Annotated in this window: 51 protein-coding genes and 1 tRNA gene (1 of these 52 running past the window's edge); 20 read left to right on the top strand and 32 right to left on the bottom strand. The window is 44.6% G+C overall.

The window, feature by feature from the left end:
• Positions 1-390, bottom strand: the 5' end (the start) of a protein-coding gene (gene dpdE / locus QUB13_RS16850; protein ID WP_333382681.1) for a protein DpdE. It extends 2,979 nt beyond the left edge of the window; 390 of the gene's 3,369 nt are visible here — the first part of the coding sequence; the start codon lies at positions 388-390; its stop codon lies beyond the left edge, outside the window.
• Positions 391-683: 293 nt separating this feature from the next.
• Here dpdE and QUB13_RS16845 point away from each other — a divergent pair, with 293 nt between their 5' ends.
• The 6 genes from QUB13_RS16845 to QUB13_RS16820 all read left to right on the top strand — a co-directional run bounded on the left by QUB13_RS16845 (position 684) and on the right by QUB13_RS16820 (position 6,256).
• Entirely contained in the window at positions 684-1,463 is a 780-nt protein-coding gene (locus QUB13_RS16845) for an ABC transporter ATP-binding protein (RefSeq protein WP_333382680.1), read from the top strand.
• A 318-nt stretch (positions 1,464-1,781) separates the two neighbouring features.
• Positions 1,782-3,170, top strand: coding sequence for a tyrosine-type recombinase/integrase (locus QUB13_RS16840; protein WP_333382679.1), 1,389 nt, complete (start codon positions 1,782-1,784; stop codon positions 3,168-3,170).
• A gap of 605 nt (positions 3,171-3,775) precedes the next feature.
• Complete coding sequence (locus tag QUB13_RS16835; RefSeq protein ID WP_333382677.1) at positions 3,776-4,021, top strand: hypothetical protein; 246 nt, start codon at positions 3,776-3,778, stop codon at positions 4,019-4,021.
• Between the two features lie 69 nt (positions 4,022-4,090).
• Complete coding sequence (locus QUB13_RS16830) at positions 4,091-4,642, top strand: hypothetical protein (protein WP_333382675.1); 552 nt, start codon at positions 4,091-4,093, stop codon at positions 4,640-4,642.
• 379 nt (positions 4,643-5,021) lie between these two features.
• Entirely contained in the window at positions 5,022-5,285 is a 264-nt protein-coding gene (locus QUB13_RS16825; protein ID WP_333382673.1) for a hypothetical protein, read from the top strand.
• 263 nt (positions 5,286-5,548) lie between these two features.
• Positions 5,549-6,256, top strand: a complete 708-nt coding sequence (locus QUB13_RS16820; protein WP_333382672.1) for an ABC transporter ATP-binding protein — start codon at positions 5,549-5,551, stop codon at positions 6,254-6,256.
• Between the two features lie 124 nt (positions 6,257-6,380).
• Here the strand turns inward: QUB13_RS16820 and tnpC are convergent, their stop codons facing one another.
• Positions 6,381-7,883 carry an IS66 family transposase gene (gene tnpC, locus QUB13_RS16815; protein WP_333382670.1) on the bottom strand — a complete coding sequence of 501 codons (1,503 nt, stop codon included), beginning with the start codon at positions 7,881-7,883 and terminating at the stop codon, positions 6,381-6,383.
• Positions 7,884-8,002: 119 nt separating this feature from the next.
• On the opposite strand from tnpC, the gene QUB13_RS16810 reads away from it, so the two are divergent.
• A complete protein-coding gene (locus QUB13_RS16810; RefSeq protein ID WP_333382668.1) occupies positions 8,003-8,623 on the top strand; it encodes a hypothetical protein in 621 nt (206 codons plus the stop codon).
• A 53-nt stretch (positions 8,624-8,676) separates the two neighbouring features.
• Here QUB13_RS16810 and QUB13_RS16805 read toward each other — a convergent pair whose 3' ends face one another.
• The 8 genes from QUB13_RS16805 to QUB13_RS16770 all read right to left on the bottom strand — a co-directional run bounded on the left by QUB13_RS16805 (position 8,677) and on the right by QUB13_RS16770 (position 19,753).
• Positions 8,677-8,871: a hypothetical protein gene (locus tag QUB13_RS16805; RefSeq protein WP_333382666.1), complete on the bottom strand. Its 195-nt coding sequence runs from the start codon at positions 8,869-8,871 to the stop codon at positions 8,677-8,679.
• Positions 8,871-14,351: a response regulator gene (locus tag QUB13_RS16800; protein WP_333382663.1), complete on the bottom strand. Its 5,481-nt coding sequence runs from the start codon at positions 14,349-14,351 to the stop codon at positions 8,871-8,873. The genes QUB13_RS16805 and QUB13_RS16800 overlap by 1 nt, the downstream gene beginning before the upstream one ends.
• 817 nt (positions 14,352-15,168) lie before the next feature.
• The gene (locus QUB13_RS16795; protein ID WP_333382661.1) at positions 15,169-15,342 is read right to left on the bottom strand and encodes a hypothetical protein; all 174 of its coding nucleotides are present in this window, start codon (positions 15,340-15,342) and stop codon (positions 15,169-15,171) included.
• 95 nt (positions 15,343-15,437) lie between these two features.
• Positions 15,438-15,710, bottom strand: a complete 273-nt coding sequence (locus QUB13_RS16790) for a hypothetical protein (RefSeq protein ID WP_333382659.1) — start codon at positions 15,708-15,710, stop codon at positions 15,438-15,440.
• Between the two features lie 84 nt (positions 15,711-15,794).
• On the bottom strand, positions 15,795-16,670 hold the full coding sequence (locus tag QUB13_RS16785) for an ArnT family glycosyltransferase (RefSeq protein WP_333382657.1): 876 nt from the start codon (positions 16,668-16,670) through the stop codon (positions 15,795-15,797).
• A 1,047-nt stretch (positions 16,671-17,717) separates the two neighbouring features.
• Positions 17,718-18,362, bottom strand: a complete 645-nt coding sequence (locus tag QUB13_RS16780) for a TVP38/TMEM64 family protein (RefSeq protein ID WP_333382655.1) — start codon at positions 18,360-18,362, stop codon at positions 17,718-17,720.
• Positions 18,363-18,478: 116 nt separating this feature from the next.
• Positions 18,479-18,709 (bottom strand): hypothetical protein, encoded by a 231-nt coding sequence (locus QUB13_RS16775; protein WP_333382653.1) that lies wholly within the window; start codon positions 18,707-18,709, stop codon positions 18,479-18,481.
• 477 nt (positions 18,710-19,186) lie between these two features.
• Entirely contained in the window at positions 19,187-19,753 is a 567-nt protein-coding gene (locus QUB13_RS16770) for a Crp/Fnr family transcriptional regulator (protein WP_333382651.1), read from the bottom strand.
• Between the two features lie 75 nt (positions 19,754-19,828).
• On the opposite strand from QUB13_RS16770, the gene QUB13_RS16765 reads away from it, so the two are divergent.
• The 3 genes from QUB13_RS16765 to QUB13_RS16755 all read left to right on the top strand — a co-directional run bounded on the left by QUB13_RS16765 (position 19,829) and on the right by QUB13_RS16755 (position 21,263).
• Positions 19,829-20,080: a hypothetical protein gene (locus tag QUB13_RS16765; protein ID WP_333382650.1), complete on the top strand. Its 252-nt coding sequence runs from the start codon at positions 19,829-19,831 to the stop codon at positions 20,078-20,080.
• Positions 20,081-20,187: 107 nt separating this feature from the next.
• The gene (locus tag QUB13_RS16760; RefSeq protein WP_194011728.1) at positions 20,188-20,406 is read left to right on the top strand and encodes a chlorophyll a/b-binding protein; all 219 of its coding nucleotides are present in this window, start codon (positions 20,188-20,190) and stop codon (positions 20,404-20,406) included.
• 407 nt (positions 20,407-20,813) lie between these two features.
• On the top strand, positions 20,814-21,263 hold the full coding sequence (locus QUB13_RS16755; protein WP_333382647.1) for a pyridoxamine 5'-phosphate oxidase family protein: 450 nt from the start codon (positions 20,814-20,816) through the stop codon (positions 21,261-21,263).
• A 198-nt stretch (positions 21,264-21,461) separates the two neighbouring features.
• Here the strand turns inward: QUB13_RS16755 and QUB13_RS16750 are convergent, their stop codons facing one another.
• Positions 21,462-22,334 carry an alpha/beta fold hydrolase gene (locus QUB13_RS16750; protein ID WP_333382645.1) on the bottom strand — a complete coding sequence of 291 codons (873 nt, stop codon included), beginning with the start codon at positions 22,332-22,334 and terminating at the stop codon, positions 21,462-21,464.
• 332 nt (positions 22,335-22,666) lie between these two features.
• On the opposite strand from QUB13_RS16750, the gene QUB13_RS16745 reads away from it, so the two are divergent.
• Complete coding sequence (locus QUB13_RS16745; RefSeq protein WP_333382643.1) at positions 22,667-23,161, top strand: GAF domain-containing protein; 495 nt, start codon at positions 22,667-22,669, stop codon at positions 23,159-23,161.
• 92 nt (positions 23,162-23,253) lie between these two features.
• Here the strand turns inward: QUB13_RS16745 and QUB13_RS16740 are convergent, their stop codons facing one another.
• The 6 genes from QUB13_RS16740 to QUB13_RS16715 all read right to left on the bottom strand — a co-directional run bounded on the left by QUB13_RS16740 (position 23,254) and on the right by QUB13_RS16715 (position 28,329).
• On the bottom strand, positions 23,254-23,631 hold the full coding sequence (locus QUB13_RS16740; protein ID WP_333382641.1) for a helix-turn-helix domain-containing protein: 378 nt from the start codon (positions 23,629-23,631) through the stop codon (positions 23,254-23,256).
• Between the two features lie 14 nt (positions 23,632-23,645).
• Positions 23,646-23,939, bottom strand: coding sequence for a type II toxin-antitoxin system HigB family toxin (locus tag QUB13_RS16735; protein WP_333382639.1), 294 nt, complete (start codon positions 23,937-23,939; stop codon positions 23,646-23,648).
• Between the two features lie 115 nt (positions 23,940-24,054).
• Positions 24,055-24,375, bottom strand: a complete 321-nt coding sequence (locus tag QUB13_RS16730; RefSeq protein ID WP_333382637.1) for a XisI protein — start codon at positions 24,373-24,375, stop codon at positions 24,055-24,057.
• Positions 24,363-24,488 (bottom strand): hypothetical protein, encoded by a 126-nt coding sequence (locus tag QUB13_RS16725; RefSeq protein WP_333382635.1) that lies wholly within the window; start codon positions 24,486-24,488, stop codon positions 24,363-24,365. Before QUB13_RS16725 ends, QUB13_RS16730 begins: the two co-directional genes overlap by 13 nt.
• Positions 24,489-25,210: 722 nt before the next feature.
• The gene (uvrA, locus tag QUB13_RS16720; RefSeq protein WP_333382633.1) at positions 25,211-28,174 is read right to left on the bottom strand and encodes an excinuclease ABC subunit UvrA; all 2,964 of its coding nucleotides are present in this window, start codon (positions 28,172-28,174) and stop codon (positions 25,211-25,213) included.
• The gene (locus QUB13_RS16715; protein WP_333091778.1) at positions 28,111-28,329 is read right to left on the bottom strand and encodes a hypothetical protein; all 219 of its coding nucleotides are present in this window, start codon (positions 28,327-28,329) and stop codon (positions 28,111-28,113) included. Before QUB13_RS16715 ends, uvrA begins: the two co-directional genes overlap by 64 nt.
• A 235-nt stretch (positions 28,330-28,564) precedes the next feature.
• On the opposite strand from QUB13_RS16715, the gene QUB13_RS16710 reads away from it, so the two are divergent.
• Positions 28,565-30,346: an SWIM zinc finger family protein gene (locus QUB13_RS16710; RefSeq protein WP_333382631.1), complete on the top strand. Its 1,782-nt coding sequence runs from the start codon at positions 28,565-28,567 to the stop codon at positions 30,344-30,346.
• 332 nt (positions 30,347-30,678) lie between these two features.
• On the opposite strand, the gene QUB13_RS16705 is transcribed toward QUB13_RS16710, so the two are convergent.
• Positions 30,679-32,481 (bottom strand): serine hydrolase, encoded by a 1,803-nt coding sequence (locus tag QUB13_RS16705; RefSeq protein WP_333382629.1) that lies wholly within the window; start codon positions 32,479-32,481, stop codon positions 30,679-30,681.
• Between the two features lie 70 nt (positions 32,482-32,551).
• A complete protein-coding gene (locus tag QUB13_RS16700; protein ID WP_333382627.1) occupies positions 32,552-33,340 on the bottom strand; it encodes a calcium-binding protein in 789 nt (262 codons plus the stop codon).
• Between the two features lie 280 nt (positions 33,341-33,620).
• Between QUB13_RS16700 and QUB13_RS16695 the strand changes: the two genes are divergently transcribed.
• The gene (locus QUB13_RS16695; protein WP_333382625.1) at positions 33,621-34,976 is read left to right on the top strand and encodes an AAA-like domain-containing protein; all 1,356 of its coding nucleotides are present in this window, start codon (positions 33,621-33,623) and stop codon (positions 34,974-34,976) included.
• Positions 34,977-35,026: 50 nt separating this feature from the next.
• On the opposite strand, the gene QUB13_RS16690 is transcribed toward QUB13_RS16695, so the two are convergent.
• From QUB13_RS16690 to QUB13_RS16680, 3 genes are read right to left on the bottom strand one after another with little or no spacing between them, the layout of a single operon-like run.
• The gene (locus QUB13_RS16690) at positions 35,027-35,527 is read right to left on the bottom strand and encodes a hypothetical protein (protein WP_333382623.1); all 501 of its coding nucleotides are present in this window, start codon (positions 35,525-35,527) and stop codon (positions 35,027-35,029) included.
• Between the two features lie 42 nt (positions 35,528-35,569).
• Complete coding sequence (locus tag QUB13_RS16685) at positions 35,570-36,388, bottom strand: calcium-binding protein (protein WP_333382621.1); 819 nt, start codon at positions 36,386-36,388, stop codon at positions 35,570-35,572.
• Between the two features lie 59 nt (positions 36,389-36,447).
• Positions 36,448-37,158, bottom strand: a complete 711-nt coding sequence (locus tag QUB13_RS16680; protein WP_333382619.1) for a calcium-binding protein — start codon at positions 37,156-37,158, stop codon at positions 36,448-36,450.
• A gap of 418 nt (positions 37,159-37,576) precedes the next feature.
• On the opposite strand from QUB13_RS16680, the gene QUB13_RS16675 reads away from it, so the two are divergent.
• On the top strand, positions 37,577-41,329 hold the full coding sequence (locus QUB13_RS16675; RefSeq protein WP_333382616.1) for an AAA-like domain-containing protein: 3,753 nt from the start codon (positions 37,577-37,579) through the stop codon (positions 41,327-41,329).
• Between the two features lie 317 nt (positions 41,330-41,646).
• On the opposite strand, the gene QUB13_RS16670 is transcribed toward QUB13_RS16675, so the two are convergent.
• On the bottom strand, positions 41,647-42,279 hold the full coding sequence (locus tag QUB13_RS16670; RefSeq protein ID WP_333257054.1) for a 7-carboxy-7-deazaguanine synthase QueE: 633 nt from the start codon (positions 42,277-42,279) through the stop codon (positions 41,647-41,649).
• Between the two features lie 192 nt (positions 42,280-42,471).
• On the bottom strand, positions 42,472-43,170 hold the full coding sequence (locus QUB13_RS16665) for a class I SAM-dependent methyltransferase (protein ID WP_333382614.1): 699 nt from the start codon (positions 43,168-43,170) through the stop codon (positions 42,472-42,474).
• 832 nt (positions 43,171-44,002) lie between these two features.
• On the opposite strand from QUB13_RS16665, the gene QUB13_RS16660 reads away from it, so the two are divergent.
• Both QUB13_RS16660 and QUB13_RS16655 read left to right on the top strand, forming a co-directional pair.
• Positions 44,003-44,770 carry a hypothetical protein gene (locus tag QUB13_RS16660; protein ID WP_333382611.1) on the top strand — a complete coding sequence of 256 codons (768 nt, stop codon included), beginning with the start codon at positions 44,003-44,005 and terminating at the stop codon, positions 44,768-44,770.
• Positions 44,771-45,271: 501 nt separating this feature from the next.
• A complete protein-coding gene (locus tag QUB13_RS16655) occupies positions 45,272-45,718 on the top strand; it encodes a hypothetical protein (RefSeq protein ID WP_333382609.1) in 447 nt (148 codons plus the stop codon).
• A 159-nt stretch (positions 45,719-45,877) separates the two neighbouring features.
• Here QUB13_RS16655 and QUB13_RS16650 read toward each other — a convergent pair whose 3' ends face one another.
• Positions 45,878-46,438: a cyclic nucleotide-binding domain-containing protein gene (locus QUB13_RS16650; RefSeq protein ID WP_333091795.1), complete on the bottom strand. Its 561-nt coding sequence runs from the start codon at positions 46,436-46,438 to the stop codon at positions 45,878-45,880.
• A gap of 348 nt (positions 46,439-46,786) precedes the next feature.
• Complete coding sequence (locus QUB13_RS16645; RefSeq protein ID WP_333382607.1) at positions 46,787-47,776, bottom strand: DUF1517 domain-containing protein; 990 nt, start codon at positions 47,774-47,776, stop codon at positions 46,787-46,789.
• A gap of 303 nt (positions 47,777-48,079) precedes the next feature.
• Here QUB13_RS16645 and hemB point away from each other — a divergent pair, with 303 nt between their 5' ends.
• Together hemB and QUB13_RS16635 are read left to right on the top strand one after the other, a co-directional pair.
• On the top strand, positions 48,080-49,063 hold the full coding sequence (gene hemB / locus QUB13_RS16640; protein WP_333382605.1) for a porphobilinogen synthase: 984 nt from the start codon (positions 48,080-48,082) through the stop codon (positions 49,061-49,063).
• A 367-nt stretch (positions 49,064-49,430) separates the two neighbouring features.
• A complete protein-coding gene (locus QUB13_RS16635) occupies positions 49,431-49,919 on the top strand; it encodes a GNAT family N-acetyltransferase (RefSeq protein WP_333382602.1) in 489 nt (162 codons plus the stop codon).
• A 228-nt stretch (positions 49,920-50,147) separates the two neighbouring features.
• Here QUB13_RS16635 and QUB13_RS16630 read toward each other — a convergent pair whose 3' ends face one another.
• The 6 genes from QUB13_RS16630 to QUB13_RS16605 all read right to left on the bottom strand — a co-directional run bounded on the left by QUB13_RS16630 (position 50,148) and on the right by QUB13_RS16605 (position 55,270).
• Positions 50,148-51,083, bottom strand: coding sequence for a sensor histidine kinase (locus QUB13_RS16630; RefSeq protein WP_333382600.1), 936 nt, complete (start codon positions 51,081-51,083; stop codon positions 50,148-50,150).
• 25 nt (positions 51,084-51,108) lie between these two features.
• Positions 51,109-51,702: an L-threonylcarbamoyladenylate synthase gene (locus QUB13_RS16625; RefSeq protein WP_333382599.1), complete on the bottom strand. Its 594-nt coding sequence runs from the start codon at positions 51,700-51,702 to the stop codon at positions 51,109-51,111.
• A 171-nt stretch (positions 51,703-51,873) separates the two neighbouring features.
• Complete coding sequence (prmC, locus tag QUB13_RS16620; protein ID WP_333382597.1) at positions 51,874-52,791, bottom strand: peptide chain release factor N(5)-glutamine methyltransferase; 918 nt, start codon at positions 52,789-52,791, stop codon at positions 51,874-51,876.
• 476 nt (positions 52,792-53,267) lie between these two features.
• Positions 53,268-54,098, bottom strand: coding sequence for a Tic22 family protein (locus QUB13_RS16615; RefSeq protein WP_333091808.1), 831 nt, complete (start codon positions 54,096-54,098; stop codon positions 53,268-53,270).
• A gap of 156 nt (positions 54,099-54,254) precedes the next feature.
• Positions 54,255-54,328, bottom strand: a tRNA-Pro gene (locus QUB13_RS16610).
• Positions 54,329-54,718: 390 nt separating this feature from the next.
• Positions 54,719-55,270, bottom strand: a complete 552-nt coding sequence (locus QUB13_RS16605) for a GNAT family N-acetyltransferase (protein ID WP_333382595.1) — start codon at positions 55,268-55,270, stop codon at positions 54,719-54,721.
• A 643-nt stretch (positions 55,271-55,913) separates the two neighbouring features.
• On the opposite strand from QUB13_RS16605, the gene QUB13_RS16600 reads away from it, so the two are divergent.
• Positions 55,914-56,639 (top strand): hypothetical protein, encoded by a 726-nt coding sequence (locus QUB13_RS16600; protein ID WP_006631881.1) that lies wholly within the window; start codon positions 55,914-55,916, stop codon positions 56,637-56,639.
• An 88-nt stretch (positions 56,640-56,727) separates the two neighbouring features.
• Positions 56,728-57,594 (top strand): alpha/beta fold hydrolase, encoded by an 867-nt coding sequence (locus QUB13_RS16595; RefSeq protein WP_333382593.1) that lies wholly within the window; start codon positions 56,728-56,730, stop codon positions 57,592-57,594.
• Positions 57,595-57,671: the final 77 nt, after the last annotated feature.

Here is a 57,671-nt window from a genome sequence, read left to right as displayed (position 1 = left end):
CTGACCTTTCATCGCTAGAGTTTCGATGGGGTCATCGATGGGTAGGTTGCAACGAACGTAAATTTCCTGTTCAGCAACTAATGCTATCTTTTTATCGGGTAGATCGATTCGATACTGACCTTTGTCTTCGTCCCAGTCAAAAATTCGGCCAATTATCCATGTATCCTGGCTTTCTGGCTGGATGTAGCATCGTGTCTGAGGCGGGAGTTGAACTCTATAAAGCGAAGTTAAGGGTAAGGTTTTTTCAAGGCGTTGCCCAATTGAGCAGAAGTATTCAACCGTTGCTGTAGAGTAAGATAGCTCGGTAACTTTTCCGATTCCTAAGTCGTTGTTTGGCGATTTTTCTGCGGAGACGCTTCGCGATCGCACCAGCCAACCAAGCTTCATCATAGTTTCGGCCTCTACACTACCCCTTACTAGAGTAGCCGATCCCCATGAAAAACTACCAGTGTAATTTAATTTTCCACCCTTTTTGTCCTTACACTCAAGGGGAAACCTTAAACCGAAACGCAGTCATGAAGCTTAGCCCCAGACTTTCTGTAACGCATTCCGATCCCCAAATCTTTCCGTGTGGTAATGAGCATCCCACCACAGCCAAGCTGACGCACTTTAACAGAGCGGATTTGGTATTATATAGAATCCAAGCTATAACAACTTAACTAATATTAGGAAATACAACCAAAATGTCATTACTAGAAGCACAGCAACTTACAATGAAATTCGGCGGTTTGACGGCGGTAAACCAGGTTAGTTTAACATTGGAAAAAGGCTCGATCGCCAGTTTGATCGGCCCCAACGGTGCCGGAAAAACCACATTTTTTAATATGCTTACGGGCATCTATAAACCGAGTGGGGGGCAGTTGGTACTTGAAAATAAAAATATCACGGGTTTACCGCCCGATCGCCTGACAACTTTCGGCATTGCTAGAACTTTTCAAAATATCCGCTTGTTTAACAACATGACTGTGCTGGACAATGTTTTAGTAGGTAGACACTGCCGATTGAAAACAGGTTTGTTGGGTGCAATCCTCCGCCCTCCGGCTGCGATGATTGAGGAACGGGAAGCTAAAATAAAAGCGCTCACTATGCTTGATTTTGTCGGTTTAGGTGCTGCTAAAGCGCCGGAGTTGGCAAAAAATCTTTCCTACGGCGACCAGCGCAGATTGGAAATTGCTAGGGCCTTGGCTTCCGATCCGAAAGTGTTACTTTTGGACGAACCGACGGCGGGAATGAACCCGAATGAAACGGCCGATTTAACTCGGTTTATTTACTTGATTCGCGATGAGTTGGATTTGAGTATTTTGCTGATCGAACACGATATGAAGGTGGTGATGGGAATTAGCGATCGCGTGAGTGTGATGGAGTACGGTACTAAAATTGCTGAGGGAACTCCGGCAGAAGTTCGCGCCGATCCTCGCGTGATTGAGGCATATTTGGGAAAAGAAGATGATGTTCACGGTTAATACAATTAGTCGGTCAACCGCAAATTTAAGGCAGATAAACACTGATAGACGCAGATAATTTTAAGTTCGCGAGATGCTCTGGTTGACTATAGAAAAGGTTAATTTTCAATAAATGCAATAAAATTTTATACTTAGTCGGGACGATATAACAAAGGATAAGGTAGAAAGAGCAATTATGCTAAAAATTAAAAAATTCGTAAATAACCATGTCATGCTGGTTTTCAGGCTTCTATCGAGTGATACACACAACACGACTGAGGTGTTTTGATAGAAAGTTGATAGAAGCCTGAAAACCCTACCGAACATTGAAAAATCAATATGTACGCTAAAACGCAGACACTTCCAACTACGGTCAAGGTGCAATCTGATAACGGTTCACTACGCTTGCAGTTTAGTACCAAGTACAATCCCGTTTTTGGTGGTAAGCGAAAACATCAGGGCTTAGGGATGAAGGATACCCCTGAGAACTGGCAGAAGGCGATCGCTATAGCTTGCCGTATAGAGGGTGATTTACAGCATCCAGACTGGCAACAGTTGTTTGACCCTAGCTTTGCTAAATACGGCCTACGAAGTAAATACACCGCCGAGCTAGCACTAGCAGCACTGATCGCGCAACCCGAGCCTGAGATAACAGTAGGGGCAATGTGGGAGCGATACCTAGAATGGAAGGTGACAACCGTTCAAGAGACTACTTTTGCGACGGCCTTCCGAACATTTACAAACGTAATAGAAGGCAAAAAATGGAATAAAAGCACTCGAAGTTACACAAACTCTGACCGCTGTTTGTCTAATCTTTCATGTGAATGTAAGACTGAGATTTTCGCCCTACTGTCGTCAACAACAATCAGACAAAAAACCTATCTTTTGTCTGAGCTTAGTCAAGCTTTTGATTTTTGCAAGTCAAAAGGGATGATAAAGAAGTCGCTTGAAAACCCTTTTATGTCGGCTAAATTCAGCACGCCTACCGTAACTACTCAGGATAAATATGCTGACAAGGTTGTTAACGGTGAACTTGTTAGCTGGCACGAAGTACAGGATGAGAAAGCTTTAGAATTGGATAGACGTGCTTTTACCAAAATAGAGCGCGATACTATTATCAAAGGTTTTTATGAGTCCAAGAAAGCAAGTGATAAAATTTATGCACCGTTGATTGAGTTTTACTTTCTCACTGGTTGCCGTACATCAGAAGCGCTAGCACTTAATTGGAATAATATCGACTTCGATCGCGGTACTATCCTTTTTAGTAAATCGCTAGGACAGACTACGAGAAAAGTAAAAGAAACAAAAACGGGAGAGATACGGATCTTTTACTTTAGCAACAATTCTCGATTAAAAGAGTTACTGTTAAAGGTAAAAAGTGAAAGCAGCACTAATCTAGTTTTTCCCGCAAAATCTGGTAAATACCATAATCAATCTAGCCTCACTAAAAGATGGTTAGGCTACACCTTGACCGATGTGTTAGCAGATGGTACAGAGAAAACATACTATTACCCTGGTATCGTTTCTCAATTAGTAGAGGATGGCAAGCTTGAAACCTACTTAAGCTTGTACCATACCAGGCATACTTACATTACGCTTACAGCTAACGCTAACAAGCATAATAACAACGCATTACTACACATAGCTACCTCTTGTGGTAACAGTGTAGATGTCATTCTCAGACACTATCTAGGAGTGAGTGAGGAAGCAAAAATCATAGAAGTCTAGTCACATTTAGGAAATACACCCCCCTCTGACGGGGGTGTAAATCAAATAAGCACCTATAACAGGGTGCTTTTTTTTGTGCCTAAAAATGACAGATAAGTAAAATTTATATGGTGATATAGCAGAGGTATGTATTACAAGGTAGGGATAAAATGGGATGTAAAGAGAAGGGGATAAGATAGCGTTGAAGGGGCGATTGGAAGCGTGTAAATCCCCCCCCCTTGTCAATATGAACAACGGTGTTAATGGCTTTATTAAGACCGGGTTTTGACACAATTAAACGCTGATAGCAATCACAAAAATCCTAGAAAAGTATCACCAAGTCGCATTAGACGCGGATTCAAAAATCAGTGTCTAGTCACATTTAGGAAATACACCCCCCTCTGACGGGGGTGTAAATCAATAAAGCACCTTTTAAACAGGGTGCTTTTTGCCAGCCATATTATTTTATTTCAATCCTATTGTATGTATATTGAGAATGAAAATTAATTGCTAATTTAAGAAAAAAATTGTCAGAACCTATAGGGTTTAGACAACTCTATCAAGGGTTGAATAGGCTCTGATGTATTGTAATCTCAAATTACAAAGTAAATTAACTAAAAACAAACATGGCAGCTATAGCAACCTTAACGGCTACAACCCTCGAAGGACAATTATTGCAGCTTATCGAAGAGATAACCAACGCGCAAATTATTGCGGTAGCAGCAGCAGCCCCTGGCGTAACTGTTCGCAGAATTGTCTCCTCTAACATTACGGATGACGTAGCGGGTACTAAAAGCGTTAGTCTGAATATTCCAATTACGGTAAACATAAACGCAACAGGTACCGCTGTAGAAGCCGTCCCAGTGTACTAAAAAAATATCTCTCACCGCAATTTTGCTTTGTTGTGGGAGATACTTACTCAATAAAAAAGGAGATGAACCATGCCGACACAAGCAGAGATTAAGAAAGCTTTAGATGACGAAATTGCAGCAGCAGCGGAGAAACCGGGAACGCAATCTGTAACGGTAGCTGCGCTAGTCGATCCAACTGGTTATATACAGTTTAAGATTCGCGAAGATTTTGTCAATCATTTTGGCATTACACCTACTAGCACGGCATTAGAAGGAGCTACATTATTTGTTCCAAAAAAGAAGGCCGGCACGGGCGGTACTGGTACAAAACCTGTTACTCCAAACAGCGCGGGCGCGGGAACCGTAAAAAGCAATAATGCTAAAATTATCGGTAGAGCTATCAAAGTTCCAACTGGGGGCGGTTACACTCGCAAAATTAAGGGTGTACAAAAACCGATTAAAGAGGTTACGATTCGCGTACCCTCAACCATGAGCTTAACCGCAATAATCCTGTGGATTAATACCTCTTTTACAGGGACTACTAAAAAACCTTCCTACTTTATAACATCAGCAGGTTCTAGGGTTTCAATTAACAGCACTTTTACAGACAAAAGTAAATTAGCTAAAAAGAAAAATGAGTAATTATTGTAGAGAAATTGCTTAATGCAAAATATCAGCTTTAAGATTGACTTGTTCTTAGTAATTGGCGTTATAGCTTCCTTAATTCCTTTGAGTATCTGGTTAAGTTGATGAACAATAGGAATTAAGGAAGCGGAAGCCGAAAGAGTTAGGCTACGATTAGAGCTTAAATTCTTGTCAAAGCGACTAGATAAAGTGGAAAACTGGATTGCTGGCAATTCTGGCTTTAAAAGTTAAAGTACATTTTTGATTTACACCCCCGTCAGAGGGGGGTGTATTTACTAAATATATAAACAATGGCAACAATAACACCGGGAACTGGGGCAACAATCAACGCCGGGGCGATCGACTTATCAAATCTAAACACTACGGGGAAAATACTATGTCAGTAAACCCTAAGTCACTTAAGAACCTTAAACCCGGTGCAAATCGTAAAAATGCTATCAGGGTTAACCTGACACTTAAGCCTAAGACGATCGCCCTGTTAAAGGCGCAAGGTAACATGAGTCAGGCTGTAGATAAATTGATTGAGCTATGCTGTCTCGGACTGGTACAGCATGATGGCTCACTTAATCCGATCGTCGCTGGCAGTGAAGCAATAACATCTCAATCGAACTGTGCGTATATTGAGAGTGAGACAAAATAGCTACTAGGTCGGAGAGGGTTTAAAGTACAACTCAATTGATTATCAATTTACACCCCCGTCAGAGGGGGGTGTATTTTTATTATGGATGCTTACAGCGCTAGAATATTGATAGACGAGCTTGCTTGTATAGCGGTAACAACTAAACGACACTGTAAGTAGCAAGTCAGTCTCTACAAGGTCTGAAGGCATCTAAAAACGGTGTTTTGATAGAGTGTTGATAGAAATAGGTCAATTAAAGCCTGAAAGTATTGGAAAATCGTTTGATGCTAGAAATTAAAAACATTCACACCTATTACGGAAATATTCACGCTCTCAAAGGGGTATCGCTAACTGTCTCGCAGGGAGAAGTTGTGACATTAATCGGTAGCAACGGGGCGGGGAAAACTACCACTCTCCGCACGATTCAAGGGCTGCTGCGCCCGCGCCAAGGTACTGTACTGTTTGAGGGAAAGCCTTTGGAGTCGCTTTCTACAGAGGCGATCGTCCGTTTGGGCATTTCTCAAAGCCCGGAAGGGCGGCTGATTTTTGGGCGCATGACGGTACAAGAAAACCTGGAAATGGGTGCTTATCTCCGCAACGATACCCTCGGTATCAAGTCTGATATGGAAAAAGTTTTAAATTTATTTCCGCGTTTGCGAGAAAGAATTAGTCAAAAAGGGGGAACTCTCAGCGGGGGGGAACAGCAAATGCTCTCGATCGCCCGTGCTTTGATGTCGCGCCCCCGTTTGTTATTATTGGATGAGCCGAGTATGGGCTTGGCTCCGATGTTGGTGAGTCAAATTTTTGCGATCGTCCGCGATATTAATGCTGAAGGAACTACTATTTTACTGGTGGAACAAAACGCCCGGATGGCTTTAAGTGTAGCACATCGCGGCTATGTCATCCAAACTGGTGAGGTTGTAGTCGCCGGTACTGCTAGCGATTTGCAGTCAAATGAAACTGTTCGGAAGGCGTATTTAGGGGAAAGTTAAATATGGGAATTGGGCGGAGCAAAGCGGAGGGATTGGGCCCAGCGAAGCGGAGGGATTGGGCCTTGGTAATCGGCTATTAGGTCGTCTCCGCTTAGGCAATGATAATTCGTAAAAGTTCACGGGGTTAAGAGGGCAGAAGAGAAGGAGGAGTCCGACCAGAACGAACACTCAAGACAGATTCAGTCAAGAACTCAAGAATATTCCGGTCTTGCAGCTTGAGAGAAGACACAACGGTGAGTAAACGGGCAACAAACAGACTTCCTGCTGCAGAATCTGAACCAAAACTAGTCCGTCGCCAAATCACAGCAGGGCGAATGGCTCTCTCCGCGGCATTATTGGTCGGCTCTACACCATCTGAGGAGATAAATAACCACAGAGCCACTTCCAACTTTAGTAAATTACGGCAAGTCCGCACGGTTTTTGCCAGTGGGGTCTTTTCCCTCTCGTGGATGTCTAACTGCGAAGCTTCTAGCAAGATACTCAAAACTTCAGTCTTAATAGGTTCAACCCTTTCTTTTAACTCCGAACGAGTGAGTTGGTCATTTCTAAATTTATGCCAGAGATTGAAAAGCTCTTTTTCCTGCTCCAGCAAGGATTTGCCGATTTGGGCAGAAGCTCCAACTCGTTCGGATATTTGAATAAAATCTCGTTTGAGGTGTGCCCAACACAGTTGCCTGTGATTGACATCCACCCAATTATAGGCAGGGCAACGATCGCTGGTGATCGAGCCACTAAAAGTTTCGCCCAAAACCGTTTGAGCAGCACTACTAGCTCTGCTTAAAATTACCTGAAAGCTCTGAATCAATGGCGTTACAGCCACCCACAGCCAACCACTGGTCTTGGTGGCATTTTGACCATCTCCATTCCGCTGCTGAAATCCAGTCTCATCTACTCCCACATTCGGCTGCTGCTGGATGTAATGTTGGGCTGCTGTGACCCCATCGCCAACTGCCTCACTCACTTCTGTCCGTAGACGATTGATAGTGCCGACGGACATTTCAATCCCAAATACCGCCTGCATCAGCGCACGTATTTGGCGGTAGGATTGTCGATACTCACTACTGAATAAACCTACATAGGCTGCTGTTCTTGGACCATATCCACCCATTCCTATTATTTCGGTCATTTCTGGGGCTTGATTTTCTTTCCCACAACAAGTACAGGTAATTGGATGAAACTGATGTTCGATGACGAGCCGCTGTACTGGTGGGACTTCCACTACTTGATGTCGATATGCTTGACCATTATTTTCAATCTCTAGGATGCCTCCACATCCACTACATTGCTGTGGGTAATGGTTGATTACTTCTTGACACATTTCGGTCGGGTATAGCTTCCGTTCATGTCCCGAATGTCCTAGTTGCCCACCCCGCTTCTTTCCGGTGGGTTCCTTTCGATTGGGCTTAAATCCTTGAGGATTCTTCGATGGTGGTTGTGATGAATTTGCCGAAGTTCGGGCTAATTGCTCTTTGAGAAGCTCGTTTTCTGTTCTCAGTTCCCCTATTTCCTGTTCAAACTGATCCATCCTACGCACTAATTCGTAAATTAGTTCGAGGATGCTGCCTGGCACTTGCGCCCACTCTGCTGCACTGATTGCTGCCATTAATTCCGGCACTGTCTTCTCCATGTCCCTCACCTTACCAGATTTTTTGGGCTTTTGCTACCCCCGTGAACTTCTACGATAATTCTGTGTTATTTTGACAAGATAATAGCAGCATTTTGAAGTTGATTCTGGAGTAATAAACTATGTCTGTGATGACCGAGGCTCTTGAGCGAATCAGTATTTACTGTGAGCTAAGCGAGCCAGATAGACCCAGAGAAGAAATTGAAAAAAAACTCAGCTTTTTTCCATTTCAGCTATCTGATGAAGCCTATGAATTTTATCAGTGGGCAGGCGCACCTGTAGGTATTAGGAGGTGGCAACCTTATGACGATGGTAATTCGACATATTACTGTGCGCTGGAGAGATTTTTTGAATCCGCAAGTGACTTAATTCATTTCGTGTCTATTGAGAAGGCAGAAAGATATTATTCTCCATCTTTTCACGATCCAAAGTATCTTCACTTTGTTTCCTATGAAAATGGTTGTCTATTCATTTCTGGTTCGGAAACAAAGGTTGAAAACTCACCTGTGCTACGACTAGGAGAATGTGAGCCTTCTTTATGGTTTCCTAGTTTAACCAACATGATGTTAGCGATCGCCGAGTCTTTAGAAACAGTTGGAACTATATGGCCAGAACCAACCATTGATGATGATGAAGATTATGAAACCAATAAATACCATGAAAAATTTGAAAAACACTGGCAAGTAATGAAAGCAATAGCTCAAAAGTACGGCTCCCCTAAAGGGATGATTCTTACCAACTAATTCTCTTGATTCAACAGTGTTAATATCGTTTCTAAAAAATCTTGCAACAATTATTAGTATTGGGCGAGGTGCAGCGGAGGGTTTTCACGAATCCTATTTGTCAGGTGCGTCGCTATTAGATTGTGGTTTTTTCTGGGAAATTTAATAGTTGCGACGCACCCTACAGCTAATAACCAATAACCAATAACCAACAACCAATAACCAACAACCAATTCCCAATTCCCAATTCCCAATTCCCAATTGCCCATTACCCTATTTGCGATCGCAATTTCCCCGTTTTTAATTCAGTCTCAAACGCCATCCGTACCTTTTCCCACTCCGTTTCGGCTTCCAAAAGCCGATCGCGCGCCGTCCTCGCATCAAAAACCTGTTCCCCTCCCGACTCAACCGCCATGCGGCCCATATACTCCAACTCCTTGCAAACTTCCGAAAAAGACACCGCTCCTAAATTAGCGCTGCTCGACTTCAGCGTGTGAGAAGCCAGCTTCAAACTATCAGCATCGCCGAGAAAAATAGCCTCTTTAATTGTTTCTAACTGCTGCGGTGCATCTAACAAATATATCTTAATCAACTCCCCCAAAAAATCCGGGTCTTCATCATCGTCTAACTCGCGGAGACTTTGCAAAACATGAAAATCGATCGGCGAATTTGTTGCAGGTTGAACGATCGAGTGTCCAGCAGCCACACTGTCAACTTGCTCAGTAATCTGTGGATTTTTTAGTTCAGCAACGGCATCCAATTCATCCCGCTGCAGTGGTTGGCATTTGCCCAGGGCGATCGCCAACTCTTCCCGGCGCACCGGCTTAGTAATATAATCGTCCATACCCGCTTCCAGACACTTTTCGCGATCGCCCTGCATCGCATTAGCCGTCATCGCAATAATTCTCGGCTTCCGATTAGCAGGCCAATCCTGACAAAGGCGGCGCGTCGCTTCCAACCCGTCCATCTCCGGCATCTGCACATCCATCAGCACAACATCGTAAGATTGCCGCTTGCAAGCCTCCAAAACCTCCAACCCATTAGCCGCAATATCTGCCCGATATCCTATCCTGTCGAGCAAATGCGTAGCTACTTTTTGATTCACCACATTATCCTCCGCCAGCAAAATCCGAATCTGAGTAGAATTAGCTCCATCCTGTGCGACAGAATTGCTAGCCACCTGCCTCAAAACCGCAGGTGTCCGCTGCACGCGGTGCTGTTCTTGAGAATTTTCAAAATACTTCAATCCCGAAGTCAAAGTCGCCACATTTGAAACTTCTCCCCTACCGCTTCTGCCGGCAACATATCCAAAAACTTGCAGCAACACATTATAAAACTGCGACTGTTTTAGAGGCTTAGTTAAAAAAGCCGAAAAATGTACTTCTGTAGTTTCAAGCTTTTTCCAGACTTCCGCCTTGCTCAAATAAGTAAACAGCACCAAAGGTAGCGGAACTTTGCGAGGGCTTGTAACAATGACATTCGGATTTAGCCCCTCGCCGCCAGACAAATTGCTCAATTCCAATGAACGAATCTTCACAGCCAAAGCCACGCCATCCATATCTGGTAGATTCATCGCCAAAATAGCCAAATCGAGCGTCGAGTTTTCTTGGATGATTTTCACAGCCTCAGCACCCGAACTTGCAGCTACCGGTATCATTCCCCAAGCCTCAGCTTGCCGGATCAAAACTTGCCGGTTAATGGCATGATTTTCGACAATCAACAAATGCTTACCCACCGCAAATTCCGGTAGTTTTTTGGATTCTCGACTTTCATTAGCTTCTGCAGTCACCGTGAAATAAAAAATTGAACCGGAACCCGATACCGAGGGCGGAGAAAATCCATCCGGCGGAATTCCTGCGGTACTTTGTCCGATCGCCGAAACTGCCGGTTGAGACTTAGAACTTGCCGGACAAACCTGACTGACAACCCACATTTTACCACCCATCATATCGCTCAAACGCTGGCTGATAGCCAATCCCAGACCAGTTCCGCCGTACTGTCTAGTTGTGGAAGCATCCACCTGCGAAAAAGCTTTAAACAGGCGATCGATCCGGTCTGGTGGAATGCCAATGCCCGTATCTTGGACAGCAAATTGAATCTCGTACTGTCTGTTACTTGGCAACTTTTCCTCCTTAGTTGCTAGCGGTTTCAGAGCTAAAATATTGGTTATTTCCGGCAAAACTTTAGCAGCTACAGGCTCGATTTGCCGAGCGGTACAAGAAACGACAATTTCTCCAGATTCTGTAAATTTGACTGCATTTCCTAGCAGATTTACCAAGATTTGGCGCAGCCGCGTGACATCTCCTAAAATGTTTTTGGGAACAGAATCATCAATAAAGTAAGCCAGCTCTAAACCTTTTTCTGACGCTCTCGGAGCCAGCAATTCCAGAGATTCTTCTATGCAGTTTTGCAGGTCAAAGGGGCTGCGTTCCAAATCCATTTTACCCGATTCAATCTTGGAAAAGTCGAGAATATCGTTAATAATAGTCAGCAAAGCATCGCCGCTGGTGCGAATTGTCTCTACAAAATCCCGCTGTTCTGTAGTTAGTTCCATATCCAGCAGCAAACCGGTCATCCCGATGACCGCATTCATCGGAGTGCGGATTTCGTGACTCATCGTAGCTAAAAACTCGCTCTTAGCTCTGTTAGCAACTTCGGCCGCTTGTCGCGCTTGCTCCAAAGCTTCATTTTGCTCTACTAACTGTTGCTGTCGGTGAACTTCCTTTTCTAAAAGTTGGGCTTGGGCTAAGGTAATTCCGACTTGAGCGGCAACATCTTCTAACAGTTCAATTTCGTCGGGAGTCCACTGGCGAGTTGCATCGCACTGGTGCAAAGTAATAATGCCATTCGGTTCGCCTTGATAGGAAGTGCGAACCGCCAACATAGATTTTAAGCCGATGCGGCGGCACATCGGCACGGAAGATTCGAGCAAAGGATCGGCAAACACATCGGGAGATGCTAGGGCTATATCTTCAGCGAGCAGTTTTTCTGTGTAGGGGTTGTAAGTGACAGAAAGTTCTAAATCTAAAGCTGATGCGTGACCTGGTTCGAGGTATTCTGCGACGCAAGGAAGGTGCGGATAAGGTTGGGAAAGGTAGGTGTGAATTGTACAGCGATTGACACCGAATACGCGCCCGATTTGGGTGGCGGTAGTCTGAAAAATTTCTTGAGTATCTAAGGTCGATCGCACTTTTTGAGTGATTTGTTTGAAGAGTAAAACGCACTGGTACTGACGCTGCAAAGTGTGCTCGCGTTCTTCGCGGGCAATTTCCGCGCCGATATAATTGCCCATCAATTTTAACATTTCAAAATTTAGCGGTTTTAAAGGTGGTTTAGCAGAGCTCGAAGTAAAGCTCAAAGTGCCAAAAATTCGCCCTTCCACTATTACCTGCGTGCCGACAAATGCCTCCAACCTGCGGACGGCGTAAGCGGGGTGGTTCTTCCACTGAGTAGTGCCGGCGGATTCGATAGAAATAGGTTCGTTCGATCGCAAAACCTCTCGTTCAAAAGTTCTACTCAAAGCAAAACCATCTCCTTTGGCAAATCCGAAGGGGAAATTTGACGGTACATAGGCGGCGATGACTTCGTAGCGATCGCCCAAAACCCTGCCCAACAGCCCGATATCCATCCCAAACTGACTGCAACCCATTGCCAGCAACTGAGCAGTACGTTCCTCAAAGGAGCCTGACGAGCTCACCATTACCTCGTAGAGCGATCGAATTGCTCGCTGGCTTTCCCGCAATTCCTCAACGCCTTCGACGCGGCTGCAGACATCGTGCAAAGTTCCTAAAATTCCCGCTATTTCACCCTGGGAATTCAGCCGGACTTGAGCAAATATTTCTACCGAAATAAAGCCAGATTCAGGATGAATATCTAATTCATTTGTCACCGAGTCCGAATTGTACTTAAATCGCAGTTCTCTCCGACAAAATTCCGATTTTCCAGACAGCAAAGACTCCAATAAATTTTCACACTGCGGGCGTTCATCTGGATGAACCCAATCTAAAAAATTAGTGTGCAAACTTTCGGAAACCGAAAAACCAGTAATTTCAGTCCAAGCGCGGTTGAGAAACGTCCAAACTCCCGCCGCATCCATCTGAAAAATTACTGTTGCTTTCAAAGAATCAAAGACTTGGAATCGATCGGGATCTGCGCCTTTGAGTTCTAACTGCTTGTTTGGAGTAATATCTGTATGAGTTCCGACCAAGCGCAGCGGTTTGCCTGCAGCGCTCCGCAAAACTTGACCCCGGTTCAGCACCCAGACAGTGCTGCCGTCTTTGCAGTACATCCGATATTCTGCTGCAAAATCCGCTGTCTTTTGTGCGAAGTGTTCTTCTAAGGCTGCCTTTACTCCGTTAATGTCATCTCGGTGGATGCGACTCCACCATTCCGATCGGCGATTCGAGATTTCCCCTGCTTTGTAGCCGAGCATTTCTTGCCACCGCACGGAATAAAAAAACTCATCTGTTTCGAGATTCCAATCCCAAATCCCCTGATTGTTGACAGTAGCGGGGAGATTTTGGGGCTGCCGGAAACTATTTTCTGCAATTTCAACTTCCTGGTAGCGATTTGCTGCCGGAAGCTGTATTTGGGCGGCGAGTTTTTTGTATTGCGCGTTGCTAGATTCTAGCTGTCGCTGCAAAGCGATCAAGCTAGAATGCAGAGATTTTGAATCTAGCGCTTGTAAAAGGATAGTTTTAGGATTGACAATCCCGATCGGGTGATTGCTTTCGTTAATGACTAATAATGGTAACTGGTAGTAGTATTTTTGTAGCAGGGCGACGGCTGCTTCTAGGGTAGATTGCGATCGTACCAGCGGCGGCGAGCTGTTACAAATCGCTCCCGCTTTAATTTTGTTCGAGTCTCTTCCCAACGCCTGCAACTGCACGATGTCTCGCGAACTTACCACCCCAACGAGTTTGTGCAGGTTGGGATTTGTAAATTTGGAATTTGTAGCACCAGTCGAGTTTGGTTCTGGGGTTTCAGTAATTAATACATAGCTAACATTGTGTCGGAACATCAGTTGCGCCAGATAGCGAACTGAAGAACTAGCAGGAGCGTGAATAATTCGTCCTGCTGCGATTTGAGGAATTTGATAAAGTTTAATTAAACTCGCCGGCAGCTCTAATTTCGGTTGTGAACTTGGCAGCGGCGGTGGGAAAGCGAAGGTCACGGGTGGCGGATCGCTGCTTGCTTTTTGTGGCGATTTCCCCAGTTCTTGCAACAGTTCTACCAAGCTTTGAGAGCTAATTAAACCGACAAGTTCTTCAGCGTCGCTGACGACGGGTAAATGACCAATCTGATATTTTTCCAGCAGATTTACTAAGGCAAAAAAGTCGGTAATTTCCGATTCTCTGGCTACAGTCACGGTTCTGATCATGATTTGCTCGATCGCAAATCCCCTCAAAGCAGCGCCGATCGAATTTAGCTGTACCACATCTCGCGCCGTAAAAATCCCCAGCACCGTCTGCCCGCTCCCATAGGGAGCTTTTGCGCCGCCCTGATGCAGCCCGTTGCCGAAGGCCTTTACCGCACGCGGTAAGCCGTTGTAGAAACCCGACTGTTCCCGCAATCGTGGGGAATTCCCATTGCTGAGATTTTCCAGTTGAGAATGCTCGCGCGGCTCTACCACGAGGACGTAACTGGCTCCTGTGCTGCTCATCAGCTCGATCGCCTTTTCTACGGGCGTCTGAGGGGTGACGGTAAGGGGATTGCGGTTGATGACCTGACTGAGAGAAGGAATAAACATCAGCGGGCATAAGAGTGATATTTGTTAGAAAAACCCGATCGCGGGCAGCAGCTTGATTGAGAGGCTTTACCCGCGAGCTTTCCAAGCACGGTCAAACTTTCTGTATCATAAAATTCACCCCTACTTCCAGCATCTTGGCATTTAAAATTAATTCTGTGCCAAATCCTGACAATTGGCGGGTAATGACAAGTCAGAACCAATGCTATCTGCCACAGGGCGGACTTTTAACTGGCCGGCAATTCCTCGCCCAGCCTAACTACTGCGGGTTGACGAGCAAGAATTTCTGCGATTGTCTAGACTGCACCCTACTTTCTCGCCCTCAACGGAATTCTCGCTCAGATTCTGTTTGAGGCAAGATACTTATACACTACCAATTTACCAGCGGCCGCAGGCTTGTTACAAGATTGCCAATTAGTAGGTATATAAACTGTGCAATTAGGGGGTGGGAGAAGCCAGAGGGAGAGAACGGGAAAGGGGGAGCTTTGAATATATAGCCTTTCTCAAAAAGGTGAGGAGTTGAGATTTTAGATACTTCGGCTTCGCTGTACAAGTTTGAGATTTTAGATTGGGGGATTGAGAACTCGATCGATCAATACCTCATTTTGGGCTCGGACTGCTATAGATTTTAGATTAGGGAATTAGGGCATGGGGAAAATGAGGGATTGAGGGATTGAGGGATTGAGGGATTGAGGGAGCGATCGGTCAATCCCTCATTTTGGGCTCGAACTGCTATAAAACAAATAATTGCGATAATCACTGACTCTGTTATTATAGCAAATATTAATATTTGCTATAAATTCTCAATTATTAGAATTTTTTATTTTAAATTACCGTCTACTGCACCGATGTAGCGATCGCACCCTGCAGCAGTACCGGATATTTTAATTGCGACGGCGTTTTGAGCAAAAATTGCGATCGGGCTGGACAACTCAAAGATCGGGGCGATTAAAATGCCTATAACTAAACTTATAATTGTGGTTTTTGATAACACTTGAATGCTGACGTTGGACGTTGGACGTTTGAACAAAGCGAGCGGGGACAGCACTAATGACTAACAACTAACAATTAATGACTAATGACTAATGACTAATGACTAATGACTAATGACTTCAACCGACGCTGAAGTTCCCCCGCCGCCGTAGCAATTACGACCGCCAAAATCGGGTGCAGCGGCTCGCTGTGGCGAACTTCTGCAAAAGTGAGGGCATGGATCAAAGTAAAATAGCCACAGACTGCCAATATCGGCAAAAACTCCCGCCAGCGATGCCGCAAAACTATCATGCCCAAAATAGCAAATACAGGCAAATTTCGCGACGCTAAAATGCCGATAATCCGTTGTGGCGAAAACAATGTCCGCATTGCCTTAATCTTAAACAAAGTGTGATAAGGCCAGTCACTTATAGGGTTTCCAAACCATAAAAAAACTGCCTTTTGCAAACAATACTAGAGATAGACAGCCGGCTCGCGGAGTATTGAAGCGATCGCCCGTTTGGTAAAATAGCGATCGCCCTCAATCGTAAAAGCATTGTGTCCCCCATTCCGAGCCGGATTGAGTTCTTCCTCCCAAATCTGAACGATATGGCGTTTTGGCAGTTGTTCGTAGGCAAAATGATAAAACTCTGGACTTCCTTGCCACAGCAGTGCCGTAGAAACGCTGTAAATCAAAAAAGTCTTGTGAGTTCGATAATTGTGGTAAATCCAAGGTGTAGTAATGATAATAATTGCGCCCAAATAAGCAACAAAACAAGCAATTTTGCGCTTTAAAGACCATTGACGCGGCATCAATAGTGGCACAATTAATGGAAACAACATCGCTGTCGGTCGGCAAAGATTTGTAATTGCCAACAGCGCACCTGCTAATGAAAATTTTTGCCACTGCGGCTGTTCCAATGCCCGTAGCAAGCCCAGCACTGTTAAAAGCATTAAAGGCGTGTATAAAATCTCCGTTTGCAGCAGCCTTACATGAAGAATCAGGGCAGGATTCAGCGCTATTAATCCAGCCGCGACTAAAGAACTTTGAGGGCCAGTAAAACGCCGTGCCAGGATAAAAGTTAGGGGTATGATTGTTGCCCCCAAAAAAGCTTGTACGTAGACTACAGATGCGGGAGAACGACCAAAAATTGTATAACATCCAGCTATAAAAAATGGATAAACTGGTGTCCGGCCTGGTCTCTCAAAAAAATGACCGTTCAGCAACTCGTATGCCAAACGCTCATAGCCCGGTTCGTCGCCTCTGAGACGGGCGATGGTATCGGGGAGAGTTGGTTGGTGTGCCACGCAAAATAAAGCCGGAATGCTAATCCTAGAAGCGTCAGACAAATCAGCACTAAGATAATTATGCGGTGATTTCTTTGCTGCTGGGCTTCGGAGATATCTGGTGTCATAAGAACAGACTGCGAAGATTTGATTGGCTCTCAATTTTTTAGGTTGGGAATGTCAAAAATTATATCGTTTCAGCTTTTATTTTTTTCGAGAATTGATGTTTTTTTTCACGAAGTGTATCTAATGTGAGAGAGTTCCAGCGGACGATCGCATCTTCTGACTCGCCAGTCGGGGTTTGGGCGATTCCCTACGGGATAGCTTCGCACGCGCGTACTTTCGGGTTGTAGGAGCGATCGCAGGGGCATTTGTTACAAATCAGAACTAACAGTGACAGTAACAGCGATCGAACTTACCGCCAAACAAACGAAAACTCAACCCGGATTCACAGACTTGAGGGACTTAAACTTCATGGCTTCTATTGATAAAATAATCAAGAGCTAATTGCGACAATGATTATAATCCCCAACTGTCAACTGGCTAGTTTTTTTAAACAATTTTTAAGCATATTTATTGAAAAATTTCTTATTAACGAGTACGGTAAATAACTGAACTTAGTATTGAAAGCTTTATTCTTAGGTACTTTCAGAGATACATCACATAAAAAAATAATTACCTCAGCCAATTTAGTTAATTTTAAGTAGCAATAGGCTGTACAATCTGCTTCGACTAGATGAATTAAAGCAAAGTAGTGGCAAAATAAAAATGGGGCTAACTACGGAAATCACACGTACCAAAATGCCAAGGGCGCGACTTTAACAGGAACTCGGGCTTATTTGTTGAAGGCATTGCCGACAAATTAAATTAGTTGAGACAGAAGCAAATATCTAAAAAATATCTGCCTCTATCTGCGTGCATCTGCGGTTTAAAATTTTCTTAAATCCTGTCCGCTCTTGGATTGATAACAATAAAATTGGATCGCGTGTGCGGAATGCGAGTCCGTAATCCAAGAGAGGACTGCAGTCTGCACGCGCGATCCTTTTTTGTGATGGTAATCCAGCGGACAGGATCTTAAATCGTGCAATGTCTCCAATAAAATTCTACCAATCAAGACGGTAAACTGTGTTTGCGATTCAACCAACCTGTCACCAATGCTAGTAAAAACATTCCTAACAATGCAAATCCTAGCAACAACTTACCGCCTTCGAGAACGCCTGCTCCCAGAGCTACTAATGGAGGTTTGGCCACAACAATACTCAGCGTCAGAGTAGTGATAAATCTCCGCCATTTCATTTGAGTTAATCCGACACCGTAGCAAACAAAGTCAAACAGCCCAGTCATCAGTAAAGCCGTCACTAAAAAGATATTACTTTCTAGGTAATTCTGATTAATAGAATCTACTTTATCCATGAATTTTTCCCCGACAATTTTTTGCACGAGGTGGCGTCCGTAGCGTTTGGCAATGTAGAAATTAATGGTACAGGCGATCGCATCAGCAATGGCGATCGCGATTAAACCCTGGGTAAACCCAAACAATGCACCTGCTAGCAGCGAATAACCGGTACCCGGTAGGGCAGGAATCACAATGCTTACCATTCGCAGCAACATCACCACCAACGGTGCCCAAATTCCAAACTGACTGATGTTAGCTCTAATTTGCTCGATCCCGTAGTGGTTGATTAGGACGATCGCACCCACAACCAGCAAAGCCGTCAGGCTAAACTGAAGCCATTTAATCCAACGGTTTTTCATGGTTGAGACTCCAACTTTAATAAAATTACCATTCCTAAATCTCTCAATCCCTCCAATCTAAAATCTAAAATTGACTGACTACTCACATTTTTGAAAAAGGTTATAAATAATTCCCTTCATCGTTTTGATTTAGAATACAAGATTAACGGAATGCAGCACAAATCCTCAGTTACAACTATTGTTTCTGGCGGATAGTAAAGTTCCTCAAACAAAATCCATCCTGTTTTTTGCTGAATGTAAGCATGGGTGCTCAGCCCTAGCTGTTTTGCTGTCGCAGCCATCTCTCGATAATCAAGCATTAAGCGATCGCAAAGTTCTCGCTGTCGCAATCCTTCCATCTCATCCATATTGATTCATCGCCCATTATTACAAAAATTATCGCAGATTTTGTGAAATTAATTTATTTCTTGTTATTAATTGCATCAAATACAGAAAAAACAAATAAGTAGAATAAAACTTGAATTAATACGCGATTGTTAAAACTGTCGGTCGAGGATTTCCCTCGCATACCGCCTACTTTCCCGGATGGTCGGGGGACTTCGAGCCGATTCTGGTTTCTCCCTTTTTTTTAGCTTGTCATTACCGACACTTTCATTTTTAGTTTGCCGACTAGCCCGCCTTCGCTTCAAACAAACGGCGAGGGAGCATTGGGTTAAAACAAACTAAAACAACCAGAAACTGGGTTGGTTAAAACCGATTTTGGCTATTAGTCAGAGAAGGGATTCAAACCCTCTTCTTATGGCGCAAGTCCACTGATAGTAAACGGGGAAATCTGATTTTCAGATCAATCTATAATTGCTTTCAAAAATGTCAAAAATGCGAAGTTAACGGGAAATTAAAACAATGTATTGAGGGCGGGAGCGATCGATCAATCCCTCTTCTTCCAGCCTCGCCATCAGCCGCGTCACCGTGATCCGCGTAATCCCCAAGGCTTCGGAAATCTCTTGGTGAGTCAATCTCAAATCAATTAACAGCCCTTGTGCGACTTCCCGACCAAATTTTTTTCCCAACCAAACCAATAGTTGCAGCAATCTATCCCGCAGAGATTCGGTGCGAAGTATGCAGAAAAATTCTTGAGTTTGCTGAAGGTGGGCAAAAATTTCATCTAAGGAGCGATCGTACAAATTGGTCGGAATGTAGCTAATTTCTAGATGAGTCTTGCACTCAATTTGATAAGGTTGCACGCCACAGAGCGGCTGACCGATCGCGTCTCCAACTCCCCAATATCCCAGCGTGATTGCTGTCCCCTGCTCGCTCCAAGTCACGGTTCGGACAGCTCCCCGTTCTATTCGCAACAAGCCTTGAGACGGCACCGGCACTAACTGACGGTGGGTGAAAGTCTGGTGTCTTAAACTAGCGTACAAGCCTGGAGTGTAGGTGGAAAGAGTCATGGGATTAGCCGTTACTTTGAATAGTATTTGCAGCTTAAATTAATTGACAATATTTGTCAACTATTTGGGTAGCTGATGCCAAAAATCAAAGAAACCGGGTTTCTCGACAAAAACCTAGGCTTTCTGCGCCATACCCTGACCAGAAACCCGGTTTCTCGCCCTTGCGAGTGCGTCAGGATTTTGATTTGGGGGAATTCGGCGGCGATGCGGGAAAGGTCGATCGGCACATTTGCTGTTCGGGGACACACAGATAAAGAGAGGCAGAGCCAAAGCATCTGCATTACCAGGCAGAGCCTGGTAATGAGCCAATTTTTATTACTTACTTAAACATATAAATATGTGATATTAGTCACATATTTATATGTTTCTTGTCACATTAAGACCTGTTAACAATCTGTTACATTTATTTACATAAAGCAACAAAGGAAAAACAAATGACTTCACGCAACTTAATGGTTGATGACCAAGGCCTCATGAACAACTTCGCGATCGAGCCTAAGATGTATGTAGACACTAACGTCAGCACCGGATTTACCAAATATGCCGAGAAAGTTAACGGACGTTTTGCAATGATTGGCTTTGTTTCGCTGCTGGCGATCGAAGTTTTGACAGGACAAGGCTTTCTTAGCTTGCTCAAAGATGCTTTAGGCTAGGACGATCCGTTAGATAGATTTAATATAATCTCCGTTCAATAGCTCATAATAAAAAATGTTTGTAGTAACGACTGAAGTCCTAACTGCAAACGATTTTTTTTGTTTCAAATATGTTTGGTGTCGCCGCTTGGGGCTAATTAAAATAAATCTTATGTGCGATCACGCGATCGCACATAAGATTAAAACTAATCAGAGCCATACAAATTTTTAGACAAACAATCTCGGTCTAAAGGTAGATGATAATTGTGAATAATTAAGCTTACAATTTCCATACTTATATAATTTTTATACAAAAAAAAACAGGCGCATCAATAACGCAATAAATTAGACCAGCAGCCCAACTCGTGAAGCAATTTTAAACATCGAGGGATTTCTCTAGAGTACCTAAGTCTTATAAGGAGCATAAAATGTTAGATATTGATGAAATGAGCTCAAAAGAAATACAAGAGCTTTTGCAGAAAGTAGGACACGGACATCTCGGCTGTGTGTTTGAAGGGCATCCATACGTTGTCCCAATGCACTATTATCTCCAAGATTCCGACATATACATTTTCACAACTGTCGGGATGAAAACTAAGTATATGGACGGAAATCCAGAAGTCTGCTTGCAAGTTGAAGAAGTCCGCGATTCGGAACACTGGCGCAGCGTTGTCGTCAACGGGCGAGCAGAACGCCTCACCCAGCAGCCAGACATCGATCGCGCGATGGAATTGGTCAAAGAACACAACCCCACACTTTCACCCGCCATCAATCGCACTTGGATGGACTCTTGGGGGCGTGCGGAGGTAATAGCAATCTACCGCATTTACCCCAGCGAAATGAGCGGGCGCACGACGCAGGGAATCAGCAGTCGGTAAGCTTGGAGACATCTGGGTTGAGTAGAGAAAATAGGTCTCACTTGAAACCGGGTTTTTTACGAAAATACTTAATTAAGACCTTCAATTTTGCTAAAAAACTCGGTTTCTGAGTGTCGGAGTGCGTCCAAGACTGAAATTACTAAAAAGTCCTCCTGGGGGAAAACCCTGCGCCAGCGGAAAATAGTGCAAAATATTTTCTCAAACAGCTTTGCTTGCCAAAAACTCTCTCATGTACCGATTCACTAACTGCGGCTGTTCCTGCTGCACCCAGTGGCTGCAATTGGGAATGTACTGAATCTGAAAATCCCGCACGTAATCTTCAGTCCCGTAAGTTAATTCTTTGCCGAGGGCGCTATCATTTTCTCCCCAAATCATCAGCGTCGGAACTTGCAGCACATCCCAATTCTGGCGATCGAGAAATCCGCTAGCAATGTTGCGGTAATAATTGATAGTAGCAGTCAGAGCGCCCGGTTTAGCCGCCGCATCTTTGTAAGCTTGGATGTCAGAGGGGGTAAAGCTGCTTTTGTCAACTGCCATGCCTTCAAAAGCAAGGGCGATCGCCCGATAGTCACCCAACCGAATTAAGAACTCCGGCAAAACCGGCAACTGAAACAAAAAAACGTACCAACTTTTTCGCAATTGTTGGGGAGTTCGCAGCCCTTCCGCAAACTTGGCCGGATGCGGTAAATTCATCACAATTAATTTATCGACCATCTCTGGATAAGCATAGGCAAAATTCCAGGCGATCGCGCCTCCCCAGTCGTGACCGACTAAAACGCAACTTTTGTATCCCAAACCCTGAATAATTCCCTTGACATCTTGCACAAACTCTGCCATCACGTAGGCAGATTTATCCTTCGGTTTGTCGCTGTCATTGTAACCTCTAAGATCCACAGCGACAACTTGATAATCTGATGCAAATTCCGGGATTTGATGGCGCCAAGAATACCAAAATTCGGGAAATCCGTGCAGCATCAGCATCAGCGGCCCGGAACCTTGAGTGACACAATGAAGCTTGATGCTATTTGTCGCAATAAATTCGTGTTTCCAAGATTCTTTCAGCACAGGCATATTTGATAGTTCCTCTAGCTAGAGATAGATTTTAGCAGTTAAATAAGTTGAGATTTCAGATTAAAGAATTCAACAATTCAAAATGACCGATCGCCCTTCGTGATTTGGTGATTCCTGTGTGGGACAGGTGTCCAGCCCGTTTCCCGAAAGGATTGCAATTTCAGTCAAAATATTAGTATAATGTTACTTCCGTTTCGACAACTGTCAAGCCAAAAATAACTTATTTTCGAGCGGGCGAGAATCCAGAACCTCAAAGAGTTGACAATTTTTGAAGATGCAAGTTAAATAATTCATAGTTTGCGAGTACACTAGAAATTGAAGGAGTTTATACCATGTCTGGCGATCGCCTGCAACACATTGTTAACCGCTTGACAGATCAGCTCAAGCGCGACGTATTAGTTGAAAAATGCCTGTACGACATTCGAGAAGTTTTGCAGAGCGATCGCGCGGTGCTGTATTATTTTTACAGGCAGTGGCAGGGTCAAGTGACTTGCGAGACGTTAAGTGCGATCGAATTCTCAATCTTAGGCTCAACCGGGCCAGACGAATGTTTTAACGACGAATACGCAGCATTGTACGAAGGCGGCAGAGTTAGAGAAATTGCAGATATTGAAACAGAACCAATCAACGAATGTCACCGAGATTTTCTGCGTAGCATGAAGGTTCGCGCTAATTTAGTCGTGCCAATTTTAACGAAAAAAGGGCTGTGGGGGCTGTTAGTTGCTCATCAATGCAGCGGGCCCCGCACTTGGTTGCGATCGGACATTGAATTTATGCAGAAACAAGCAGAAAATATAGCAATGTCTCCCACAATTCAAGATAGTTAATCTTTCATCCAAAATCCTGCTTTGTGACTATTCAGGTGCATTGTCTGTGCAATGGAAAATTACCAACTGTCCCAAAATATGGTGTTCTATTGTTAGGCGGAGGTTTGTAGCGACTCATAGGGCTGGATGAGGATCTCAGCGGGAATTCCTAACTCTTGATTCAGCTTGCGAATCATTTCCAGAGTCAAGGATCGTTTGCGAGATAATATCTCAGAAACTTTAACTCGACTGCCAATACATTGTTCCAAATCGCTACCAGACCATCCGCGAGCCTCCATGTAGTATTGAATGGCTGCAATGGGATCGGGTATTGCGATCGGAAAGTGTGCCTTCTCGTAAGCTTCTACTAGGGTACTGAGCACATCTAGGCGATCGGACTCAGGTGTATTAGGAGCTGCATTAAACAGCAACTCAACCTCTCGAAGGGCTTCCTGATAGTCAGTTTGGGTTCTAATTGGACGTATTTCCATATATCAATTTGTGTTTAAATCGTTTCTGCATCTACCTTGTCATACTCGGCATGAGTGCCAATAAAGCGGATAAAAATAATGCCCATGTCATAACGGATTGAGACAATCAGCCGATAGGAATTGCCTTTGATGTTGAACACAACACGATTGTTGGCAATGATGCTGGCATTACGATGAGCGGACTTAACATCGACTGGACTCTGCCAATCGGCGTGAGACGCTTCGTAGTACCAAGTTTTTAGTGCTTCTGAGGCATCTGGATGAGTTTCCCAGAAGTTTCGCAAGGTGCTGCGGGACAAAATACGCATAGAACTTTGTGACTGGAACTCCCGAAACACGAGACAATTGAAATATCGGTTCTGCCATTCTCATGGGGCAAAGAATAACGTGCTATCTCATCATTTTATCACAGAATTTTTGTCTCTAGGAATAGTTGGCGGCAAGGAGTTTTCGGATGCTGGGGGAGCGAAACCCAAGAATGATATCTTGAGGAGACACGCCACGTTGAATCAGTTCTCGATCGATGTAGATTTCGGTACTGTTGTGTTGAATCCAGATTTGATTTTCGATGATATCAAGCTGCATGGCACACCCATAGATGCGATATTCGTCGCGCCATTCGTTGTGCATGACGAGGTATCGATCGCGGGCGAAATCGAATATTAGCTGAGCATTTGCGTCATTTTTAGAAAAATCTTCGAGAAAGTCACAAACAATTTTGCGGTATTCGTTTAGTCTATCCATTGGTCGATCGCCTCACGAGTTGGATTGTAAATAATTAGTCGAATTTCATAACGTTCGATGACAGTTTTTGCGGGTTCAAATCTGAGAAACATTTGGTAGGTATCGATGGGCACTGCCAGATTAGCCCTGTCTGGCGTGTGTGCTGAGTTTGGTTTTTAGTGCCGAAAATGCTTGAAATATCGTAGTTTGTAGGGTGTGCACTGCGCACCGGTTGACTTTGATACCCATTGAAATACGTACTGGTTTGCTTTTTAATACTTTTTGACGCACCCTACAAGATTAGCCGGTGCGCATTGCGCACCCTACAAAATACTAATCCCAGCACAGCGTCGGTCTTTCATTCTTAATCATCTTGGCATCACACTTTGGGCAAGGATGTGTACTAGGCCAGGGATAGAACCGCGATCCCCGACATTGACGACAAATACTCGGATAATGATAGTTAGGATCGCCAGTCGGGCCATCTTTGCCATCGCGATCAATCACAACGTCAACTACTGCTTTACAATCTTCACAGGTCATTGTTCTAACAACAGTGATCATTCCAAAGCCCAGACCACCAGAAACCATTTTTGCTATGTACCCACAACCAGGACATACAAAGTTATATAGTTGACCCATTGTTTTCCTTGATGAAGTTTGGCTAATTTGTACCAGTATACCTCTGTCCCAAAGCCGATCGGATTGCAGAGCAGAACTCTCTGACGACTAAGCAGACTAACTTGTAATAGTATTTTAATTGTAGGGTGCGTCAGATGAGTTTCTTAAACGATTATTGAAGGTTTAAATATCTGACGCACCTTACTAATTATGAGAATTGCGTAATTCCTGCTAGTTAACTAACAGCTACAGCACTCCCCAAAGGATGCTGCTGCAAAACAGCTTGCAAATACTTTCCAGTATAAGACCTCGGATTTTCTGCCACATCCTCCGGCGTCCCCGCCACAATAATCTCGCCGCCCTTATCTCCCCCTTCTGGCCCCAAATCGATCGCCCAATCGCAGCACCGAATCACATCCAAATTGTGTTCGATTACCAAAATAGAATTCCCCTTATCCACCAACCTTTGCAGCACATTTAACAAATGGTGAACATCATAAAACGACAAACCAGTCGTCGGTTCATCAATCAAATAAAGCGTCTTCCCAGTCGCGCGGCGCGACAGTTCCGTAGCCAATTTCACCCGCTGCGCTTCGCCCCCAGAAAGAGTCGGTGCAGGCTGTCCCAACTGAATGTAACCCAAACCCACATCCACCAAAGTTTGCAATCTGACACCAGCCCTGGGAATATTTTTAAACATTTCCCAGGCTTCCTCTACTGTCATGTTTAAAACATCAGAAATTGACTTGCCTTTATACTTAACTTGCAGCGTTTCCCGGTTGTAGCGCGCACCTTTACAAACCTCGCACTGCACGTAAACATCGGGCAGAAAATTCATCGAAATCACGTTCACTCCTTGGCCGCCGCAAGCTTCGCACCTTCCTCCTTTCACGTTAAAAGAAAACTGCCCAGCTTTGTAACCTCTTGCCTTTGCTTCAATGCTTTCGGCAAACAAATCCCGAATCACATCAAAAACTCCGGTGTAAGTAGCGGGATTGGAACGCGGAGTGCGGCCGATGGGAGATTGATCGATGACAATTACCTTATCAACCACATCCTGCAGAGACCGTTCGCCCTTCGTTTTGAGAGCTTCCATATCGGGCGGTAAAGGAACTTTTTTGGTAAGATAGTGTTGCAGCGACGGGTACAGCAATTCATTGATTAAGGTGGATTTTCCAGAACCGGAAACGCCTGTCACGCAGACGAGTTTACCCAGCGGAATTTCCACATCAATATTTTTTAAATTGTTGCGTGTCGCATTTTTGATTGAGAGAGCTTTACCGTTGCCTTTTCTCCTTTCATTGGGAGTTTCAATTACTCGTTTTCCCGACAAATAAGCACCGGTTAAAGATTCCTCGGCAGCCAACAAGTTTTCTAAACTTCCCTGCGAGATAATTTTGCCGCCGTGAACGCCTGCGCCTGGGCCGATATCGACAATGTGGTCGGCCGATCGCATGGTTTCTTCATCGTGTTCTACTACAATCAAAGTATTGCCTAAATCCCGCAACTTTGTTAAGGTTTGCAGCAGTTTAAAGTTGTCTCTTTGGTGCAGTCCGATGCTGGGTTCGTCCAAAACGTAGAGGACACCGGTCAAGCCGGAACCGATTTGAGTGGCGAGGCGAATTCGCTGGGCTTCGCCGCCGGAAAGCGTCATTGCTGGACGGTCTAATGTCAGATAATCTAATCCGACATCGAGCAAAAATTGTAGTCTTGCTTTGATTTCTCTCAGGGCTAAGTCGGATATTTGAAATTGCCGATCGCTCAATCCCAAATTCTCGACTCTCTCTCGACAGTCGCGAATCGAAATACTGGTCAAATCGACAATGCGGTACTGTCCCAGCCGCACCGCCAGCGCCTCTGCTTTCAAGCGTTTGCCGCGACAAACCTCGCAAGGGCGATCGACTCGATACTGTTCCAGTTTCTGCTTAATTAAATCAGAACCAGTATCGTCGTACTGGCGCTGCAACATGGAAATTACACCTTTAAAATCTCTCCGCAAATCATTGACGCTGGTGTCTCGCTTTTTACCTTCTGCGGTTTGTTTAAACTCGTTTCCATACAAAATCACCTGTTGGTGTTGTGGCTTCAATCGGAACCAAGGAGTGTCGATATCAAAGCCGCAAGCATCAGCAACACTGCACAACAAAGAGAGATAATAGGAATTGTCTTTGTCTGACCAAGGGGCGATCGCGCAATAAACAGGTGCTTTCTCGTCAGGAATGACCAACTCCGGCGCAAAAGTCCGCAAATTCCCCAAACCGTGGCAGTTTTGGCACGCGCCGTAGGGCGAATTAAACGAAAACAATCGGGGCGAAAGTTCTTCCATCACCGCGCCGTGTTCGGGACAAGCAAAGTTTTCGGAAAATACGATCGGCCCGTTGGGTTCGGAATTTTCATCAGTCGGTAACTCTTCAACGATCGCAATTCCCTCAGAATGTCGCAGACAAGTTGTTAGAGAATCAACTAAACGTTCTTCTAAACCGGCTTTTTTAACTAACCTGTCAACAACTATCTCGATGTTGTGCGTATGATTTTTATCTAATTCGATATTTTCTGACAGTTCTAAAATTTCTCCGTTAACTTTGACTCGAATAAATCCTTCGGAAGCTAAACTAGACAGTAATTTGCGGTGAGTGCCTTTTTTTCCGCGCACCACCGGCGCCAGAAGGTGAAAGCGAGTGCCATCGGGAAGTGCCATGACTCGATCGCACATTTCATCAATTGTCTGCGGCGCAATGCAGCGATCGCAAATCGGACAGTGCGGTTCGCCAGCTCTGCCGTAGAGCAATCTGAGATAATCGTAAATTTCTGTAACAGTGCCGACAGTCGATCGCGGGTTGTGAGAAGTTGACTTTTGGTCGATCGAAATAGCCGGACTCAACCCCTCGATCGCGTCCACATCCGGTTTGTCCAACTGTCCCAAAAACTGGCGCGCGTAGGCGCTGAGAGACTCAACGTAGCGGCGCTGTCCCTCTGCAAAAATTGTATCGAAAGCCAGGGAAGACTTACCGGAACCGGAGACACCAGTAAACACGATCAGTCGATCGCGCGGCAGTTCCAAATCGATATTCTTCAGGTTGTGCTGTCTCGCACCCCGAATCTGAATCGTATTTTGGCTGTTGGAGTTCAAAGTCGTCACATGATGTCCGTTGTGGGATGCACTTGACTGACTGGGTGAGGTTTCGGCGCGTTGGGACATGAGAGTAGTGCAAAACAGTGCTTAACCATCTTAGCGCTGCCTTTGGAATAGATAGCATCCAAACTCAAGAATATCAAAGAATCGTCAAATAGTTGACAGTTGACAGTTGAGGGTTCAGTTTTAACGCCCGCTGCTGTTTGCACAGTAGACTGCATAATGTTTACTTCCCCTGCATTGAGATTAACATCAAAGAATCTTTAAATAAGTTTCCGTCGGCCCGTCGGGCAAAACCTTCAAAATTTGATGCTTCAAATCCACTTCAATTCCCAGCATGGTTTGAGCGTTTGGAATGCGAGTCCTAGTTAAATCCGAGGACTTTAGTCCTCACTACAAACCGACATTTTTCGGGTAAAATCGAGTCTAATATTTTAATTACTGAGGCTTAGTGTCATGCCTATTCCCAAACTTAGTGAAACAATCATCAAAAATAACAGTTCTGAGCGATCGCTCAACCGAGCCGAAGATTACTATTTAGGTGGAACTGTTACTAACGCAGTCCTCCGTGGCAATATGGTGCAAGCAACAGTATACGGTTCTCAATCTCAAGCCTACAGCGTTAGCCTGCCGTTCAATCCTGCGGGATTAACATCTGGAGTATTCTGCACTTGTCCTTACGATGGCGATGGATGGTGCAAACACATTATCGCGACGCTGTTTTTGTGTCTGCGAGAACCCGAAAAAATTGAACATGGCGAGAGGCTGGAAGACTTGCTTTCTCGGCTCAACGATGCCCAAATCTATGAGTTAGTAGAGCATTTAGCGGACAACGAACCGTCGCTGATCAATGCGATCGAACTATACGTTAATTCTAACGCTGTGTCTGCGCCGACAAGCCAATTGACGAAAATACATCGCCAAAGTGCGATCGATCCTGCTCCTTTTCGGCGACAAGTACGAGACATTTTCCGACAAGCTGAGAATTATTCCGAGTATGAATATGGTTATGATGAAGAAGACCCGATTACAGAAGAAATTTTAGAATTGATTCAGCAAGCCCAGGAATTCAGCGAACAAGGAGATGGTAAAAACGCTTTAGTAATTTTAGAAGCCATTACCGCAGGCTGCGTTGATGATTGGGATGACGTAGAAGAATATGGTTTTGAAAGTTATGAAATCACTAATGCTTTGGATGAAGCTTGGACAACAGCCATTTTGACCGCTGAACTAACTGCTGAAGAAGAAATAGATTTCCAGGTGATGTTAGAAGGTTGGAATGATGAATGGGATTGTGATTTCAGCATGAGTTTGGAAGCTTTACGCCAAGGTTGGGACTACCCGCCACTCCAGCAGATATTGGAAGGAAACCTTACTGGATCGGGAATCTGGGATGTTGACGCACCAGATTATGCTCGTGAATTAACCTTGACTCGCTTACAAATTCTCGATCGCCAGAACCGCGACAAAGAATACTTATACCTAGCCAAAGCAGAAGGCTGTATTCAACAATATCTGACCATGTTAGCTCGTTTGGGGAGAATAGAAGAAGCTGTGAAAGCTGCGGCAACCGAGATGACATCAGTCGAAGAAGCTTTTGCTCTAGTTCAAATTTTACAAGAAGACGGATACTCAGAAGAAGCTCTAAAGATTTGTCAAGCTGGGTTAAATTTACCAGGAAATTCTACCTACAAACTGGCAATTTGTATGAGTGAATTAGCCGATGAATTGGGCGAAAAAGAATCTGCGTTTAATGCTAAAATTAAACTCTTTGAAATTCAACCTTCCTTGAAGGATTATTTTTCATTGCAGGAGTTGTCAGGAGATAATTGGTCAATTTTGAGAGCAGATTTATTGGCAATTGTAAGAACCATTCAAAACTACAGTTCTACCGAAGCAAAGGTTGATATTTTTCTGCATGAAAAAATGATTGAAGAGGCGATCGCCGTTGTAGAAACATCTTACAGTTCAGAACTGGTTCATCGAGTGATGATGGCAGCAATTCCCCATCGCCCAGATTGGGTAATCGCCAATGCTTGTCAGCGCGCTGAATCGATTCTAAATGCAATGAAATCAGCCGAGTACGATAGTGCGATTAAGTGGCTAGAAAAAGCCCGTGCTGCCTATATACAAGCTGGGCAAAAAGTTGAGTGGTCTGCTTATCGCGCTCAACTGATGGAAGTACACAATCGGAAGCGGAAATTCATGGGTTTGTTCAGAAACTCATATTTAAATTGAGTCTTAATTTTACCCTAAATTTCTGGCAAAAATTGCAGAGTTTTGTGAAATTATCGGCGCTTCTCTGTGTCGATATGCCTCGCTTCTGCCGTTGATATTATGTCCGAGCGATTTCTATAACAAAAACAGTTCGTAGTGCGGAATTAAGTCTGCACGACGAACTAATTTTATTGCGGTCAATCGCTCGGACACGATATGATATCGTTTCCGGTTGCATCGGAATAATAAAATTGAGTCAACAGTCAACAGTCAACAGTCAACAGTCAACATTCAACATTCAACATTCAACATTCATATATAAGTGCAACCGGAATTGATATGATTTATCAAAATTATTTGACAACAGCACTCGGTGCAACCCTATTCCAATTTACCCGAGAAGCACCGTACAAAATAAAATTATCCAAAAGTCCGTAAGCATCCCCGCAATTGTAACCCTTAGCCTCTACACATTTCTTGTCCGCCCTTTGATTCACCGCCACAAAAATATCAACTCCATCCGGCAACACACCCGCATACATCTTCAAATTAGCAAAATCATCAAGGATGTGACCTCCATCGTCCACAGGCGGCAATTTCCACTCCTTCGGATTATTCTTTCCTCCTAACTGAATAGCCCAAGCATGAGTACCATCAAGCGCTCCATTGTGAGCAGTATATCGATTCCAAACATTATTTCGCTTTTCGCCGATGCGCGGGTTATTCTCATAACCACCAACCCAATATTGTGACATAAATTTGAGAAAAACTCCAGCTTCTGCAGCTAGCGAACCGGTGCCGGGACTCAAATCTGTGTTTCTGCGGGAAAAAAGAACCTGGCTTAAATTCCAAGACCAATTTATCCTCCCCGGCTTGGTATTTATCCAGCTAGAAAAATCGCAAAAGTTACCCTTCCAAATGCAGTGCGGCCGCTTCAAATCCCATCCCTTACCGTAGTAATTCTTTCCGTTCCAGTGGCGCTTTTCCGGTTCGCGACTGCTAAAATTTTCTACTTCTTGGGTCATAAAAATTCCCTTGTTAGCCGCAGTAGGAATTCCCAACTCTGTTTTGAAAAAAAGCTCCAAAGCAGAGCCTTGATGAGTTTCTGGTTTACCCGTTTTAGCAGCATATCTGCCGGAGGCTACCAACTGCTGCATAATAATCGTAGGAAATGCCGGACTGGTATTGGAATAATGATATTGACCGAGGGGATACTGAAGGCATCGCCCAGCCAAAACCAGCATAGTTTCTTCTAAATTAGGACTTGGCAAAAAATAGCCTGCGTTAGGGGGAATACTGAGTTGGTTTTTAGCTGAACTGACAGATTTATTTCCCCATTCATTGATAAGTAGCTGTTCTTGCGATTGAAAATCTGCTGCTGTTTTCAAATTCCGAAGCACTGGCAAATTTGCAGTTACATCTTGACCGTATCTGGGGGCGCTGCGCTGAAGTCCCGAGCGGTGCGAGAGCAGGTGTCCGAGGGTGACGTTTTGCCACTGTTTGTCGGCAAATCCTGAGTTGAGATTGCTACAATTACGGTCTTTAATTGCTACGGGAAATTTTACTTTCCCCGAAAATACGGCGTGCAATTTTTCAGGGATAATCGCGACTGGATATTGCTTGTTCAAACCGGGAATTAGGGGCGGATAATGCTGGGGATCGAACAATTTCATTCCTTCGATTTGCTCGTCAGTCAGTTCTAAGCCCGCCCGATCGCGCGCCGTCTGTTTCAGCGCCCAGCGCACCATTGCAAAGGTAACAGGCTTGCTGATGCTGCCCATACGCATGGGGGTATCTGCTGGTACGATCGCGCTCAGAGGAGTCTGCATATCGTCGCCGCAAGCCGGATTTGCGTTCAAGGTCGATCGGTCTTTCATGCGCCCCAAGCCCCAAACACCCACGGGCTTACCTTTGACAGAAACACCGAGGACAGCCGCACCGACGCAGCGGTAGCGCATGAACTCTGTCAGGGATTGCAAAATCGGCTGTAGTTGCGCGTCGCCGCTACCGCTAACGGGGATGCTTTCTTCTGCTAAAGCTGTGTTGTTGTTCGACTCAAAAATCTTTCCGAAGCTTCCTAAGAGGATAGCTGAAATTAAGGTCAAAGTTGTGTAAAAAAGTCGATTAAATTTTCCTTGGTTGCCCGCAATTTTCATGATAAAAAACTCCTGTTTAAAAATGTAGGGCGGTACTCAGTTGCCCGCCCTTTGGCAACCACAAGTAAAACTATTGAGGGATGGGAGGCGCGGACAAGAATACTTGATTCTGGTTAGTATTAATTAAATTTGTCTCTAACACAACGCCTATCAAATTGTCATTGTAGAAGATACCAGTATCTTGAACATTGTTGTTGCTCCAATCGCCAGTTTTGAGCGAATAGCCGTCTGCTAGATTGCCTTTAATTTGGATTTTATCGACACCTAACGTAAAATCCGTAATCGTAGCATAGCCAGTGCCGAGATAGTAAACATTATTAACGTTGCCGAGTACAAATGTGTCCGCACCCGCGCCGCCGGCGAGAGAATCGGATTCGCTGCCACCGCCGATACCGTTACCAGCACCCGAAAAATTAGCACCATCAAGGTAATCGTTACCGTCGCCACCAAGCAGATAATCTTTGCCGCTTCCTCCGAATAGATAATCGTTGTGAAGTCCGCCGAACAGTATATCTTGCCCAGCACCTCCATACAGCATATCTTCGCCAGCGTCGCCTATTAAATAATCGTTGCCGTCATCGCCATTTAACTTGTCGTTGCCGAAGCCTCCGTATAATTTATCATTGCCGGCACCGCCATTTAAATCATCGTTACCGAAGCCGCCGTCGAGGAGGTCGTCTCCCGCGAGACCTGACAAGATATCATCGCCTTTATTGCCGTAAATTGTATCATTTGAAAGCTGAATTTGACCTTGGTCGTTGATTGTCCAATTTTGTCCAACTAAGGATTTGTGGAATTGACCGTCGCCGTTGACAGTGTTGTTGTCGTCGTAGTCTGTACCGTTGATAACTGATGACATTTTTGTGACTCCTGTTTACTTTTCAATTGGTGCAAGGGTGAGAAAGACTCAACTAACTTGCTTGATGTGTCTAGTTTCTCCTTTCCTCAAGCAAGCGACAATGGGAATAAAATCAGGTGTTTAAAGAACTAAAAAATGGCTGGCAACAATGATTTACCGTAAAAACTCAGCTTAAATCAGTTAAAATAGGGAAAAGTCAGGGTAATTTCCCGATGGAGGAACAACTCTTCTCTGGCAATAGTCTGCATACTTACGTATATACGTACTCACGGGCGAGCCCATGAACTCAGAATTAGAATTATCTTGGAGCAAAACCAAAGAATCTGCCGATCGCATTTTTGCCCAAAACACCGGCAAATATCTCAGCGACCTCGAAACGAAAGTCCTGCAAGGCTCTTGGGAAGGCAAAAGTTACGATGAAATCGCCAAAACCTACGGCTACAGCCCTGAATACCTCAACAAAGATGTCGGTAACAAATTGTGGCACAAGCTTTCTGAAGCTTTGGGAGAAAGAATTACTAAGAAAAATTTCAAAGAAGCGCTGAGGAGAGCTTATGAAGCAGAACCCAGTCAATCTTTGTCTGCAAATCCGCCCTCGCCAACATTACCGACGGCGGCAAATTTGCAATTCCCCGAAGGTTCAGTAGCCTTAGATTCACCTTTTTATATAGAGCGTTCCAGCATCGACTCTCTCTGCGAGGAAACGGTTGTCAAACCCGGTTCTCTGATTCGGATTAAGGCCCCGGAGATGATGGGTAAAACTTCACTGATGAACCGGATTTTAGCTCGCGCTGTCCGGGAAAATTATCACGCAGTTTATTTGGATTTGAGCGCCGCCGATCGAGGAATTTTAACAAATCTTGATAAATTTTTGCGTTGGATGTGCTTGATGGTAAGCCGGCAGTTAAAGTTAGAAAATAAGTTAAACGAGTATTGGGATACGGATATTTTAGGCAGCAACGATAACTGTACGGTATACTTTGAAGAGTATTTGCTGGCAGAAATAGCAACTCCTCTAGTGTTGGGATTGGATGAAGTCGATCGCATATTTCCCTACACAGAAGTAGTTGAAGATTTTCTGGGGATGCTGCGAAGCTGGCACGAAAAAGCCAAAATTTCTGATATCTGGAAAAATTTACGGTTGGTAATGGCGCATTCTACTGAGGTTTATATTCCTTTGGATATGAATCAATCTCCGTTTAATGCGGGAGTGCCCGTGGAACTGCAGGAGTTTGACAGCCAGCAAATCCACGATTTGGCTGGGGTTCACGGCTTGGATTGGGGTGATGGACAGTTGCAAGAGTTGATAAGTGCGATCGGCGGACATCCTTATTTAGTAAGATTGGCAATGTATGAGGTTAGTTGTGGCAAAATTTCATTAAATCAGCTATTAGAAAATGCCGCCTCAGAATCGGGAATCTACAGCAATCATTTGCGGAAGCATTTAGAGATTCTGCAACAAAATCCCGAATTAGCTTTAGCTTTGAAAAAAGTTGTAAATTCCCCGGAAGCAGTTGAATTAGATTCAATGCAAATTTACAAGTTGCACAGTATGGGAATTGTGGGGCGGCAAAACAATTATGTGATGCCGCGCTGCAATTTGTACCGCGAGTATTTCTGCCGTGTTTTAGGTTAAAGAAAACACGCTCACCTTCCGGTGAGACGTAGGGCTTCTCGCGAGTTAAGCTAATTTTTTTTCAAAGTTAGCTTCCAATTTGTATTGCCAACCTTTTCGCAAGAAAGCTGGGTATTGTTGGGAAGTTTGCATTTGAAAAACCAACTAGGTTTTTTGTCTTTTTGCTTGAATTCCAAAGTTGCACTATTAGCACCTACAGAGGAAACTACTCCACCACTTTCAAAAGGAGTATTATTTTCTCCTATAAATTTCCATGTTCCTTGCTGGTTTGTTCCCTGTTTGATAACCATTTCAACAGAGGTTAAGGCATCATCACCTTGAGAATAAAGATTTCCTTTCCAGTTGCCGACAATCGAAGATGGGGAAGTAATTACTTCATTAATTTGAAGGTTATTAACCTGTTGTGATTTTAAGGGGTTAGCCAAAACTTGAGAAGTTTTACCTAAAATTGCCATTGCGGAGGAAAAAGATCCCGCCATCAAGGTGGCAAGGAGGATGGATTTTACAGACCGTACAACTGAGAGGCTTTGGTTTTGAATGTTGTTATCCATGATGATTCTCCAAGTAATGTTGTTGGGTAATAAAATTAGGTATTAGAGCGGACTAGATGCAGAAATAAACACCTGATTTAGGTTGAAATTAGTAATGTTTTGATCTTGCACAACACCAATTAAATCACCCTTGTAGAAGATTCCCGTGTCTTGGGCATTGCTACCTTCCCAGTTGCCAATCCCAAGCGAATAACCGTCTGTTAGAAGGCTTTTAATTTGGATTTTGTCGTTTTGAATTAAGCTAAAGTCCGTAATTGTGGCGTAGCCATTTCCGAGGTGGTAAACACTATTTATGTCACCCAACACGAAGGTGTCCTTTCCAATGCCACCTGTGAGGATGTCGAATTCATTTTGCCCAAAGCCGTAACCAGTAAGTTGATCGTTACCACTCCCGCCGAAGAGACTATCGTTGCCCGTACCGCCAAGTAGAGCATCATCTAGATCACCGCCAATTAGCCGATCGTTACCAGCGCCACCAACTAAATAATCGTAGCCAGCGCCGCCATATAAAGTGTCATTACCAGCGCCACCATCGAGAACGTCGTTGTTAAATCCACCATCTAAATAGTCATTTCCACCAAGACCCGACAATATGTCGTTTCCTGCATAGCCATAGATTGAGTCATCTCCTAGGGTTAATACAGGGCCATTAGGGGTTTGCATCCATTCAGGATCTTTACCAACTAACTTGGGTCGTAATTGACCGTTATTGAAAGTACCGTCATCATTGAAAGTGGTTCCATTAATAATTGTCATTTCACTTGCTCCTTCTTCAAAATTAAGACGTAGAGATTGAGCTATCTGTGCGATCGCTACTACATTGCTCGGAATCGTTAAAACTTGATTTATTCCCTCTGCCATAACTTTTGTAGCGCCGTCAAATACTACGGCTATGTTTAACCGGGCAGAGGGTTATCAGCTTAGCCAGGAAACGGATTGCCAAGGATGAAGTCCGTCGCTGTGACATTGGTGGTGTCTTGCAACACACCAATTACATCATTTCCGAACAATATCTTAGTATCTAGAGCAGCGTTGCCATACCCGAAGTCTCCAGACACCAGAGTGTATTTATCTAGAGTCTCAAAGAGTGCGATTTTATCGGCTTCTAATGAGTTAAAGTCTGTAATTAAGGCGAAACCATCTCCGGTGTAGAAATTGTAGTAGGATTGCGCGCCCAGCACGAAAGTGTCCGCGTTAGCGCCGCCTGTGAGGGTGTCAAATTCGGTGCCGTTGCTGAAACCGTTAAGGTAATCATTGCCAGCACCGCCAGTGAGAATGTCATTGCCAGCCTCGCCCCACAGGTTGTCGTTGCCAGTGCCGCCATCCAGGTTGTCGTTGCCAGTGCCACCATCCAGGTAGTCGTTGCCAGTGCCACCATGCAGGTAGTCGTTTCCAGTCTCGCCGTAGATATTATCGTTACCGCTGTCGCCGTATAAGTCATCGCTCCCTCCACGACCGTAAATGATGTCATCGCCTCCAAGTCCGTGGATTACATCATTACCAAGCGTTAATACTGGCCCGTTCGGACCTTGCTGCCATTGCTGATCGGTTCCCACTAATGATTTGTGGAACTTATTGTCGCCGTTGACAGTATTGTTGTCATTGAATTGAGTACCGTTGATAGTTGCCATTTCAGTTGTTCCTTTGTATTTCAAATTAATTGATTTATTTAGAAGTAATGCTGGCAGTTTGTATTTGTTGGCTGCACGTTTTGCTTCCTGTTATCAGTTTCGTGCTAAAACTCTTGAACGGCAATGGTGATAAAATCAGGTATTATAGGAACTGATAAATAGCTTCAGGTTGTGAATTTGTAGGGGAAAATCAGGTGCAGCCTGACAAAGCATCATCAAAATCAGGACTCAGGCATCAGACCTTCATAACCGGGTTTTTACCTAATCTGTCGGCTATAACCAAGGATTTTCGTAAAAAACCCGGTTTCTAACCCCCGGTTCGTAAGTCCTAAAAATCAGCAAAAATCAGGTTTTTTGGTAAATCTCTACATAGTCAGGTTTGCGATCGTACAATCAAATCTAGATATGGGTGCAGGTAATGATGAAAGAATCTCCACTTGGTTATGAATATCAGATTGGCGGTAGTCTCCCAGCAGATGCGTCTAGTTACGTGACGCGCCAAGCAGACTTGGATTTTTACGAATGTTTGAAGGCTGGCGAGTTTTGTTATGTTTTAAATTCGCGCCAAATGGGTAAATCTAGTTTGCGGGTGCGGGCTATGCAAAAATTGCAAGCTGAAGGTACTGTTTGCGCTTTTATCGATTTAACTGGGATTGGTAAGGAGGATGTAACTGCGGAAAAGTGGTATGCTGGTATTGTTAATTCTTTGGTCAGTAGCTGTCAGCTAGGCAATAAAGTTAATTGGCGGAGTTGGTGGCGCGATCGCCGGGATTTGTTTTCGCCTCTACAGCGGTTTAGTTTGTTTATTGAAGAAGTTGTTTTAGTTGAAATAAAACAAGATATTGTTATTTTTGTTGACGAGATCGATCGCGTTTTGAGCATGAATTTTTCTACGGATGAGTTTTTTGCTCTGATTCGCTGGTTTTACAATCAAAGAGTTGACAATCCTCTATACCGACGTTTGACTTTTGCGCTGTTGGGGGTGGCGACGCCTGCGGATTTGATTGCTGATAAAACTCAGACTCCTTTTAATATTGGTAAGGCGATAAATTTAGGCGGTTTTAAAATTGATGAAGTGCAGCCTTTGATTGATGGTTGGCGGGGACAAGTTGGTGATGCTGAAAGTGCGTTAGCGAAGCCCTCGCAGAGGATCGCCCAAATTCTAGATTGGACGGGCGGACAACCTTTTTTGACCCAAAAGCTGTGCAAGTTGGTGCTTGAGGAATCTGCATTGGGAAATTTGCGATCGGTTGAAGAGGTGGTGCAGTTGCGGATTGTGGAGAATTGGGAGTCTCAGGATGAGCCTGAACATTTGAAAACTATTCGCGATCGCATTTTGAGAAATCAGCAAAAAGCCGGACAGTTATTGGGGCTTTACCAGCAAATTTTGGAATCTGCTAACCCCCCCCAACCCCCCCTTAGTAAGGGGGGGCTAAATACCGCTCTATCTTCCCTAGGGATGGGCGAGCTAAATTCTGCTCTTGCTCCCCCCCTTAGTAAGGGGGGGCTAAATACCGCTCTATCTTCCCTAGGAATGGGTGAGCTAAATTCTGCTCTTGCTCCCCCCCTTACCAAGGGGGGGCTGGGGGGGGTTCTTACCGATGGGAGTCGCGAACAAACCGAGTTGCGCCTCTCAGGTTTGGTGGTTCTGCATCAAGGCAAATTAAAAATTTACAACCGAATTTATGCCGAGATTTTCAATCTTGAATGGGTGGATAAACAGTTGGGCAAGCTGCGCCCTTATGCGGAAAATTTTAATGCTTGGAATGCTGCCAATTTTGAGGATAATTCGCGACTGCTGCGGGGAAATGCCCTGCAAGAAGCTTTGGATTGGGCAAAAAATCAAAGTTTAAGTCCTCTGGATTACCGCTTTTTAGCGGCGGCTCAGAATTGGGAAAAGCGAGAAGTTCAACAGGCTTTAGCCGTCAAAGAAGAAGAAGGTCAGATATTAGCAGAGGCGAATGAAATTTTAGTTTTAGCTCAACAACAGGCGAAGGTTAAATTAACTCAATCCAAACAGAAGTCTACCCGCATTATTACTATCGGTTCTATAGTTTTAGGAATTTCTGTGATCACAGCAACTTTGATACAATTACAAGTAAAAAAAGCTCAACAGGAAGTAGCAGAAAAACAAGTAGTCCTGCAAACCTTATTCTCTAAAGCAGATTTAGTTTCCGATCCTTTTGAGGCGCTGCTGAAAGCATTACAAGCAGCACAACAGATCAAAGGATTAGAAAAATCAGCCAGCAATGAGACACAAATACAAGTAACGAGGGGCCTACAACAGGCAATTTATCATGTTAGAGAACGCGATCGCGCGATCGGTCATCGTGGCGCTATCAAAAGTGTAACTTTCAGTCCCGATGGCAAAATTTTTGCTTCTGCTAGCGAGGATGGTACGGTAAAACTCTGGAATGCTAGACCAGCTACATTAATATCAACCCTGACAGGACATACTGGTAGAGTTACGAGTGTGAGTTTTCATCCTAATGGCAAGATTTTGGCTTCTGGAAGTGAAGATGGTACTGTCAAGTTGTGGGATGTAACGCGCAGCACTTTAATTAAAACTATTAAGGCTCATCATAGCTGGGTGAGAAGTGTCAGTTTTAGTCCTGACGGTCAAATTTTCGCTTCCTGTAGTTCCGCTGGTTTTATCAATTTGTGGAAAACAGCAGACGCTACATTATTAAAAACTCTGAAAGCACATACCCAGATCGTTACCCATATTAGTTTTAGTCCCGATGGTAAAACTCTCGCTTCTGCAAGTTTTGATACAACCGTGAAGCTTTGGAATGTTGGCGATGGATCTCTCATAAATACTCTGGAAGATCATAAAAGTAACACCAGAAGTGTCAGTTTCAGTCCCGATGGTAAAACCTTAGCTTCTACCGATCAAGACGGCATAGTGAAACTGTGGAATGTAATAGATGGAACTTTACTGCAAAACCTTCCCACCCATCGCAGGGCTGTCTGGAGTGCAATTTTTAGTCCAGATGGCAATACTCTAGCCACTATCAGTTCCGATAGTACAGTCAAATTGTGGAATTTAGAGGATATAAACGACAATACAATTGAACCGCAACTTCTTAAAGGACATCGTGGCAGAATTTTGAGTATTGGTTTTAGTCCAGATGGCAAAACTCTGGTTTCTGGAAGTTTTGATAGTGCAATTAAGCTCTGGAATTTAGAGGTGAGGGAACCGCAAACCATTAAAGGAAATAGCACTAATGTTCAAGCTGTAAGTTTTAGTCCCGACGGTAAGATGTTAGCTTCCGGTAGCGACGATTTTAAAATAAAGTTATGGAATAAGAAAAATGGTACTTTACTCCAAACTCTCAACGGTCATCAAGGTCTGGTGCTAAGTGTTAGTTTTAGTCCCGATGGTAATATATTAGCTTCCGGCAGTGTTGACAAAACAATTAAGTTGTGGAATGTCCAAGATGGTAGACTACTAAAAACTCTCAACGGTCATAGCGCTTGGGTGAGAAGCGTTCGCTTTAGTCCAGATGGAAAGACCTTTGTTTCTGGTAGTTCTGATAGTACGGTAAAACTTTGGAATGTAGCAGATATGAGGTTACTGCAAACCTTTAAAGAACCTCGCAGTATTGTAACCGATTTAAGTTTTAGTCCAGATGGAAAAGCTCTAGCTGTGGCTTGTTCTGACGGTGATATACAGCTATTAAATTTAAAAAAAACGACTTTAATGCAGAGTTTTCCCGCCCATAGCGGTTGGGTAGCTACCATTAGCTTTAGCCCAAATGGTAAAATTTTTGCTTCTGGTGGTTCGGACAGTATAGTCAAACTATGGAATGCAGAAAATAGCCGATTATTGTTCACCCTAGAAGGACATTTATCTGATATAACTAATATCAGTTTTAGTCCAGATGGCAAGACTTTAGCTTCCTCTAGCGATGACGGTACAGTGAGGATATGGAATGTAGAAAATGGTCTGGAAATATCAATTTTAGAAGGACACCTTGGCCGCGTTACCAGCGTGATGTTTAGCCCAGATGGCAAAACACTGGCTTCTAGTGGGCTTGACAATACTATTAAGTTGTGGAACTTAGAATTTGATTTAGATCATTTTATCAGGCAAGGTTGCTTGTGGTTGGAAGATTACTTTGCTTCCCATCCTGAAGAGGCGAGAAAATTTAGCAAAATATGTAAATAAATAATTTATGGCTGAGCATTTATATCGCCAATCATCCTGACGAAAGGGCGATCGCCCAAATCTGCAATCCTTAAAAAAATTGAATAATATCGTGTCCGATATACCCGATCTAAGACGTTGATGTCACCAATGGCGGGGATGGGGCGAGTTGATGGGATTATTTGTCGGTTTCATAGCAATTCCGGTTGCACTCCTCATGATGTTAACTGTCAACTGTCAACTGTCAACTGTTAACAGTTAATTTACTATTTCGATGAAGAGAGAATTTGATATCATAGATAGTTGGTGAATCCGCCTCCTACAGGATTTTAGGATATTTATTGCACACCAATAAACTTGTGAGTTTGCAAAGACAACCTATAACTCGGATGCTGTTTGAGCAACTCCAAAATAATCGGAATCGCCCGATCGCGCGATTCCCATTCCGGCTGCAAAAACACAGGCACATTCATATCCTCAACAAAATATTTTTTGTAAAAATCAACTTCTTCGCCCGTGCTAACCACCAACTTAATTTCATTGGCTTTCTTCCATAAATGCTCTTGTACCGGATATTTAGGATTGACGTGTTCTTTAGGAGAAAGAGTAATCCAAGCCAGCGGCGAAACATCTTGCCAATAAGCGCCAGAAGTTTCGATACTTACCTGTTTGTCAGCTTGTAACAATGCTGCAACTAACTCCGGTAAATTCTGGTGAATGAAAGGTTCGCCGCCAGTAATGACAACTCTCGGAGACTGCAATTGAGCTAGCAATTGTGCGATCGACTGCGGCACCGACGGCAAACCTTTGCCACCTTTGGAGTAGCCAGTATCGCACCAAGGACACCCCACGGGACAACCTGCCAATCTAATAAAATCAACTAAAGTACCTGTCCAATAACCTTCGCCTTGAACAGTGCACTGAAAAGTTTCGTGAATCGGTAATTTTATTTGTAAATTTGATGCCAGCATTTGTCACTTTAAATTAATAATATTTGTTGAGGATTTTGATTAATTGTAATTGATCGTCGGTAATTAATATAGTTCTAGATACAGGGGTAGGCAGAAACCGGGTTTTTCACGAAAATACTGTATCGCAGCTTTGAATACAGATAAAAACCCGGTTTCTTTGGTTTTAATGAAGTTCCCAGCAGCTAAAACTCTTTAATTGTGATGTTCCGGCTGCATCATAGTTGCCCAGCGGCGTTTCAGGGCTAAAGTTAGTCCGTCAGCAATGGGGACAACACTCAGAGTAACTCTCGGATCGTTACGCAATTTGTCGTTGAAATTACGAAGGGCGAGGGTACTTGTGTCTTGTACTTGAGGATCGGCAACTCGTCCCGACCACAGAACGTTGTCAATTACTATTAAACCGCCATTGCGTACAAGTTGGAGCGATCGCTCAAAATAAGCCTCATAATTTTCTTTATCTGCGTCTATAAATGCAAAATCAAAGGTTCCGGCTTGTCCCTCGGCTATTAGTTTGTCGAGAGTATTGATTGCCGGCCCCAATTGCAAGGAAATTTTGTTTGCGACACCCGCCGCTTCCCAATAGCGTCGCGCTATAGAAGTATATTCCTCGCTGATGTCGCAGGCAATAATTTGACCGTTAGGAGGCAGGGCTAAGGCTACGCACAGGGAGCTATAACCAGTAAAAACGCCAACTTCTAAGGTTTTTGTCGCTCCCATAAGCTGCACCAGCATCTCCATAAACTGACCTTGTTCGGGAGCTATTTGCATCATACCCATCGGATGCTTAGCAGTTTCTTCTCGCAGTGCAGCGAGAATATCTGGCTCCCGCAGGGAAATAGATAATAGATAATCGTAAAGTTTATTTTCTAGACCAATAGTTGAGTTCGCCATCGGTTTGTCCTTCCTGCTGACTTTTGATTTGAGATTGTATGCGTGCAGTTATTGGAAATCGGATACGGTAGAGTTAATTTTAGCTATTTTGCTGTGGCTGCAGCTTGCGGTATGACCCTCTCGGTGACAAGCTGGTAATTTATTTGCTTTCACGGGCGATCGACCTTTCAATCAGTTTATCTCAGCCGCAGGCGATCGAGCTGCTCTGCAACAGAAAAGTGGAGAGAGCAGCGTTTTGACATTGCTGCGTTCTTCCCCAAGTGTAACCCTGGGAGTTATACCAGTTCAAAAAAGAATGCCACTGTAGATAAGCTGTAAACCCAGACACAATCAGTCATTACTAATTTCAAATCTTAAATTTTAAATTGTATGACTTGGGGAAAATCTGACTTTATCCGATCGCTAATAGCTAATAAGTAATTATTTAGAACTTACGCACTTTTCACAAACAAACCGTTTTATTTAACTATTATTGCTCGGTGAAATCCTGCGTATTTTTTTTTTAAACAAACCAGGTGTCGGGAAACTCTTGTGTCCGGGAAGATTACTAATCACTAATAAACTGGGTTCAACAATAGGACGCTTTCTCAACTGTCACAGCTTATTCTTCCACACCTCAAAAACCTACCCACAATCAAAATAACATTCCACGATTGAGATATAGCAAGTATTTCGCTGAAAAAGCCTGGTTGGTTGCAACCCTTCCCTCGCACTGTTACTCATAACTAATAAACCGGGATTAATAGGACGATTACTTAACTGTCACAGTTTCTGGCTCCAGACTAAAACAACCTACTCACAATCAAAATAACATTTCACAAAGGCTCTCGCTATGTACAGTTTTGCAGGTTTCGGTGCCGGTACTGGCATATTTTTATTGTTAGTTTTTGCCATTCTGCAATGGCTGCACGTCCCCGCCGGCAGTTTTATTGATTGGGTAATTGCCATTGCTATTTTTGAATGGCTGTTGCTGATAGTTACAGTTCCTTGGAATGTCCATTTTGAAGCTAAAGAAGTTTTAGCGAAAGCTGCAGAATCTACTAAAAGAAATATTGCTATCGATCAGGAAGAAGTCAAATACGTTAGTGTATTAGTTAGCCGATCGCTCTTTGTGGCGATCGCCCTGCATCTGGTAAGCGCGATCGTACTTTACGCCTTAGCCGCCACTGGAATTAGTGCTGTGGGCTATCTCAGTTCCGGTGCTGCACTGCTGTTAACTGTAATGCGTCCAGCTATCCGAGGTTATCAGTATTTAGCCCAGCGGCTGACAAGTATCCGCAGCCAATTTTTGTACCCCCGCGAAGATATTGTCGAACTCCGCAGCCGCTTTGCAAGCTTAGAATCTACAGTTAAAGATTTATCCAATCAATTCAGTTTAAATAATCCGAATTCGTGGGTAGCTGTCCAAGAGCGGGAGCAACAGGCTACTACAAGAGAATTAACTAATTTATCCGCATCTCTACAATCTTTGCGATCGACAAATCAGGCAGAACACATTAAACTGACAAGAGATGCAGAAAGTGCGATCGCCCAGCTTACCGACGACGGACAATTTCTCAACCACGTCCGCGAAATCATCCGCTTCTATAAAGAAGCATAAAAAAGTCATTGGTCATTGGTCATTAGTCATTAGTCATTAGTCATTAGTCATTGGTCATTAGTGCTGTCCCCCCCCGATCGGGAACGTCATTAGTCATTAGTCATTTTCGCAATTTCCAATTACGAATTCCCGATTACCAATGACTAATGACCAATTCTCTACCTTTAGATAGATGCCATATACTCGCGCAGGGTGAATTTTTGAATAAAAACACAATTAAATCTGTCTTTAGGAAGACGGAATAAGTGTATTGTTAAGCTGTTCGGCATTTAAAAGACGATAGTAGGGTGCGTCAGTACATAAGCGTTTCCCTTGTAAGCGTAAGTGTTCTAACTGACGCACCCTACAAGCCTCGTTAGTGGTTTAAATGCGTAACAGCTTATAGATAACAGCAATTTTGAGGAAACTATAACCAAAGATAGTTTGTTAATGAGTTAGCTTAAGCTTAATATTAAAGTATAAGCGAAAGACCTTTTTGAAAAGATAACTCAGGAAAAAATCATGACTAATCGCCAACCAACACCGCCCGAGAGTGAAATTAGCAAATCAACACCAACCGACGAACAAATCGAAGCTAACATGGAAGCCCCCCACTACGACAGGGGCATTACTCCTGCTGAGACAGCAGCGCGCCAAGAACGCGAAGGTGCTAACTTCATGCACGCAACCACCGAAGCAAAGCAGAAAAGCGCCAAAACAGACGACCAAACCGATAACGAAAGCATTAACACTACAGATGGTTATACAGTAGACCAAGAAGGTCTGGTTAACAATTACGCGATCGAACCGGAAATGTACATCAACGAACCGGGCGATTTGAAAGCAAAAGAAGAAGCCGAAGCAGCAGAACGCGCTCGAATTCTTGCGGAAATCAAAGATAAAAAAGGCGAGGAAGGAAAACTGACAGAAGAAGCAGACACCCGTCACAAAGGGCCAGGAATTATCTAGATTGTCTGGTTGATAGTTGCACCTCAGCGCGCGAGGTAGCAACTCGAAAGGGCCCGGATTTTTTTAGATACGGGAAAGGTCGATCGACCTTTCCCCTAAAATCCGGGCCCTATTTTGCTTGAGAATGCTGTGACATATATCCCGATGCCTAAAAATTACTCAAGCCCTAACATTTTGCCTCAGCCAATTAAACTTTGCCTGAGCTAGGGCTAAATTTTGCATAATGCTAGGATTGATATCCTCGCGCTCTAATTCTGGTTGATCAAATTCTTCTATATTGCGCCCATATTCTATATGTCTAATCGTACCGCGCATCCTGTCTGCCAAACAGAGCGAAATTCCATAATAAAAACGGGAAGCAAAACCCATATCTTGTTCGAGTTTGACTACTAACTGCCGCCGGGGAATTGCCAGCAAGTGAGTTTTTTCGATCGCCTTTACCGTAGCCAAAGGAGGGCGAGCATCAATAAAAGAAACTTCTCCCACAAGTTCACCGCTAGCTATTCTAGCGAGTTCTTTCGTCTCTTGGGCCTCAATCGAAACGCTCAAACTCCCTTCCAAAACAATATATAACGCATCTATCTGTCTCCCTTCAAAAATCAAAATCCCGCCCGCATCGAGAACTTCCCTTTTACCTTTTTGGATGATCCAGTCAATATCATCGTTATTTAACTGGCTCAAAATAAAAAGTGCTTTTTTTCTGCTGCTGCTGTGTGGCATAAATTTAGCTCCCGATCGCTTCTTTATATAATCATCTTTCGTCTGCTCGTTACCAGTCGGAGCGACAGTAATGCAGATCCGGATGAAGAGCCTTTCTTTACCTCTGCGCCTCGGGATAGAAAAAATTGTGGCAGATGTTTAAGTTATTAAATTTTCGTTCCCAATCGCTGAGGCATCGCGCTGAATAATTAATCTTTCAATAATAGCATTTGTTGAATAAATTTTTTGAACTCGATCGGCATTCACAACAGATTGCAAATTTCTTGTCTGACAACCGATCGGGTTCGCCCCACAGCTTTCTTTGGGGATGGGGCGCCCGAAACAATTCTCAGCGCCCCGTTTAGCTCGCTAAATCAATCGCAAATCAGGATAGCCGGCCAACATATCATCAGCAGTCAGAGTGTCGCCGTTAGCTTGAGGAGTCCACAGCACCTCAACCGCCAGCAACTGCTCGCTCGATACTCCCCCAATCTGGCGCAAAGCTTGGCGCAAATCTTCAGAGTTTTTCACCGAGGGCAATTCCAATTTGCCTTGAGTACCGACAATCACCGTCACCACAATAAATTCACCAGGAGCAGAATTCAAATCGGAAGTAACCAGCGCGCCGTTTTCCTGCAAACCAGGCAAGATATTGCTGCTCCCTGCCTGCCGGAGCTGATTGTTATAATTCGAGAGCGTTTCTTCAGAAAACTTACTGCGTTCTGCCAAAGAAAACTGGTTAAATTTAGCTTCGGCTGCTTCCAAGCGAGTTTGCATAGATTCAGCGCCCGCGTAAACCCAGTATTCAGGATGGCGCAGCATCGCCAGAGTAGATTCTTGCAGCACTTGAGCGCGACCGACTGCTGTATCGGTATCCGCTGTGCGCGCTAGGGAGTCGAGTTCGGCTTGCAAACTGCGGGCCTCTGCTAACAAACCCACTTGCAAGCGGGCCACAGATACCGTGGTGCTAGAAACGCTGTTGCCGAGTTCGTCAGTTCCACCCCCAGCGCGCCGGAAGCTTTGCACCAGAAAATTGGCGATCGAAATAAAAATCAAAATCGAGAACAGGCCGCCAAATCCGCCGCCAAATCCAAAAAACGGCAGCAAGAACGGGAAACCAAATCCACCGCCAAATCCGCCACCATAGCCGCCAGGGTAGTAACCCCCTCCAGACGGCGCGCGACTGGGAGATGAATAACTGCGCGCGGGCGCTCCAAAAGATCCGCCGCCCATACGTCCTCCGCTGCGAGCAGCCAGGGCTCCGTCAGCGTTACTGAGGGCTAGCGTCACTACCAGACCGATCGCAAATAGTGATTTCAAAAGCGGTTTGATCATCTTTGTAATTAGTTGCTTGTACATAACACCGTTACTATTCGATACATTTATAATTTACAATCTATTCTTGCGGATGGGCAACGCGGTTGTAGGGGTGAACGGTGCGAGATATCCGTACTAGCCGAACTCTCCATCGCTAGAACTCTGTCGGGGAACGACAAAGGCTAGAGAGAGTATAGATCACTAAAGTCCTTACTACGAACCACGGACGCGGGTTTTACAGAACTTTACGTAGTTTGAGGGCGATCGACCAACAATAAGCTCTAGACTTTTAGAGAAACGCCCCCAGTCCTAGAAACCAGGACTTTATCTACCATAACAAACATTATGTTTCCAACCCACCGCCCCCGCCGCCTCCGCAACCATCCCCAACTCCGCCGGATGGTACGCGAAAATATCTTGACAACCAGCGATTTAATTTACCCTCTATTTGCCGTACCGGGGGAAGCTGTTGCCAAAGAAGTTACATCAATGCCCGGAGTTTACCAGCTATCGGTAGACAAAATCGTAGAAGAAGCAAAAGAAGTTTACGACCTTGGCATTCCCGCGATTATTTTATTCGGTATTCCCGCAGACAAAGATACAGACGCGACAGGTGCTTGGCACGACTGCGGCATCGTCCAACAAGCTACCGCAGCAGTGAAAGCCGCGGTACCCGATTTAATCGTCACCGTCGATACTTGTCTGTGCGAATATACCAGTCACGGTCACTGCGGCTATTTGGAAGTCGGAGATTTAAGCGGCCGAGTTTTGAACGATCCGACACTAGAATTGCTCAAAAAAACCGCCGTTGCTCAAGCTAGAGCCGGTGCAGATATTATCGCACCTTCGGGAATGATGGACGGTTTTGTCGGAGCAATTCGTGAAGGATTGGACAGTGCGGGATTTGAAGATATTCCTATCATGTCTTACGCGGCAAAATATGCCTCAGCTTATTATGGCCCGTTCCGGGATGCGGCGGATTCTGCTCCTCAATTTGGCGATCGGCGCACCTACCAAATGGATCCCGGAAACGGCAGCGAAGCTCTCAAAGAAATTGCTCTCGACATTGCCGAAGGCGCGGATATGCTGATGGTTAAACCGGCTTTAGCATACATGGACATCATCTGGCGCGTCAAGGAAGCAACTAACCTACCAGTTGCGGCTTACAACGTTTCTGGAGAATATGCGATGGTGAAAGCCGCCGCCCTCAACGGTTGGATTGATGAAGAAAGAGTAGTGATGGAAACCTTGACAGGATTTAAGCGTGCTGGTGCTGATTTGATCTTGACTTATCACGCCAAAGATGCGGCCCGCTGGCTGCAAAACTGAGCCCTACCTAATGCCCCAATACGTTTGGAGTCGGAATAACGGGCGGTTGAAACCGCCTCAGCGTCAAACCAAACCCATGCTAAGCGGGTTGAAGAAAACGAGGTAAAAATTATGCGCTCATCTTCTTCAGTCCGCAGAGGCAGACTTTGCTTGAGAAGCAGCGGTTTCAACCGCCGTCCGACTTTTTTCACAAGATTTACACAAAATAGTATTAATAATCACCGAAATTAGTTAGACAATATGTATGAATAACAATAGTTTTGTAAATCGGGAATTTAATTGTCGATAGTTCCCCAACAAAATCAACTATACCGGTTAAGGCAGTAAAAGTAACAGAGTTTAGATAAAACTTAAAGGCACATTGAGCATGACATCAACCAGTAGGGATTCCAGTCACATTCAATTTTGCATAGAGCGCGATCGCGCGGACATCGTACAAATCCAAGAACTATTTAAAGCAGCCGCCTTTTGGGCGAGGGAACGCAAGATAGAAGATTGGGAAATTGCGATCGCCAATAGCGAACCAGTGGTAACAGTTTGGGATGCCTCGCGGGCGATCGGCTTTGCTAGAGCCACATCCGACGGCATCTATCGAGCCACCATCTGGGATGTCGCCATTCACCCAGATTACCAAGGTGCAGGACTAGGCCGCAAATTAGTCCAAACCGTCTTGAGTCATCCTCGGATGTGCCGAGTAGAGCGAGTTTACTTGATGACAACCTACAAACAAAGCTTCTACGAGCGCATCGGTTTTCAGCCCAACGCCAGCACCACAATGGTACTTGAAAATCAGCTTTTAGACGAGAATATCGAATTAGAAATTGGCAAGGGCGAATTGCTAATTTCTAATTGTTAAACAAGCACAAAAGTTACACCAAAATCTCTAAATAGTATGGCGTGCAATGCACACCATACTATTTACAAATAATTTACCTCTTCCCTCCCTCCATTAAATCCATTACACAATCCGTTTCCTTCTTCCTAATGACTACTGACTAATGACTACTGACTACTGACTACTGACTACTGACTACTGACTACTGACTACTGACTACTGACTACTGACTACTGACTACTGACTTCTTCACAAAGTTGCCAAAGGAATAGAACACTGAGTGCGATTAAAATTCGACTCTTCAGACTCAGAAGGCACAGCTAGAACCTCCAACTTTCCATTCATCAAACTTAACAAAGTCTGATTCATCAATAACCTCATGCCAGAAGACACCTTAGAATTATCGCTGTTGTTATTAGCATCCGACACCAAATCGTGTTTTAGCAAATCCCAAGACTCGCTCCAAGCACTAATTGAACGCTGATCGTCCACCCAAATATGAACGCATCCAGATTCCGGCGAACAATGGGCCGAAACAGAAATACTCCCCTCATCCATCTGAGCAATAGCAGTATCTACCAAATTAATTAAAACTTGCCGAAACCTGGGCAAATCTGCCAATACATAAATCCCCGGATCGGGCGGCAATATCTCCAAACGAATGCTGCGATTAGCAGCTTGCAAGTAAGTTAAATCATCAACTTCATCAAACACCTTAGCTAACTGAATCGGCTCAATATCCATCGTGTCAGTGCCGTGTTCAGTTTTAGCAACAGAGATAATTTCATCTATCAATTTCACTAGCTTGAGTGCTGCAACGTGAGCTTGTTCGACAAACTCTCGTTCCTCTGCAGGATCGTCGCACAAATCCGACAGAATTAATTGCAGCGTACCAATCATAGTGCTCAGGGGCGATCGCAACTCGTGAGAAGTTCGAGCCAAAAAGCCCCCCTTAAATAGACTCATCTCCGATGCCATCTGATAAGCCAATTGAGTTTGCTTCAGTTGCTCAGCCAAGGCATCAAACTTCTCTAAGTTAATTTCTTGAGGAGTTGGTGGCATAGGGGGCAAAGGTTCTGGCTGTTGCGAGCTTTTTTGTCGCCCGCGCCAAATCAAACTGCTTCCCCAACCCAGTCCTAATCCCATACCTAAATATATCAAGTCGCTCCAGCCGATCGGCGCCATATTGCTTTGCCTAGGAGTTTAGCTTTTAGCATTTTAGCTCGATCGCGCCCTGTCGCAAGATTTCCCAATCACCACCAGTCCATTTCGCCACAGTCGAAGGCAAACTCGAAGCTGTTGTTGCTGTTGTTAATTCAGCAGCAACTAATGTCAAGACTTCGGGAAACTGCGCTTCTATTTCTGCCACCGACGACCGAGGCGCTTGGCCGGATAGATTAGCACTGGTAGTAGCCAAAGGGCCTGTCTGCTCTAAAATCTTGAGGGCGAGGGGAAAATTAGGCACTCGTACTCCGATTGTAGTGCGATCGATCGCATTCATCGCCGGTGGCACCAGTGGCGAAGCCGGCAGCACCAAAGTTAGCGCCCCAGGCCAATAGGATTGGGCCACTTGCTGCCACAATGTTAATTCTGCCGGACTCCCCTGCACGTAGGGCCACAAAGCTTGGGGCGATGCTGCCATCAAAATCAGCGGCTTGTCTTGACTGCGCTGTTTAGCTGCAAAAATCAACTCCGCGCGATCGGGCCGCGCCGCCAAAGCGGGTACAGTATCTGTAGGAAAACTGACAATATAATCTCCTGAAATTGCCCCTTGAATCAAGGAGTCGATCGAAACTTGAGTCATCCGATTTTAGATTTTAGATTTTAGATTTTAGATTTTGCATAAATTTTTGATGCGAGCCGGTCAACCGCAGATTTCAGGCAGATAGACACAGATTAACGCAGATCATTTCAAGAGAGGAAAGTTTATAAATCCAATCTTGTCTGTTTTAAAATTACAGCATATTTGGGCAATCTAAAGACGATAGGCTAAGGCAAAGCGATCGATTCCCGCTAAATCAGAAAATATCTGAACTTGACCATAACTCCCGTGACTTTCGAGCATATCAGCCACAGCCCTTTCTTGTCCCGCCATCATCTCAACCAACCAAACTCCCCCCGATTCTAAATAATCGGGAGCCGTTTCTACCAAATGCCGGATGCAATCTAAGCCATCAAAACCGCCGTCTAAGGCTAGGTGAGGTTCGTGCTTCAAAACTTCCGGTTGCAGAGTCAGCACGGTGCTGCTGGGAATGTAAGGCGGGTTAGACACCATGCCACTAACGCGACCTTTGAGAAATTCTAGGGGTTCCCACCACAAACCTTGATAAAAATTAACTCGCGAGCCAAAACCCAAATTCTCAGCATTTTGTCGAGCCACTGCCAAAGCTTCCGAACTGCAATCTACTGCATGAACCGTCGCATTTGTCAATTCCGAAGCTAGACCGATCGCGATCGCCCCGCTACCCGTACCCAAATCCACCCAATGCGATTTTGGATCGATTGAACAACTTTTAACAGCATCCACAGCCAAATCGATCAGCAATTCCGTTTCAGGACGAGGAATTAGCACCGCCGGCGTTACTTTCAGCGAAAAATTGCGCCAATGTGCGACTCCCGTCAAATACTGCACGGGCACCCGTTCCTGCAAGCGCTGCTCCCACAATCGATCGAGTTCAGGTAAAGACAACTTTAATTCAATTTTTGGCAAATCTTTAAACGACTCCAAACGCAGAGCCAATTTATCCAAACCTGCCAGCTCTTGCAGCAGCCAGTCGAGTTCTGAGTTGGGAATGTCACAGGCGATCGCCTCCGTCTTAGCTTGATTCACCCACTGCCACAACTCTAAACCGGAAACAAACATCAGATTTTTTGGTGATTGAGAATTAGTCATTTGTTATTTGTTATTTGTTATTTGTTATTTGTTATTTGTTATTTGTTGTTTGTTGTTTGTTGTTTGTCATTTGTTATTTGTTATTTGTTGTTTGTTATTTGTTGTTTGTTATTATAGCGGTCATCAAAAAAGTGAGTATAGCCCGGTTTGGCCTATGCCCGGTTTGGCCTATGCCCGGTTTGGCCTATGCCGCATATTACCTCATCTTTCGCTTGAAAGGCTATAGTCATTAGTCATTAGTCATTAGTCATTTGGAATTGGTAAATAGTAGGTTGAGTCGAGCAGTCCAACCTACTAACTTAGTCCTGAATGCAAAACCTAATTATGTAGGGTTCGATTCACACCGCACCTTACCACTATTATCAGTAGTGCATAAAACCACTTCTTGCGTAAATTCTGTCTGTAACTAATGACTACTGACTAATGACTACTGACTAATGACTACTGACTAATGACTACTGACCAATGACTAACAGTTAGCGAGTCGGTCGAGCTGGAGCCGGAGAGGCTGGAGCCGGAGAGGCTGGGGCCACCTGTGGATTTTGGCCAGCACCGGCGGGTTGGAGCGATCGCACAAATTCCAGCGACTCCCGCGACGGCACCAAAATCATTTGGGTCAAAAACTGGTCGTTTTCAGTACGCAGAGCTTCCAAAACGCTTTCCAAGTTCACAACCTCAATCTTAATCGAGGTCGTTATGTTGGGTTGCTGCTGCTTAAAACGCTCCACCATTCCCAGCAATTCTTCCTTATTAAAAAATAAAGGAATCACCTCTTGCTGGCCCCGTTGAATCGTCAAATAACCATTTTCCGCGCCCCCTCTGGCCAAAAACAGAGGTACACCGTTGAATTCGTTAACTTGTTGCCCAGTCTGCTGAAGTACAGTTTTAGCCGACTGCACCTGCTGCGGAGCCGGCACAAAAGCAAACTGCACCTGATCCGGCTTGCCTTTATTGGCTTGAGTGATTTGATAAATTTCCCCCAGCGACACCGGCATCACGCGCACCGATGCAGCCAACTGAGGATTTCTGGTTTTGAGCTGATCGACAAAAGCTTGAGCATCTTTCTGGCTGATAAAAATTCCCGCCACCGAAGCATTGCCAGTTTGACCTTGACCTTGTTTGGGTACAGAAGCGATCAGGGGCGCACCTTGAGCATCTGTAATTGTAAATACCGGCACCGATCGCAATTTTTCCAAAATTTGTGGTTCGGGAATTGCCAGTGCAGACATCTTACCCATTGGCTGCGGCCCGAGCAGAGCGCAGCCGACAATTCCCAATATTGCGCCGAAACGAACTAATGATTTCATGTTTTTCCACCAGGAGCAGTTCTGAAACACATTAACGCAAAGACTGACACCTTGACACGATCGGCAAAAACTGCCTCAATCTGTTTACATTTTGACTAAATGTAAAACTCAGAGACTGTTTCTGTTTCAATCTATCTATTATTTAACATTGTGCGATCGGGATGACAGGATTTGAACCTGCGACATCCTGCTCCCAAAGCAGGCGCGCTACCAAGCTGCGCTACATCCCGTTGTGATAGTTAGCTATCCTTTAACTATTAACACACAACACCCTCAGTTTGTCAAGCTTTTTTTTATTTTAGCTTTGGGTGCTGGGCCGAAGTTACCTTCAGTTTTTGCTATGTGACAATAGTTGCACCACTTCAAAGCAGCCATGCTGCGAAACATCTGGAGCGTAAATGACCCCGCCCAAACACGGATACAGTTTCCCGCAGGGTTCTCGCGAACAGGTAAAAATTTGAGACTAAAGTTCCTGCTTTGGTGATTCACCCAGCAGCAAGCAAATCTCCAATACCCGAATCGACTTACCGCAGCGCAGGGGGCGAGGAGGTGTTAGCAGCGTCGATATTGAATGCTGGACTTTGCTCTCAAAAAATCAACGCCGATTTGCACCTGACTGGCTAATCTGGATACCAAAACATACCTTTAATCCCCTCCGGATCGGACATAAAGCCCAAATTTCGGTAAAAATCCACCACTTGAGGGTCAGCAAATAAAGTAATGTTGCTGATATCTTCACTGCGGAGTTTTTTAATGATGTATTGCATCAGCGCTTTGCCCATGCCTTTACCCTGGTAGTCAGGATGAACTACCACATCCCAAAGCGTGGCATTAAAAGCATGGTCTGAAGTCGCTCTGGCGAAACCCACCAGCCGTCGCTGGTTAGCCCGCATCTCCCACATAGAGACGACTAGGAAGCTGTGCTGAATAGCTTTTTTGACTTTACGCAGGGGACGGCGAGACCAACCCACTGCATTGCAAAGTTCTTCGAGTTCGTAGAGATCGATGTCCCGATCGCAACTGAAAAAGATGCGAGCGTTGCCACTGGCGGGTTTGCGAAATGTTGGGGAAAGCGGATCGCCTAACCCGACGGCCACATCTTCCTCAAATTCCGCTGTTTGGGATACAGAGGCAGACTCAGGACTACTAAATAAGTTTTTCCAAAAACCCATGCAGGCGCGGTTGAGGTAGTAGAAGTTGGACTACGTGAAAGAAAACCCGACAGACAAACCCACTCCGAGTGGCGTGGGATAAATTACGGGTAGCCTTTTGAGCAACAGTTTACGGTAAACTCATCTTACGCCGAAAGCAGCGATTTGTCGTCTAACATTGAGTCTGAGCTTTTTTTGATTCTCGTCAAGTTAGGGAAAAATGTTCTGCAAGCCTGTGCTCGAACAATCCGCTCTTAAGGTAAAATTTGTTGCTGGCTCACGACAGAGGCATTTTGGGAATTGCTTCTTTTAAGTGCTGCCGATCGCGCCGGAACTTATACGCTGGCTGGGAAATACGACCCGAAGATCGCAACCGTGACCTTCTGGTAATACATTCTCACACAGATTTTACCCACCCAACAACGGATATCGTGCCACTTACGACCGTCGTGGAGAGATAGAAATTTTAGACAAGAGTTCCAACTCCCAGATTCATCTGTGGAGTAAATCTACAATCTAAAATCTACAATCTAAAATCTACTGACCTCTGGTTTTAGTTTAGAGGCGATCGCAATTTAAGTCCGATCGTCAAATCGAAAATCCCATTGCCATAAGGCATGGGAGAGCAAATACCTAGTATATCTCCCGCACCTTCCCCTCAATTATGGCTTCGGGTTTAAAACCATCTACCCTAGAACTTCTCAAGCGCTTTAACCGAGCGTTTCCACAGTTTTACGAGCAATTTGTCAGCAGCGAAATCCAACTGCAAAACCTCAAATTAGCTTATCAGCTTTACAAAACTCGGCAAGCAGTCATCGAAATCAGAGCCGAAGGTAATAAAAGTGCCCTGCATTTTGCTTACCGGAACCAATCTTTTCTCCTGAGCGACATTTTTGGAGTATTGGCGGCCTACGGGCTGACCATTCACAGTCTGAGTCTGTACGGTCAAATTTACCCGCCAATGCTGGTATTTATCAAATTGGTAGTATCTCGCGGCGGCAAGGTGCTGGCAGATAAAACAGCAGAAAATGTCTGCAGGGCAGTTCGAGAGGCCTTGGCTGGCCATTTTGAGGTTGAAGAGATGTTGGCTGTGGAATTTAATCTAGACGCGGGTTTGGAGGATGTGGCAACTGAATTTTACGTCGATCCGGTTTTCCACTTGCCAGCTTTGCTGATAGAAGCTGATAATCAGCCTGGACTTTTTTACAAAGTTATGTATGCCATCTGGCAAGAGGATTTGTTGGTGGTAAATGCTAATTTGCTGGTTTGGCGGGGGCGAACTCGCCTGATTCTCTACTTGTTGGGGCCCAATGAAAGTTTAATTCCTGAGTATCTGGGGCAGAAAATCGCTGAGGGGGTCAGACAAAGATTGCTGGGCGAGCGATTTTAGGTGGTTGGCAGCGGGCAGTTGACCGTTGGCAGTTGGTAGTTGGCTATCGATCTGTTCTTGAGCGTTGATTTCGGGATAGGATAAATGTATGGCAACCATCGACATCCTAGGGGTTCGGCACGCTTGCGATCTGACGGCTCCGACTGCAACTTCTCCGGTTCTGGTATTTGTCCACGGCTGGCTGTTAAGCCGCCGCTACTGGCAACCTGTGACCTATCGCTTGGCACCAAACTATCAGTGCTTGACCTACGATTTGCGCGGGTTTGGCGATTCTCAACCGGACGGCGACGGCCATCGGGGGCCTTCGGAACCGCTCGATTCCTGCTACACTCCCGCAGCTTACGCTCGCGATTTGGAAATTTTACTCGAAAAACTAGATATTTCTAATGCTTGGTTGGTGGGGCACTCTCTCGGCGGTACGATCGCTCTTTGGGCAGCCAGTCAATTGTCCGATCGCGTTAAAGGTGTCGTCTGCATCAATGCAGGCGGTGGCATCTATCTAAAGGAAGAATTCGAGCGCTTTCGAGCGGTCGGCAAGCAGCTAGTAAAAATGCGTCCCCGCTGGCTGTCTCACTTGCCGCTAGCAGATTTCGTGTTTGCCCGCGATTCTGTAGCAAGATCGATCGGCAGATGTTGGGGAAGGCAGCGCTTGATAGATTTCGTGGCAGCCAATCCTGACGCAGCTTTGCGGGCTTTGTTGGACTCCACCACAGAAGCGGAGATTCACCTCTTGCCGCAAATAGTGTCCCAACTCAAGCAGCCTGTTTATTTTATTGCCGGCAGTAAAGACAAAATTATGGAACCAAAATACGTGCTGCATTTGGCTAGCTTTCACTGGATGTTCCAAGGTTGCGGCGAGAATGTCCTTCAGATTGATAGCGGTCATTTGGCAATGGTGGAACAGCCGGATGCAGTGGCTAGTTACTTGCAAAATATTCTTCACGAACACGCTTAAGGGGAATTGGGAATTGGGAATTGGGAATTGGGAATTGGGAATTGGGAATTGGGAATTGGGAATTGGGAATTGGGAAT

It is taken from the genome of Microcoleus sp. B4-D4 (genome assembly GCF_036705185.1).
Lineage (GTDB): Bacteria > Cyanobacteriota > Cyanobacteriia > Cyanobacteriales > Microcoleaceae > Microcoleus.
Note: the sequence above shows the minus strand (reverse complement) of the source record. Positions and strands in the feature narration are given on the sequence as shown.

Bases quoted from the DNA above. Each gene is read 5' to 3' on its own strand.
- QUB13_RS16845 (WP_333382680.1), top strand. From the start codon at position 684: ATGTCATTACTAGAAGCACAGCAACTTACAATGAAATTCGGCGGTTTG.
- QUB13_RS16840 (WP_333382679.1), top strand. From the start codon at position 1,782: ATGTACGCTAAAACGCAGACACTTCCAACTACGGTCAAGGTGCAATCT.
- QUB13_RS16835 (WP_333382677.1), top strand. From the start codon at position 3,776: ATGGCAGCTATAGCAACCTTAACGGCTACAACCCTCGAAGGACAATTA.
- QUB13_RS16830 (WP_333382675.1), top strand. From the start codon at position 4,091: ATGCCGACACAAGCAGAGATTAAGAAAGCTTTAGATGACGAAATTGCA.
- QUB13_RS16825 (WP_333382673.1), top strand. From the start codon at position 5,022: ATGTCAGTAAACCCTAAGTCACTTAAGAACCTTAAACCCGGTGCAAAT.
- QUB13_RS16820 (WP_333382672.1), top strand. From the start codon at position 5,549: ATGCTAGAAATTAAAAACATTCACACCTATTACGGAAATATTCACGCT.
- tnpC (WP_333382670.1), bottom strand. From the start codon at position 7,883: ATGGAGAAGACAGTGCCGGAATTAATGGCAGCAATCAGTGCAGCAGAG.
- QUB13_RS16810 (WP_333382668.1), top strand. From the start codon at position 8,003: ATGTCTGTGATGACCGAGGCTCTTGAGCGAATCAGTATTTACTGTGAG.
- QUB13_RS16805 (WP_333382666.1), bottom strand. From the start codon at position 8,871: ATGGGCAATTGGGAATTGGGAATTGGGAATTGGGAATTGGTTGTTGGT.
- QUB13_RS16800 (WP_333382663.1), bottom strand. From the start codon at position 14,351: ATGTTTATTCCTTCTCTCAGTCAGGTCATCAACCGCAATCCCCTTACC.
- QUB13_RS16790 (WP_333382659.1), bottom strand. From the start codon at position 15,710: ATGCGGACATTGTTTTCGCCACAACGGATTATCGGCATTTTAGCGTCG.
- QUB13_RS16780 (WP_333382655.1), bottom strand. From the start codon at position 18,362: ATGAAAAACCGTTGGATTAAATGGCTTCAGTTTAGCCTGACGGCTTTG.
- QUB13_RS16775 (WP_333382653.1), bottom strand. From the start codon at position 18,709: ATGGATGAGATGGAAGGATTGCGACAGCGAGAACTTTGCGATCGCTTA.
- QUB13_RS16770 (WP_333382651.1), bottom strand. From the start codon at position 19,753: ATGACTCTTTCCACCTACACTCCAGGCTTGTACGCTAGTTTAAGACAC.
- QUB13_RS16765 (WP_333382650.1), top strand. From the start codon at position 19,829: ATGCCAAAAATCAAAGAAACCGGGTTTCTCGACAAAAACCTAGGCTTT.
- QUB13_RS16760 (WP_194011728.1), top strand. From the start codon at position 20,188: ATGACTTCACGCAACTTAATGGTTGATGACCAAGGCCTCATGAACAAC.
- QUB13_RS16755 (WP_333382647.1), top strand. From the start codon at position 20,814: ATGTTAGATATTGATGAAATGAGCTCAAAAGAAATACAAGAGCTTTTG.
- QUB13_RS16750 (WP_333382645.1), bottom strand. From the start codon at position 22,334: ATGCCTGTGCTGAAAGAATCTTGGAAACACGAATTTATTGCGACAAAT.
- QUB13_RS16745 (WP_333382643.1), top strand. From the start codon at position 22,667: ATGTCTGGCGATCGCCTGCAACACATTGTTAACCGCTTGACAGATCAG.
- QUB13_RS16740 (WP_333382641.1), bottom strand. From the start codon at position 23,631: ATGGAAATACGTCCAATTAGAACCCAAACTGACTATCAGGAAGCCCTT.
- QUB13_RS16735 (WP_333382639.1), bottom strand. From the start codon at position 23,939: ATGCGTATTTTGTCCCGCAGCACCTTGCGAAACTTCTGGGAAACTCAT.
- QUB13_RS16730 (WP_333382637.1), bottom strand. From the start codon at position 24,375: ATGGATAGACTAAACGAATACCGCAAAATTGTTTGTGACTTTCTCGAA.
- uvrA (WP_333382633.1), bottom strand. From the start codon at position 28,174: ATGTCCCAACGCGCCGAAACCTCACCCAGTCAGTCAAGTGCATCCCAC.
- QUB13_RS16715 (WP_333091778.1), bottom strand. From the start codon at position 28,329: ATGCAGTCTACTGTGCAAACAGCAGCGGGCGTTAAAACTGAACCCTCA.
- QUB13_RS16710 (WP_333382631.1), top strand. From the start codon at position 28,565: ATGCCTATTCCCAAACTTAGTGAAACAATCATCAAAAATAACAGTTCT.
- QUB13_RS16705 (WP_333382629.1), bottom strand. From the start codon at position 32,481: ATGAAAATTGCGGGCAACCAAGGAAAATTTAATCGACTTTTTTACACA.
- QUB13_RS16700 (WP_333382627.1), bottom strand. From the start codon at position 33,340: ATGTCATCAGTTATCAACGGTACAGACTACGACGACAACAACACTGTC.
- QUB13_RS16695 (WP_333382625.1), top strand. From the start codon at position 33,621: ATGAACTCAGAATTAGAATTATCTTGGAGCAAAACCAAAGAATCTGCC.
- QUB13_RS16690 (WP_333382623.1), bottom strand. From the start codon at position 35,527: ATGGATAACAACATTCAAAACCAAAGCCTCTCAGTTGTACGGTCTGTA.
- QUB13_RS16685 (WP_333382621.1), bottom strand. From the start codon at position 36,388: ATGGCAGAGGGAATAAATCAAGTTTTAACGATTCCGAGCAATGTAGTA.
- QUB13_RS16680 (WP_333382619.1), bottom strand. From the start codon at position 37,158: ATGGCAACTATCAACGGTACTCAATTCAATGACAACAATACTGTCAAC.
- QUB13_RS16675 (WP_333382616.1), top strand. From the start codon at position 37,577: ATGATGAAAGAATCTCCACTTGGTTATGAATATCAGATTGGCGGTAGT.
- QUB13_RS16670 (WP_333257054.1), bottom strand. From the start codon at position 42,279: ATGCTGGCATCAAATTTACAAATAAAATTACCGATTCACGAAACTTTT.
- QUB13_RS16665 (WP_333382614.1), bottom strand. From the start codon at position 43,170: ATGGCGAACTCAACTATTGGTCTAGAAAATAAACTTTACGATTATCTA.
- QUB13_RS16660 (WP_333382611.1), top strand. From the start codon at position 44,003: ATGTACAGTTTTGCAGGTTTCGGTGCCGGTACTGGCATATTTTTATTG.
- QUB13_RS16655 (WP_333382609.1), top strand. From the start codon at position 45,272: ATGACTAATCGCCAACCAACACCGCCCGAGAGTGAAATTAGCAAATCA.
- QUB13_RS16650 (WP_333091795.1), bottom strand. From the start codon at position 46,438: ATGCCACACAGCAGCAGCAGAAAAAAAGCACTTTTTATTTTGAGCCAG.
- QUB13_RS16645 (WP_333382607.1), bottom strand. From the start codon at position 47,776: ATGTACAAGCAACTAATTACAAAGATGATCAAACCGCTTTTGAAATCA.
- hemB (WP_333382605.1), top strand. From the start codon at position 48,080: ATGTTTCCAACCCACCGCCCCCGCCGCCTCCGCAACCATCCCCAACTC.
- QUB13_RS16635 (WP_333382602.1), top strand. From the start codon at position 49,431: ATGACATCAACCAGTAGGGATTCCAGTCACATTCAATTTTGCATAGAG.
- QUB13_RS16630 (WP_333382600.1), bottom strand. From the start codon at position 51,083: ATGGCGCCGATCGGCTGGAGCGACTTGATATATTTAGGTATGGGATTA.
- QUB13_RS16625 (WP_333382599.1), bottom strand. From the start codon at position 51,702: ATGACTCAAGTTTCGATCGACTCCTTGATTCAAGGGGCAATTTCAGGA.
- prmC (WP_333382597.1), bottom strand. From the start codon at position 52,791: ATGACTAATTCTCAATCACCAAAAAATCTGATGTTTGTTTCCGGTTTA.
- QUB13_RS16615 (WP_333091808.1), bottom strand. From the start codon at position 54,098: ATGAAATCATTAGTTCGTTTCGGCGCAATATTGGGAATTGTCGGCTGC.
- QUB13_RS16605 (WP_333382595.1), bottom strand. From the start codon at position 55,270: ATGGGTTTTTGGAAAAACTTATTTAGTAGTCCTGAGTCTGCCTCTGTA.
- QUB13_RS16600 (WP_006631881.1), top strand. From the start codon at position 55,914: ATGGCTTCGGGTTTAAAACCATCTACCCTAGAACTTCTCAAGCGCTTT.
- QUB13_RS16595 (WP_333382593.1), top strand. From the start codon at position 56,728: ATGGCAACCATCGACATCCTAGGGGTTCGGCACGCTTGCGATCTGACG.